This window comes from Pseudoflavonifractor sp. (assembly GCF_050943825.1).
Taxonomy (GTDB): Bacteria; Bacillota; Clostridia; order Oscillospirales; family Oscillospiraceae; genus Pseudoflavonifractor.
In genome coordinates, this window is the sequence record NZ_JBMNPX010000016.1 from 1 (window position 1) to 57,671 (window position 57,671).

Annotated in this window: 46 protein-coding genes (1 of these 46 running past the window's edge); 28 read left to right on the top strand and 18 right to left on the bottom strand. The window is 57.9% G+C overall.

Annotated elements, in window-relative coordinates; all coding sequences use genetic code 11:
- The first annotated feature begins 268 nt into the window (after window positions 1-268).
- The 22 genes from ACOX7T_RS11725 to htpG all read left to right on the top strand — a co-directional run bounded on the left by ACOX7T_RS11725 (window position 269) and on the right by htpG (window position 32,523).
- Window positions 269-2,365 (top strand): Ig-like domain-containing protein, encoded by a 2,097-nt coding sequence (locus ACOX7T_RS11725; protein WP_433442939.1) that lies wholly within the window; start codon window positions 269-271, stop codon window positions 2,363-2,365.
- A 37-nt stretch (window positions 2,366-2,402) separates the two neighbouring features.
- Window positions 2,403-2,555 (top strand): hypothetical protein, encoded by a 153-nt coding sequence (locus ACOX7T_RS11730; RefSeq protein WP_433442941.1) that lies wholly within the window; start codon window positions 2,403-2,405, stop codon window positions 2,553-2,555.
- 26 nt (window positions 2,556-2,581) lie between these two features.
- Window positions 2,582-3,433 carry a DUF6273 domain-containing protein gene (locus ACOX7T_RS11735; protein WP_433442943.1) on the top strand — a complete coding sequence of 284 codons (852 nt, stop codon included), beginning with the start codon at window positions 2,582-2,584 and terminating at the stop codon, window positions 3,431-3,433.
- Between the two features lie 206 nt (window positions 3,434-3,639).
- Complete coding sequence (locus ACOX7T_RS11740) at window positions 3,640-4,245, top strand: TetR/AcrR family transcriptional regulator (RefSeq protein WP_433442945.1); 606 nt, start codon at window positions 3,640-3,642, stop codon at window positions 4,243-4,245.
- Between the two features lie 201 nt (window positions 4,246-4,446).
- Window positions 4,447-5,262 carry an AraC family transcriptional regulator gene (locus ACOX7T_RS11745; RefSeq protein WP_433443061.1) on the top strand — a complete coding sequence of 272 codons (816 nt, stop codon included), beginning with the start codon at window positions 4,447-4,449 and terminating at the stop codon, window positions 5,260-5,262.
- 139 nt (window positions 5,263-5,401) lie between these two features.
- Window positions 5,402-13,240, top strand: a complete 7,839-nt coding sequence (locus ACOX7T_RS11750; protein WP_433442947.1) for an endo-alpha-N-acetylgalactosaminidase family protein — start codon at window positions 5,402-5,404, stop codon at window positions 13,238-13,240.
- Between the two features lie 571 nt (window positions 13,241-13,811).
- Window positions 13,812-14,693 (top strand): acetamidase/formamidase family protein, encoded by an 882-nt coding sequence (locus ACOX7T_RS11755; RefSeq protein ID WP_433442949.1) that lies wholly within the window; start codon window positions 13,812-13,814, stop codon window positions 14,691-14,693.
- A 14-nt stretch (window positions 14,694-14,707) separates the two neighbouring features.
- A complete protein-coding gene (locus ACOX7T_RS11760) occupies window positions 14,708-15,511 on the top strand; it encodes a queuosine precursor transporter (RefSeq protein WP_433442951.1) in 804 nt (267 codons plus the stop codon).
- Window positions 15,512-15,614: 103 nt separating this feature from the next.
- On the top strand, window positions 15,615-17,294 hold the full coding sequence (locus ACOX7T_RS11765) for a PucR family transcriptional regulator (RefSeq protein WP_433442953.1): 1,680 nt from the start codon (window positions 15,615-15,617) through the stop codon (window positions 17,292-17,294).
- 127 nt (window positions 17,295-17,421) lie between these two features.
- Window positions 17,422-18,303, top strand: coding sequence for a DUF2877 domain-containing protein (locus ACOX7T_RS11770; protein WP_433442955.1), 882 nt, complete (start codon window positions 17,422-17,424; stop codon window positions 18,301-18,303).
- Between the two features lie 33 nt (window positions 18,304-18,336).
- Window positions 18,337-19,884 (top strand): acyl-CoA synthetase FdrA, encoded by a 1,548-nt coding sequence (gene fdrA, locus ACOX7T_RS11775; protein WP_433442957.1) that lies wholly within the window; start codon window positions 18,337-18,339, stop codon window positions 19,882-19,884.
- Between the two features lie 25 nt (window positions 19,885-19,909).
- Entirely contained in the window at window positions 19,910-20,080 is a 171-nt protein-coding gene (locus ACOX7T_RS11780; protein WP_433442959.1) for a fdrA domain protein, read from the top strand.
- Window positions 20,081-20,087: 7 nt separating this feature from the next.
- Window positions 20,088-21,338 carry a DUF1116 domain-containing protein gene (locus ACOX7T_RS11785; RefSeq protein WP_433442960.1) on the top strand — a complete coding sequence of 417 codons (1,251 nt, stop codon included), beginning with the start codon at window positions 20,088-20,090 and terminating at the stop codon, window positions 21,336-21,338.
- 42 nt (window positions 21,339-21,380) lie between these two features.
- On the top strand, window positions 21,381-22,631 hold the full coding sequence (locus tag ACOX7T_RS11790) for a DUF1116 domain-containing protein (protein ID WP_433442962.1): 1,251 nt from the start codon (window positions 21,381-21,383) through the stop codon (window positions 22,629-22,631).
- 26 nt (window positions 22,632-22,657) lie between these two features.
- Complete coding sequence (locus tag ACOX7T_RS11795) at window positions 22,658-24,253, top strand: L-lactate permease (RefSeq protein WP_433442964.1); 1,596 nt, start codon at window positions 22,658-22,660, stop codon at window positions 24,251-24,253.
- A 63-nt stretch (window positions 24,254-24,316) separates the two neighbouring features.
- Window positions 24,317-25,252, top strand: a complete 936-nt coding sequence (gene arcC, locus ACOX7T_RS11800; RefSeq protein WP_433442967.1) for a carbamate kinase — start codon at window positions 24,317-24,319, stop codon at window positions 25,250-25,252.
- A gap of 48 nt (window positions 25,253-25,300) precedes the next feature.
- Window positions 25,301-26,398: a ring-opening amidohydrolase gene (locus ACOX7T_RS11805; protein WP_433442970.1), complete on the top strand. Its 1,098-nt coding sequence runs from the start codon at window positions 25,301-25,303 to the stop codon at window positions 26,396-26,398.
- Between the two features lie 4 nt (window positions 26,399-26,402).
- On the top strand, window positions 26,403-27,554 hold the full coding sequence (locus ACOX7T_RS11810) for an amidohydrolase family protein (protein ID WP_433442972.1): 1,152 nt from the start codon (window positions 26,403-26,405) through the stop codon (window positions 27,552-27,554).
- Window positions 27,555-27,647: 93 nt separating this feature from the next.
- Window positions 27,648-28,340 carry a YjjG family noncanonical pyrimidine nucleotidase gene (locus ACOX7T_RS11815; RefSeq protein ID WP_433442975.1) on the top strand — a complete coding sequence of 231 codons (693 nt, stop codon included), beginning with the start codon at window positions 27,648-27,650 and terminating at the stop codon, window positions 28,338-28,340.
- Window positions 28,341-28,498: 158 nt separating this feature from the next.
- Complete coding sequence (locus tag ACOX7T_RS11820) at window positions 28,499-29,698, top strand: ATP-binding protein (RefSeq protein ID WP_433442978.1); 1,200 nt, start codon at window positions 28,499-28,501, stop codon at window positions 29,696-29,698.
- Window positions 29,699-29,926: 228 nt separating this feature from the next.
- Complete coding sequence (locus tag ACOX7T_RS11825; protein WP_433442981.1) at window positions 29,927-30,442, top strand: N-acetyltransferase family protein; 516 nt, start codon at window positions 29,927-29,929, stop codon at window positions 30,440-30,442.
- 167 nt (window positions 30,443-30,609) lie between these two features.
- Complete coding sequence (gene htpG, locus ACOX7T_RS11830; RefSeq protein ID WP_433442983.1) at window positions 30,610-32,523, top strand: molecular chaperone HtpG; 1,914 nt, start codon at window positions 30,610-30,612, stop codon at window positions 32,521-32,523.
- 62 nt (window positions 32,524-32,585) lie between these two features.
- On the opposite strand, the gene ACOX7T_RS11835 is transcribed toward htpG, so the two are convergent.
- Entirely contained in the window at window positions 32,586-33,797 is a 1,212-nt protein-coding gene (locus tag ACOX7T_RS11835) for a hypothetical protein (RefSeq protein ID WP_433442986.1), read from the bottom strand.
- 240 nt (window positions 33,798-34,037) lie between these two features.
- Here ACOX7T_RS11835 and ACOX7T_RS11840 point away from each other — a divergent pair, with 240 nt between their 5' ends.
- On the top strand, window positions 34,038-35,129 hold the full coding sequence (locus tag ACOX7T_RS11840) for a glycerol dehydrogenase (RefSeq protein WP_433442989.1): 1,092 nt from the start codon (window positions 34,038-34,040) through the stop codon (window positions 35,127-35,129).
- Window positions 35,130-35,251: 122 nt separating this feature from the next.
- Here ACOX7T_RS11840 and ACOX7T_RS11845 read toward each other — a convergent pair whose 3' ends face one another.
- From ACOX7T_RS11845 to ACOX7T_RS11865, 5 genes are all read right to left on the bottom strand, one after another.
- Window positions 35,252-37,018 (bottom strand): WG repeat-containing protein, encoded by a 1,767-nt coding sequence (locus ACOX7T_RS11845; RefSeq protein ID WP_433442992.1) that lies wholly within the window; start codon window positions 37,016-37,018, stop codon window positions 35,252-35,254.
- 105 nt (window positions 37,019-37,123) lie between these two features.
- Window positions 37,124-37,366, bottom strand: a complete 243-nt coding sequence (locus ACOX7T_RS11850) for a hypothetical protein (protein ID WP_433442994.1) — start codon at window positions 37,364-37,366, stop codon at window positions 37,124-37,126.
- A 4-nt stretch (window positions 37,367-37,370) separates the two neighbouring features.
- The gene (locus ACOX7T_RS11855) at window positions 37,371-39,071 is read right to left on the bottom strand and encodes an O-antigen ligase family protein (RefSeq protein WP_433442997.1); all 1,701 of its coding nucleotides are present in this window, start codon (window positions 39,069-39,071) and stop codon (window positions 37,371-37,373) included.
- Entirely contained in the window at window positions 39,071-39,979 is a 909-nt protein-coding gene (locus ACOX7T_RS11860) for a D-alanyl-D-alanine carboxypeptidase family protein (protein ID WP_433443000.1), read from the bottom strand. The genes ACOX7T_RS11855 and ACOX7T_RS11860 overlap by 1 nt, the downstream gene beginning before the upstream one ends.
- A 208-nt stretch (window positions 39,980-40,187) precedes the next feature.
- Window positions 40,188-40,961, bottom strand: coding sequence for a tRNA lysidine(34) synthetase (locus tag ACOX7T_RS11865; RefSeq protein ID WP_433443003.1), 774 nt, complete (start codon window positions 40,959-40,961; stop codon window positions 40,188-40,190).
- Window positions 40,962-41,199: 238 nt separating this feature from the next.
- Here ACOX7T_RS11865 and rplM point away from each other — a divergent pair, with 238 nt between their 5' ends.
- Together rplM and rpsI are read left to right on the top strand one after the other, a co-directional pair.
- Window positions 41,200-41,631: a 50S ribosomal protein L13 gene (rplM, locus tag ACOX7T_RS11870; protein ID WP_433443006.1), complete on the top strand. Its 432-nt coding sequence runs from the start codon at window positions 41,200-41,202 to the stop codon at window positions 41,629-41,631.
- A gap of 16 nt (window positions 41,632-41,647) precedes the next feature.
- Window positions 41,648-42,052: a 30S ribosomal protein S9 gene (gene rpsI / locus ACOX7T_RS11875; RefSeq protein WP_006570737.1), complete on the top strand. Its 405-nt coding sequence runs from the start codon at window positions 41,648-41,650 to the stop codon at window positions 42,050-42,052.
- Window positions 42,053-42,650: 598 nt separating this feature from the next.
- On the opposite strand, the gene ACOX7T_RS11880 is transcribed toward rpsI, so the two are convergent.
- Window positions 42,651-44,300 (bottom strand): hypothetical protein, encoded by a 1,650-nt coding sequence (locus ACOX7T_RS11880; protein ID WP_433443009.1) that lies wholly within the window; start codon window positions 44,298-44,300, stop codon window positions 42,651-42,653.
- Between the two features lie 473 nt (window positions 44,301-44,773).
- On the opposite strand from ACOX7T_RS11880, the gene ACOX7T_RS11885 reads away from it, so the two are divergent.
- Window positions 44,774-46,933, top strand: a complete 2,160-nt coding sequence (locus ACOX7T_RS11885) for a hypothetical protein (RefSeq protein ID WP_433443011.1) — start codon at window positions 44,774-44,776, stop codon at window positions 46,931-46,933.
- 632 nt (window positions 46,934-47,565) lie between these two features.
- On the opposite strand, the gene ACOX7T_RS11890 is transcribed toward ACOX7T_RS11885, so the two are convergent.
- From ACOX7T_RS11890 to ACOX7T_RS11940, 11 genes are all read right to left on the bottom strand, one after another.
- Window positions 47,566-47,802 carry a hypothetical protein gene (locus ACOX7T_RS11890; protein ID WP_052082700.1) on the bottom strand — a complete coding sequence of 79 codons (237 nt, stop codon included), beginning with the start codon at window positions 47,800-47,802 and terminating at the stop codon, window positions 47,566-47,568.
- Window positions 47,783-48,388 (bottom strand): hypothetical protein, encoded by a 606-nt coding sequence (locus ACOX7T_RS11895; RefSeq protein WP_052082701.1) that lies wholly within the window; start codon window positions 48,386-48,388, stop codon window positions 47,783-47,785. The genes ACOX7T_RS11890 and ACOX7T_RS11895 overlap by 20 nt, the downstream gene beginning before the upstream one ends.
- Before the next feature lies 1 nt (window position 48,389).
- Window positions 48,390-48,542: a hypothetical protein gene (locus ACOX7T_RS11900; protein WP_433443015.1), complete on the bottom strand. Its 153-nt coding sequence runs from the start codon at window positions 48,540-48,542 to the stop codon at window positions 48,390-48,392.
- 68 nt (window positions 48,543-48,610) lie between these two features.
- Window positions 48,611-49,738, bottom strand: a complete 1,128-nt coding sequence (locus tag ACOX7T_RS11905) for a CHC2 zinc finger domain-containing protein (RefSeq protein WP_433443017.1) — start codon at window positions 49,736-49,738, stop codon at window positions 48,611-48,613.
- A gap of 31 nt (window positions 49,739-49,769) precedes the next feature.
- Window positions 49,770-50,546, bottom strand: coding sequence for a hypothetical protein (locus tag ACOX7T_RS11910; protein WP_433443019.1), 777 nt, complete (start codon window positions 50,544-50,546; stop codon window positions 49,770-49,772).
- A gap of 62 nt (window positions 50,547-50,608) precedes the next feature.
- Window positions 50,609-52,822 carry an SF1B family DNA helicase RecD2 gene (recD2, locus tag ACOX7T_RS11915; RefSeq protein ID WP_433443021.1) on the bottom strand — a complete coding sequence of 738 codons (2,214 nt, stop codon included), beginning with the start codon at window positions 52,820-52,822 and terminating at the stop codon, window positions 50,609-50,611.
- The gene (locus tag ACOX7T_RS11920; protein WP_433443024.1) at window positions 52,812-53,105 is read right to left on the bottom strand and encodes a DUF4406 domain-containing protein; all 294 of its coding nucleotides are present in this window, start codon (window positions 53,103-53,105) and stop codon (window positions 52,812-52,814) included. Before ACOX7T_RS11920 ends, recD2 begins: the two co-directional genes overlap by 11 nt.
- 128 nt (window positions 53,106-53,233) lie before the next feature.
- Complete coding sequence (locus ACOX7T_RS11925) at window positions 53,234-54,268, bottom strand: YqaJ viral recombinase family protein (protein WP_433443027.1); 1,035 nt, start codon at window positions 54,266-54,268, stop codon at window positions 53,234-53,236.
- Window positions 54,269-54,270: 2 nt separating this feature from the next.
- Window positions 54,271-54,813 (bottom strand): hypothetical protein, encoded by a 543-nt coding sequence (locus ACOX7T_RS11930; RefSeq protein ID WP_433443029.1) that lies wholly within the window; start codon window positions 54,811-54,813, stop codon window positions 54,271-54,273.
- Window positions 54,814-55,041 (bottom strand): hypothetical protein, encoded by a 228-nt coding sequence (locus ACOX7T_RS11935; protein ID WP_433443032.1) that lies wholly within the window; start codon window positions 55,039-55,041, stop codon window positions 54,814-54,816.
- Window positions 55,042-55,046: 5 nt separating this feature from the next.
- Window positions 55,047-56,204, bottom strand: coding sequence for a hypothetical protein (locus ACOX7T_RS11940; protein WP_433443035.1), 1,158 nt, complete (start codon window positions 56,202-56,204; stop codon window positions 55,047-55,049).
- 641 nt (window positions 56,205-56,845) lie between these two features.
- Between ACOX7T_RS11940 and ACOX7T_RS11945 the strand changes: the two genes are divergently transcribed.
- Both ACOX7T_RS11945 and ACOX7T_RS11950 read left to right on the top strand, forming a co-directional pair.
- A complete protein-coding gene (locus ACOX7T_RS11945; protein ID WP_433443038.1) occupies window positions 56,846-57,388 on the top strand; it encodes a hypothetical protein in 543 nt (180 codons plus the stop codon).
- A gap of 110 nt (window positions 57,389-57,498) precedes the next feature.
- On the top strand, window positions 57,499-57,671 hold the 5' portion of the coding sequence (locus ACOX7T_RS11950) for a hypothetical protein (RefSeq protein ID WP_433443041.1). The gene runs 445 nt beyond the window's last position; only the first 173 of its 618 coding nucleotides appear in the window; its start codon is at window positions 57,499-57,501; the stop codon falls past the right edge of the window.

Consider the following 57,671-nt stretch of genomic DNA (forward strand, 5'->3'; position numbering starts at 1 on the left):
CCCTCTTGGGAAGGGACTCCTCGGTCGTGGACGTGCCACCGGCACGTCCCCTCGTTCGGACTTCGGGCGTACCAATAACAGGCTTTCCGCGACAGCGGGAGGCATGTTTTTGTTTTAGAGCAAAGGGCGGGAGCGCTGTATGGGCCAGGAGAAGCGGAAGGAAAAAGGGTATGCAGCCAGTATATTGTTCTGCCCCTTTCTGCATGGTACCCTAAAGAAAACATGCCTGTTGCCGTTGTGCGGGCAAAGCAGGCAGGGAGGAAGGATTATGAAAAGGCTCAACAGGGTTCTGGCAGTGCTGCTGTGCGCTGTCATGGTAGTGGGGAGCACAGGGGTGAGCGCCTCGGCCCATTCCGGCCGCACTGACGGCAGCGGCGGCCACAGGGACAATAACAACGTCAGCGGCCTTGGCAGCTATCACTACCACTGCGGCGGCTACCCTGCCCATCTCCATGTGTCGGGCTATTGCCCTTATCTGGACAAATTCCCCACCGGCGTATCGCTGAAGGTGGAAAAGACAACCCTCTCCATGGGGGAGGAGGTGGAAATTTCCGCCGCCGTATCGCCCTCCAATGCTTGCAGCACCAGCGTGACCTGGGAGTCCAGCGACACCAGCGTGGTCACAGTGCGCAGCGGCAAAATCAAGGCGGTGGGCTTCGGTACGGCCACCATCTCGGCCTCCACCTTCAATGACAAGACAGCCACTCTCAAAATCACGGTCAAGGAGGTTGTGGCTGAAGGAGTGGAGATCACCGGCTTTGACACTCTGGAGCACACCCTGTACATCGGCGACCAGAAGACTTTGGGGGCGGTCATCACCCCGGAAAATGTGGACAACAAGGAGCTGGTCTGGAGCACCAGCGACCCGTCGGTGCTGTCCGTGGACAACGGCGCCATTGAAGCCCTCAAGCCCGGCACGGCCACAGTCACAGTGGAGACGGCAAACGGCAAGACAGCCAGCCTGGCGCTCACGGTGGAGGAAATTATAGCGGAACGGATTGAGATCCAGATGCCTGAAACCGTCACCATCGGGGATACGGCTCAGCTGAGCGTGATCTTTTATCCGGCGGACACGTCCTATCAGGACATCCAGTGGAGCAGCAGCGATGACAGCGTGGCCACTGTGGACAGTGCGGGCAATCTGACCGCTGTGGGTGTGGGCAAGGCTGCCATCACTGCGGTCCAGAAGGATGTCCAGGCTACGGTGGAGATTGAGGTTCTCCCCATCCCGGTGGAGGAGATTGCATTCACCGTGGCCGACGGGTTTGACGGGAAGATGGAGGTGGGGGAGACCACACAGATTTTGGCTGCGGTCTTGCCCGGGAATGCCACCTATCCGGAGCTCACCTGGACCAGCAGCGACCCGGCTGTTGCGGCGGTGGATGCCGACGGCATCGTCACCGCCCTGGCACCCGGACAGGTGACCATTACGGCCCAGTCCGCGGATGGCGTCTCAGCTGACATTGCGCTGGAGGTGGCAGATGACACCCTGCTGCTGGTTCTGGCGGGGGTGGGCGCCGCCCTGGTTCTGATCATTCTGATCTGCGCGGTCCTCCTGCTACGGAAGAAAAAGACTGGGGACAGCGGGACGGAAGGGGCCGGTGCAAAGAGCCGCAAAAAGTGGTTTGTCCTGCTGGGCGTTGTGGCCGCAGCTGCGGCTGTGGCAGCGGGCGTATTTGGCTATACGTCCGCGATGGACGGAAAGTACAAGGAAGCCATATTCCTGGCCCAGGGGGGCCGGGCGCTGGAGGCGGCCCGGCTTCTGGAGGAGCTGGGGGGCTACAAGGACGCGCCCGATCAGCTGGCCGCCTTAAAGGAAGCAGATGGGATCATTGCAATCCGCATGGCCAAGGCGGGGGACACCGTCACCTTCGGCAGCTACGAGCAGGACGGCGACACGTCCAACGGCAGCGAGCCCATTGAATGGATGGTACTCCGGACGGACAGCCAGGGGGTGCTTCTGCTCAGCCTGAATATTCTGGACACCCAGCCCTACCTGGAGATAGAGACGGAGGACGGCGTGCAGGACTTGGACCAGTGGATGGACACCACCTTTGCGGAGACGGCCTTTGCCGGGTGCAGTACAGAGGCCATTCAGGACGTGGGACTGCTGACGAAGGATGCGCTGGAAGAGTACAGCAGCCAGGCCAGAGAGGGAGGCTTTACAGAGTATGCCATGAGCCGGGGCTCCACCCAGAGCTACCTGGGTGAGTATATGTGGTGGCTGGAAGGCGCCTACAAGTTTAACGGCAGAATGGTGGGCTCGGTGGTGGCGGAGGGCAGCGGCTATTCCAACGGCTTTTTTGAGGCAGACAGACGGGCGGGTGTTCGCCCGACTCTGACCATTGGAGCGGCGGAGGAATAAGCCGCCGGGACGGACAAGACGGAGAGGAGGAAGAGAGATGGATACGGAGGAACTGCGTGAGAAGCTGCTGGATGAGGTATACGCCGGGGCGTTTTCCGGTCTGCCCGCCATGATACTGGACGCGGACAAGATTCAAAAGGCTGACAGCCGGGAGCTGGAGGAGATCGCGGCCCGATACGGGCTCAAATAAGGAAACAGAGAGAAGGAGAGAGCATTATGCCAGAAATCATTGCCGTAATCATCCTGATTGTCATCGGATTTTTCTGCTTTATCATCATGAAATCCGACGGCAGCGCCTCGGAAAAGGCCGCGCTGATTGCGATTGTAGCGGTGGTGGGCGTCATTGGCGGCGCCATTGTGGGCGCTTTGATCATGACCTCCCCCGTCCTGGCGCTGATTGCCATTGCGTTTGTTGTGGCGGTGGTCGCGGGGATTTTCCAGGGGCTATTTGGGGACCGCCTCAAGAACCGGAAGGATGCCAAGGCCAGCATTGAATTTTCTGAGGCCCGCGCTGACTCCGCCGGGGACCTGCTGAAGTCTCTGGCGGACGTGAAGAAGGGGGATACCCTCCGCTTCGGCCGGTACACCTGGGAGGTGCTGAGCGTGGAGAATGGCCAGGCCCTGCTCATCACCCAAAATGTAGTGATGAAAAAGGAATATCACAATGACAACCAGGCCCGGGGGGCGGAGTGGGCAAAATGCACCCTGAGGAGGTTCCTCAACAAGAACTTTCTCAGCAGCACCTTCAGCCCGGCGGAGCAGAGCCTGATTCAGGAGCACAGCCATGACAACGCCCAAATTGATTACAAGGGGCAGAAGAAGCTGCTGACGCCTACTCAGGACAGGGTGTTCATTCTGAGTGTGGGTGAAGCGAAGAAGGTCCTGACTGCAAAGAAGCGGCCGGCCGCGCTGGCCGGGCAGCCGTGCGGTTACTGGCTGCGGGATATTTACTATAACGATGCCTACCTGATGTATCCATCCTACGACGGGAAAAGCGCCGAAATTGAGAAACGTTCTTCCTGCGTGGACTACGGTGTGCGCCCCGCCATCTGGATCCGAATTGCCTGAACGAAGGCATTCAGAGGTAATGGCAGACTAGGTTTCAGATATATAGGCTTGCAGTCAGAATCCCCTGGGACCGGGCTTGCTCCGGAACCAGGGGATTTTCCATGCGCATCCGTGGTCGGCTCAGTAATTTCAATAAAGCCTGGTATTTTGTGCAGGATGGATGTATGGTATAATTTGTTCAGATGTTGAAGTGAGGGGGGACGGATATGCGGCAGAAAGAAAAGAGTGAGCTGACAAGACGGAGAATTATTTCCGCTGCCATTGAGGAATTTGGAAGCTATGATTATGGCACAGCGTCTATTAACTCCATCTGTGAACGGGGCGGGCTCTCCAAAGGGCTCGTATACCATCACTTTAAAGGCAAGGAAGAGCTGTATTTGACCTGCGTGGAGGAGATGTTCTCCAAAATTGCAGCCGTTTTGAGAAACTGTGCGGAGGAGTGCAGCGCTTCCGGAGAAGAACTGCTTTTAAGGTGCTTTGAAGCGCGGGGACGCTTTTTTGAGGAAAATCCCTATTATGGAACCCTGCTTCATCATGTCTCTGCAATGCCACCGGCATCTCTTGCCGCAGAGATTGACGTCAGACGCACCGAACTGAACCGTATTAACCTGGAACTGCTCAAGCGTGTAACCCAGAGCATGGAACTGTGGGAGGACATTTCCTTACAGGAGCTGGAAGAGGCCTATCTGGTGTATCAGGAAATGGTGAATATGAGGCTGGAGCAGCTGGTTCAAAGTCAGGATTTGGCCCAGCAGGAGGCTATGCGCCTGCGGTGGATAAGAGTATTCCTCTATGGAATTGTAAAGCGTTAAAGGCGAAAAAAGAAACACCTCACGGATGAAAGCAGAGTGCTTTGTCAGTGAGGTGTTTTTTTATCTTAAATATTGACCGAGTGGTCTGCTTTTGATATCCTTTGTACAGCGGAGCATGGCCTGTATGAAAATGTATGACAGCTGGGAGGTTGCACGCACATGGAATCCACGATTGGGAAGCTGTACCATAAAGAACAAAATATGATATATAATGCGCTGCCCCGTACATTACAGCCGGGTTATCACTTTGGGCCTCACTGCCATAAAAATGTGGAGGTCTGCATGATGACAGAGGGGGAGTGTGACATTGTAGTCAACGGGGAGACCATCACTGTACGGACAGGAGAGATGATGGTGATTTTTTCCCACATGATTCATTCCTTTCATATGCGCTCAAGGAGACCGGCACGGTTTCTTCAGATGCATTTTCAGCCGGACAGCTTTTCCTGGGTGGAAGCGGACGTGGTGCGGGAGGTAAAGTTTCTCAGCTATATTACCGATGAACACAGCGCCTATTTGCTCCTGCCGTTTTCCCAGAGGCTGCGGGAGTGCGTGGAGCGTATCTGCACGGAGATGAACAGCAAAACGGAGGAGTTCTGTGAACCTCTGGCCAAAATTTACATCTATGAGATGGTCTTTCTCCTTTCACGTGAGATCTCACAGGGATACCGGAGAATTTTTGTCATTGAAAATCCCATGGCCATCAAAGCCATTCAGTACATCAGCGACCACATGGAGGAAAAAATTACTCTTTCCGATGTGGCGAAGGCCTGCCAGGTAACGCCGCGGCACCTGTCGGGCGTATTTAAGGACATCATCAATATTACAGTAAATGACTATATTAACATCGCCAAGGTGGATAAGGCCATGCGCTGGCTGACAAGCACAGATCTGACGATGACTGAAATTGCGTCCAGACTGGGCTTCTCCAGCACCCAATATTTCTCAACCGTGTTCAAGCGCTATACCCGGGTAACGCCGGGCGAATACAAGGACATGTCGGACAAAGATATCTGAACAATAAAAAAGACAAAAGAGGAGTTCCGTTTTTCATACAAAGAGCGAATATCTGTACAGAAATTATACGACACCAGGCGCACGGCAGGTTATAATAAAAATAGACCGAGCGGTCAATAAAATGCAGGAGGGATACCATGTGAGAAAGAAGGAGTCAAAACGCCCCCTGGCGCTGCTCCTGGCTGTTGCGCTGTGTATCGGCATGCTGCCAATGCCCGCGCTGGCCGCAGAGCAGGAGATGGAGCTGACGGCACCGTCAGCTGTCTCTTCTGATGCTTCAGAAGAGACCGAGGTCACGGAGCTGCCCTATGAAGCGCAGGACGGCATCTATGACGAATGGGTACAGGATGAGAAGACGGACTTGGGCGACGGAGAAATCTGTGAGGTTGCAGATGGAAGACTGCACCTGAAGGCCAGTATCAGCAACAACAATGTAGCGGGCGATCCCCAGAAGTATCCCGCTGCCTTTGTGGACAAAACGGCCTCTTCGGCGCTGGCTGCCGCCGGGGATACGGACAAGTTTATCGAGCTGACAGTAGAGCCGGTCCTGACCAAGAGAGACACACGCTTTGGTGTGTATCTCAATTACAGCGACCCGGGAAATGCCTTTTTCCTTGGCTTTGACTCCACCGGGTGGTTCTACCAGCTGTACAAGGGTGGAGAAGGCAGCTGGGCAAAGTCCGGTGTCAGCGGACCGGATGCAGGGGAGTCCCAGACCCTCCGCATGGAATGGAACGGCACGACGCTGACAAAAGCCACGGTTGACGGCACGACGATTTTTGAGAATGTGGATTTCAGCCAGGCCGACAATACGGCGGCGGATGTGGTGGCCCTGAAGCTGGGGGCCAGCGGCATTGAGGGAGAGACCACCGAGGTCTATCTCTCCAACATCAGCTATACCGGCCAGAACGGTGAGCCGGTAACAGACGAGACGACGCCTGAGCTGGTGCGGGCAGTTGCGACCAGTTTGGACACTGTGACGCTGACCTTCAACGAGAAGCTGGACAAAGCATCTGCGGAGAATACGGGCAACTATACCTTTGACAGTGAGACTGTAACCGTGGAATCCGCCGCTCTGGCCGAGGACGGAAAGACAGTCGCGCTCACTGTGGCCGGTCTGACTGCCGGAGCCGCTGTGACGCTGACAATCAGCGGGATTGCGGACCTGGCCGGAAATGCTGTGCAGCAGCCGATTACAGAGGAGCTCCAGGCTCCGCAGGAGTCCGGTGCCGGCAGCTGGGTCATGCAGGAGCAGGCCACGAGTGAGAGCGTGGAGCTTCAGCCGGGCTGGATTACTGCCACGGAAAACGGAGTGATCATCAACCACAGCAAGATCATTGAAGACACCGGGAAGCAGGGCTGGGTTATCTTTGACAGCGCGGCGGAACAGTACAGAAACAGCGTGCTGGAGTACGATATTACATTTACCGATCCGGCGGCTGATCAGGGTGAGGGCTTTATCAACGTGGCGCCGGCCACCCGTGTCCTGGACGGCAGCAACTATGAGGGCTTTGCAATCGACACGCCCGCAGCTCTCCAGCGTACTGGCCGGAAAGACGGCGTGGAAAACTATGGCGGTGTCACGAATCTTACCGGAACGACCTTTGAATACGGTGTCAAGTACCATCTCCGGATGGTGACGGTTGAGAACAGCATCACGGTCTACATTACCGAGCCAGGTAAAGAAGAACAGAAGCTGACCACATTTGAAAGCCCCATCGGCCTGGATGCCGGCACATATGGCTTCCGCATCTGGCGGGGCGGCAAGACCATCACGGTGGAGAATATCCAGCGCAGCGAGTATATCGCGTCCTCTGCGGACAAGAGCAGCGAAAACATCACGGAAGATGACTGGGGCACGGAGAATGTGGTGATCCCGGTTACTTTCGGTACAGGCGACAGCGTTACCGCCATCACCAACGGTGATTCGCAGCTGGAGGAAGGCACGGACTACATCCTTGGCGGTGACAGCATTACACTGAAGAAAGAGTATATCCTCAAGCAGCCCGGCAGCTTTACGCTGAACATTGCGTTTGCCAAGGGAAGCACGGACACCTTCTCAGTGGTGAAGGTAAGCACCACCCAGGTGGAGTATGTCTGGACGCCGGACAAGGGCCTGGACGAGTGGACCAAGCTGTCCGGCAGCGGCACCTATGAGATGTCCGTGGGCGCCGGCGGCGATCCGGGCATGCTGCTGAAGGGGCAGAACTTCCTGATGAACGAAAATGCCCCCATGACCGCCAACGGTGAAATTGAGATCACCTGTGAGTTCATGAGCGACAAGCAGTCCTGTGTTATCGGCGGCCTGTTCCGGGTTGATCCCAATACCGGCGCATGGCAGAGCGTGGGCACCAACCGGGACTTCAACGCAACTGCCTACTGGGACTATACAAACAGCGAAGGCGCCAGCCAGCAGCTGGTGTGGGACGGTGCCCTCTGGGTGTCCCGGCTGGATGTAAAGGACAACAAGGTCAAGGTGCGCTGTGAGGGTGACTCCATGACCGTGTGGCTGGACGATCAGTTCACCCATACAGCCGGCGTGTCCCAGGCGAAGGAAGTGCTGGGCGGCATGGGTATCCAGACCGCAGCTACCGGCGATGTGCTGATCAAGAAGGTTGTCTTCCGCACTGTGGTGCCCTTTGTGGAGGCTGAGGAGACCGAGCCCCTGTCCATCAGCAGCGACGGCCTTACCGTGCGCCTGGCCGGTGACTTCCCCCGGGTTCTGGACTACAGCCTGAACGGCAAGACACTCAACGGCGCAGAGCTGCGCTATAACTATGTGACCATCAATACGGTGGACTACCCGGCCACCGCCGTGGCGGAGCCTGCCGAAGATGGAAAGAGCGTCACATATCATGTGACGCCGGAGGGCAGCGGCGTCACCTTTGATGTGGTGTTCACGGTTCTGGACGATCAGATTCTGGAGATGCGCATCAATAACATTGTGGAGCCTGAGGGCGAACAGGTCAATTCCATCACCCTGCCCCGGCAGCCTCTGATCTCTGCCAACAGCGGGCAGGAGGGCGCCAAATTTGACGCGGCATGGATGGACAAGAACGACTGGGCCTTCCGGGACATTCACGAGACCATCGCGGACCGGAATGTCTCCACCACTGCGGATCGCACTGTGATTATCCCCATCATCAGTGCAAACGGCCTCTCCGCGGCCATGACCAACAACATCTACATCGACGGCGATGAGTTCCGCTACCGCGCCTTTGAGCTGCCTGACGGAGAGGTGAGTGTGGGCGTCTGGAACACGGATTTCATGTACCGCGGCCTGGACGATGAGAAAATTCTCCCCTTTGCCTCTGAGCCTGACGAGGCGGATCTCTATTGCCGGGTGGTCATCACCGAGGACAATAACGGCGACGGCGTAACCGACTGGCAGGACGGCGGCAATGCCCTGCGGAACAAGCTGGTGGGCGACCAGATCCCCGGCGGCGACGAGGCGGCCCGGACCTTCTTCCATGTGGGCTACAACTTCGCCAGCGGTGCCCAGCAGCCCTTCCTGAAGGTCGCTGACAACATGAAGCGCCTGAGCAACTATATGGACGGCTTTGGCCAGACGCTGATCTTCAAGGGCTATGCCAACGAGGGCCACGACTCCGGTCACGCCGACTACAATGACATCAATCACCGTGCCGGCGGCGCGGAGGATATGAATGTGGCCATTGCGGAGGCGGACAAGATCAACTCCAACTTCGGCATTCATATCAACGCCCATGAGGCCTACCCCGAGGCCAAAATGTTCAACGACCATGTGATCTCCCAGCGCAACGCATGGGCCTGGATGGATCAGTCCCGGAATATCCGCCGTGACATTGACATGCTGGAGGGCAGCTTTGACTGGCGGCTGGATCAGCTCTTTGACCAGACACCCGACCTGGACTTTGTCTATGTGGACTGCTGGGAGGGCGACCGCTGGGATGAGCTGAAGCTCATCGGAAACATGATGGGCAACGGCGCCGAGATGTTCGGCACTGAGAATGCCACCGACCTGAACCGGTTCGGCGTATGGGTCCACAGCACCGGCGGCACCAGCGCCAACAGCGTCCACCACTTTGTCTACGGCAGCCAGCGCGATGTCTACGGCAGCAGCCCCATCTACTGGGGCGGCTATAACCGCGCCGCGTCCATGATGTCCTGGCAGCACAACAACAATATCAACACCCTGGTGGAGCAGTTCTACACCAATCAGCTGCCTGAAAAGTACCTCATGTGCCACACCCTGAAAAAGGACGACGGCACCACCGCCTGGTTTGAGGACGGTGTCACCTCCTCCAACTGGGTCATTACCAAGGACGGCAACAAGCTGACCGACGGCCAGGGCAAGATCTTCATCCCCTGGTATGCCGAGGACAGCGAAACCAGAAATCCTGACGAAGCCGCCAAGATCTACCACTGGAACGCCGATGGCGGCGAGACCACCTGGACTCTGCCTGCCTCCTGGTCCGGGCTGAAGAACGTATATCTCTATGAGACTACCCAGACCGGCAAAAAGCTGGTGGACACCATTGAGGTCAAGAACGGACAGATTATCATCGAAGCCGAGCCCAAGACCCCCTATGTGGTGTATCCCGGCGAGGCCGAGGCCGACGTGACCGAGTGGAGCGTGGGCAGCCCCATCAAGGATACCGGCTTCAACAGCCGCGACTTCTCCATCTGGCAGAAGGACGGCGAGGCGGACATCCAGTTCAACGACGATGGCAATGGCGTGTCCATCCTGACCATGACCGGCGCGGAGGCAGGTCAGGTCAGCCAGACCATGACTGGCCTGGTGCCCGGGCAGAAATACCGGGTACTGATCTACGCTGGCGCGGAGAACGGCAAGACTGCCCGCCTCACGGTAGAGACGCCTGACGGCAAGAAGTATGAGAACTACCTGGAGCAGGTAGTGATGGCCAACCAGTACTTCGACAACTATGCGCTGGGCAAGATGGTCCAGCTCATGTGGGTGGACTTTGTCCAGCCCGAGGGTGAGACCACCGCCAAGCTGACGCTCTCCGCCGACGCCTGTGAAAGCGGCAGCGGTAAGGCTACTTTTATGGAGAGCCGCATTGTTAAGACTGCGGAGCCCGACCTGGCCGAGGGATATGTAGCCAACGAGACCTTTGAGTATGTGGAGCAGGGCGCCTATGGTATCTTCAGCCCCGAGGGCGCTTCCGACGGTGTGCCCCATCTCTCCGAGACCCATGAGGGTTATACCAGCGATACCATCAACGGCAACTGGTCTCTGAAGCTGTACGGCCACCAGGGCCAGGGCAGACATCCCATCCGCACCAGCCCGGCCACCATGCGCCTGATGCCCAACTGCGACTATACCATGGAGTTTGAGACCATCGGTAGCGGCAAGGTCTACGTGGTTTCGGAGTCCGACAGCGCGGACAAGGTGCTGGAGGAGGCCTTCAGTGACGGCCACAATACCTTCCAGTTCACCACCGGCGCCAAAAACGACTATATCGTGCGCATTGAGGGCGGCGACGTCCTGGATGACTTCAAGGTATACTATAAGCCCGATCCCACCCCGCCCACGGTACCTGGAAATCTCACCGCCCAGGCGGTTGAGAACAGCAACGGGGTGAAACTGACCTGGGAGGCCGCCACAGATGACGATGGCCGGGTCAGCAGCTACCGCATCTACCGTGACGGAGCCCTTCTGGCCGTCGTATCCAGCGATGTGACAACCTATACCGATATGGCCACACAGGATGAGACCGAGTACACCTATCAGGTCTCCGCAGTCAACGGCGGGGCCACCGAGGGAGAAAAGTCCGCTGAGGCCAAGGTGACAACCGGAATCCTTCCTCCGGCGGCCATTGAGCTGGAGCTGGATGGCAGCGATACGGCAGTTGTTACCTTCAACAAGCAGATGGAACGGGAGAGCGCGGAAAATCCGGCCAACTACCGTGTTACCGGCGCGGATGTGACGGTGATTTCGGCCAGCCTGAACCAGAACGGGAAGAGCGTCACCCTTACCCTCAGCGGGCTCTCTGCACTGGACATGGCCCAGCTGACGGTGGAAAACGTGAAGGACCTCTCCGGGAAAAATACGGTCTCGGGCAGCGATACCTTTATCCTGTCCCTCCTCTACCACTACTATAAGTTGGATGAGGAGGCCGGCCAGGCAGCTGCGGATGAGGCCGGTCATGCGTCGGGAACCAAGACCGGCGGTGTGACCTCTGTGGACGGCAAGGACGGCAAGGCGGCCGGCTTTGGGGGCAGCGACTACATTGAGGTAGACAGTGACGCCCTCTATCAGCAGGATACCTTTACCGTGTCCGCCTGGATCAACTGGGACGGCTCGTCCGGCGTCAACGCGATTGTGGGCAACGATATCTCCGGCGATGCCGGCAGCCGCGGCATTATCTTCTATGTAGGCAGCGACGGTGAGCTGCGCTGCAATTCCAATGTGGCCGGCATGGGCGGCAGCGAAAAGGTGACTGCCAACGAGTGGCACCATGTGGCATTTGTGAAGCAGACGGGCAGCGCCCAGCTCTATCTGGACGGCAAGCAGATTGGAAATGAAGCCCTCCAGTATGGTGTGGAGACCCGTGTGGGCTTCCGCATCGGCGGCAGCCACAAGGGCGGCGGCGGACTCTCCTATCCCTTCCACGGCGCTATCGACGAAGTGCGCATCTTCACCACGTCTCTGACGGAGGCTGAGGTGGGAATTCTGGCAGGCCTGACGCCGGAACCCACACCGGAAGCGGAGTTTGACGCGGCCACTATGCAGCTGAGCAATGTGGACAATGGAATGGTCTACTCTCTTGACGGGGGAAAGACCTGGCTTGGAATTGAAGGAGAGAGCGTGGACCTGAGCGGCGCCGCTGTTACCGCGGCCAACGGCATTCAGGTTAAGCGCCTGGGCAGCGGTGAGGACACGATCGACTCTGAGATCCAGAAGATTGTCCTGACCCAGGCGGAGCAGCCCAGCGGCGTCACCGGCAGAGATGAGACGGAAGCAAGAAACGACGGTGCGCTGGTGGGAACCACCGCAGATATGGAATACCGTCTCAGCCAGAGTGGCACGTGGCAGGTGTGCGGTGCGGAGACCACGGCTGTGGATCCCGGCACATATGAGGTGCGTACTGCAGGCAGAGGCACCATGCTGGCCAGCGAAAGCGTTATTGTTGTTGTAAATGCCTATAAGGATGCCATTCCGCCCGCAGTAAACAGCTATATCATCAAGGCCACGGCAGGCGAGGGCGGCAGCATCAGCCCCACCGGATCCATTGTGGTGCAGCGCGGACAGAACAAGACCTTTACCATCACGGCAAATGAGGGCTATGTCATCGCCGACGTGCTGGTGGACGGCGAATCTGTGGGTGCAGTCTCCGCATATACCTTTGAGAATGTCCGCGGAAAGCACACCATTGAGGCCGTATTCAAAACCTCTGAGGGCGGCGGCACCGGCACCGGCTTTACCGATGTGCCCGCTGATACCTGGTACAGCGAGGCCGTGGAGTACGTGACGGAGAAGGGCCTCATGAACGGCACCGGCGAGGGTACCTTCAATCCTCTGATGAACCTGAGCCGCAGCATGATGGCACAGATTTTCTACAACATGGAGCAGCGTCCGGCGCTCAGCGGCAGCAATCCCTTTACCGATGTTGCTGAAGGCCAGTGGTATACCGACGCAGTCATCTGGGCGGCGGAGCAGGAGATTGTCAATGGCTACGGCGGAGCATTCCAGCCTGACGGTGACATCACCCGTGAGCAGCTGGCGGCGATGCTGTACCGGTATGCAGCCTACAAGCAGCTGGACGTGACAGCCTCCGACGATGCGCTGAATGCCTTTGCTGACGGCGGCACGGTCTCTGACTGGGCTGCGGATGCCATGGCCTGGGCCGTGGAGGAGGGAATCCTGACCGGCAAGAACGGCGGGCTGCTGGACCCCCAGGGCAATGCCACCCGTGCTGAGGTAGCTGTCATTCTGATGCGGTTTACCCAGAGCGGGGAGCAGCAGGCCGACTGACAAAGCAGAAAGGAAACGTATCATATGGCTGCCGCCTGAAATCGTGTGGAAGGCGGGAGCACTCAGCCCAAAAGCGACAGATGAAGGTGGGAGCGGCGCAGCGCAGGCTGTGCCGCTCCCGCTTTTTACTGCCTGAATATGAAAACTATGATTTCACTGAAAAAGCGCTCTGTACAGGATGGATTTCCTGTGCAAAGCGCTTTTTTGTGCTGTTTAGTTGTGGAGCGGAGAGTGCCAGGAGACCCTTAACAAAATATTAGAATATATTCACAAAAAACTCCTCATTTGGCGTTGACTAATATGTCGAAAATAATATAAACAGGAAACGCGTCGAAAATTACAGAAGGACAGGACATGTCAATGTACTGTGGCATAAAGTGCACGGGGGTTTTAGAAGGTAAAAGCCAAAATAGACAGATATGGACGAAAGGTGTGGTAATAAATTGTGCAGCCTGCCCATCGCTGCCGACGGGAAATTGGGCTGTGATACGAGGAGCAAAAAAGCCCGGACCAGTATAATGAACTCAACAAGAAGAGGTGCTGACAACAAAAAAGAGAGAGGAGTGTGCAGATGAAATTACTGACAACAGCCAGCGTCATCCACGTTATGGACGAGGAAAACATTCCGGCCATCACCATTGTTGCGGGAGAGACGCTCCAGGTGGAGACCGCAAAGCCTGGTATTCCGGATGAGGTTTTTACCAAAGACTACTCTGTGGAACCTCACCCGAAACGGATTTTGACCATCACAGGCCCCATCTATGTGGAGGGCTGTGAGCCGGGCGACCTGCTGAAGGTTGAAATCCTGGACATCCAGCTGGATACCCGCGGCAAGATGTGGATGGGACAGTGGATGGGAATCCTGAAGGATGAGGTGGACCACTGCTGCAAACGGGATGTGCTGGTGGAAAATGGCGTGGTGCACTTCAGCGAGACCACCCAATTCCCCATTCAGCCCATGATTGGAACCCTGGGTGTGGTACCTGCCGGTACACCCGTGGATTGCCTCACACCGGGAAGGCACGGCGGAAACATGGATGCCCGGGAGATTGCCATCGGCAGCACGGTCTATCTTCCGGTCCAGGTGAAGGGCGGCCTGCTGGCCGTGGGCGACGTCCACGCGGCGATGGGAATGGGCGAGGTGTTCGGCACCGGCATTGAGATCGGAAGCACCGTCACCATGCGCATTGACGTTGTGAAGGGACAGTCCCTGCCGTGGCCGCTAGTGGAGCGGGAGAATAGCTACGACTTCCTGATCTCCGGCCCTGACCTGGATGAGAACTGCAGAGAGGCAGTGCGCACCACAATCGCATTTTTGATGCAGCGCAACGGCATCTCCTTTGACGAGGCGTATGCGCTGGCGGGACAGACCTGCGACCTGAAGATTGCGCAGGTTGTGAACCCGGAACGGACGGTAGCCATGGAAATTCCCAAGAGTATTTTGAAGAGCTGAGGAGGATATTAAAAATGGAGTTAGGCTTTATTACCGGCCCCTGGTCTGGCATCCCCAATCTGCTGATTACCATTATCCTGGGTCTCGTTGTTATCATCGCCGGCGCAATTCTGTCCGACAGAATGGGCAAGCGCTACGCGCCGTTCATTATGGTGGGCCTGATGGCGGGCCTGCAGATCATGGTGTCCTTCACCTCGGTCAGAAACTGCGGCCTGTATGTGGGCGGTAAGTCCTTCCTGATTATTGCCGGTTCTCTGATGTACCCCATCCTGGCCTGCGGCGAGGACTACATCAACGAGTTCTACGGCCGGGAGATCGCCAAGGCCTCTGTCACCTGCCAGTTCATCGTCCGTACGCTGACCACCATCTACCTTGTGTGGCTCGTTTTCCTCCCCGCGCCCACCGGTGGTGAGGCAAACTACATCAACTTCAAGGAGCTGATGATGGTGGTGCCCCGGGTGACCGTGGCCAGCATCGTCGCCACCTACATCGGCGGCCTGCTCAATGTGCATATCTTCGCAAAGATCAAGAAGAATACCGGCAGCGGCAAGCTGTGGCTGCGTACCTTTGTCTCCACCTTTGTTGGCCTTGTGGCAAATGCCATCCTGTTCACCCTGCTGGCCTTCGCGGGCACCAAGAGCGTGGAGCAGATGAGCCAGATGGTGCTCATCTCCGTGATTGTGCGCCTGGCGGCCGGTGTGCTGGAGCTTATCTTCCTCTACTTCATGACCTTCCTGCGAGAGAAAGGATTTATCCTCAGAGACAATACCCCCATCTCTGTGGGTCCCACTCCGGGAAAGCAGGAGATGAGCGCCTGATAAAAACACAACCGATATTCGAGAGGCTCGTGGTCTCCGCCGCTTTGAACAGGGCGGGGAGACTGCGGGCTTCCCGCTGTTTCAAAAACAGAGGAGTGCCTGTATGAAAGAATTTTCCGTATCGCAACTGGTGGGACTGGACAATCAGCTGGGGCTGAAGCTGATTGCCGGGGCGCAGAATGCGGGCAATCTAATCACCGGGGTCAACATCATGGACAACCCGGATACCTTCGACTGGCTGACAGCCGGAGAGTTTGTACTGACAACAGGGTATCTCTTTCAGAATGACGTGGGGATGCAGTGTCAGATTATCCGGGAGCTGGCGGAAATCAACTGCGCCGGGATCGGCATCAAGGTGAAGCGCTACCTGGAACAGGTGCCCGAATGTATGCTTCAGGAGGCCAACCGGGTGGGGCTGCCGGTGGTGGAGATTCCATTCCAGAACACCCTCTCCCATGTGCTCAACGTGATCAACAGGGAGATTGGGGAGCAGGACAACCTGATATTCAAAAAGTATGTCCACATCCACAACACCATCACCCAGTGTACCCTCCAGGGGGGCAGCCTGCGCCAGCTGACCCAGCTCTCCAGCAGCCTGATCGGCAATCCGCTGCTGGTGGTGGATGAAAAATGGCACCTGATGGCCTGGTGGGAGCGGGAGGACAACCCCAAGCCCATGGACAGCTTTGTCCGGCTCCAGAAGGGGGAGATCCCCTTTTCTCAGGAATTCATTGAGACCATTCCCGAGAACATGGAGCAGTACACCCACATTATAAAGCGCACCTATCCCCGAAGCAGCATTGTCTGCCGTGTCATGCCCGTCACAGCCAATGATATTCTCTATGGCTTTATTATCGTGTGGGAAACGGTCAGAAAAATGACGTCCCTGGACTATATGGCCCTGGAGATGGCGGCTACCTCCGTGGCGCTGGAGCAGCTGAAGGAGAAGCAGATCCAGGAGATCAAGCACAGCCTGCGGCAGGACTTCTTTGACGACCTGCTGGAGGGAAAGATTGAGTCGGTCAGCGCGGTGAAGAGCCTGGCGGAGATCCACTATATGGATGCGGCCAAGACCTATATCTGCATGGTGGTAAAGCTGAACGTGGAGAGCTCTGAGAGCGGGGCCGTACAGGCCATGCGGGAGCTGCTTCAGATAAAAAAGAGCGCCATGGCCCTGATTGAGACGGCGGCGCACCGCCAGAACCGCAGCATTGTGGCCATCCAGCGGGGCAATCTGATCATCGCATTTCTCCTGGCGGAAAAGGAGGAGAGCGAGCAGATAAGCGAGGACACCCGGGCCCTGCTGGAGAGCCTGTATAGCCAGCTGGAGGAGCGCTATCCCAGCGTGGAGATCGGAGTGGGAAATCCCTGTCCGGATTTCCTCAACATGCGCAAGAGCTATCTCAATGCCCTGGAGGCCATGGAGCTCTCGGAGAAGATGGGCGGACAGACAAAGCTGACCTTCTACGCGGACATGATTGTCTACCACCTCCTGGGCCTGGTGCAGCCCCGGGAGCAGCTGGAGGAGTTCTTCAATCATGTGCTGGGCAGGCTGCAGAAGTACGACCAAGAGAACAAGGCCGACCTGATGAGCACATTGGAGGAGTACTTCCTCAACGGCGGGAACATCACCCTGGCGGCCCAAAAGAAGTACCTCCACCGTAATACCTTCATGTACCGCATCGAGAAGATCAAGGACATTCTGAAGGTGGATTTCAAGCACCCAGAGTCAGTGCTGGAGCTGCAGATCGCGCTGAAGATAAGAAAAATCCTGGATCAGTAGTCAGGGCGGAATTCCGGCCGAATTGGGCGCGGTGCACAAAGCGTGGGCGGCGGAATCAGGCGCTGTTACAGTGACGGAAAAAGTACAGCTTTTTATAATAACAGTAGAAATCAAGAGGATATTTGGTATGAATTTTTCAGTAAAAGTTGTCCTGTATCCCCAGACCGCCGCGGACTGCCTGAAGGGGTCATTTTTGGTAACTGTGCACTCGGTCTACCACCACACCGTCAACCTCAGGGCGGGGGAGCGGCTGCTGGCAATCCAGCCCCGCTCCGCAGCCCCCACCCCCTTCGGCATCACCACGTCGCTGAGCGGGGAGGAATTTGAGTGCCTGACCCTGCGGCAGGGAGAGCGAGGCCTCTGGAGCGGCGGGGAGCTGCAGCTGGGCTGCCTGCGGCTTGATTTGAAGACAGGCGAGCTGTGGCAGCCCAGGATAACCCCCGTCCCTGAGGAGCTCTGGCGCCCCCGTTTTCTGAGCGGACTGGAGCAGACCATTGCCCGGGGCAGAGAAAAGAGCGCCCTGGCCCGGAGCCTGGAGCCGGACAGGGGGGAGGCGGAGACGCCTCTGGGCCAGCTGTACCACCGGTACATCTCCCAGGCAGGCGCGCTGGCCGGACAGGGAGCCTTTTCCAGCGCGGCCCGGCAGTACTGCATGCTCATAGGGCTGGGAGACGGCCTCACCCCGGCGGGTGACGACTTCCTGGTGGGGCTGCTGGCGGCGCTGCGGGGACTGGAACAGGAGGAGCAGACGGGGCGGTTCCGCACCGCGCTGGAGGAAGAGGTGGAGGCCCAGCTGGCCAAGACCAACGACATCAGCGCGGAGTTTTTGAGATACGCGTGCAGGGGTGCCTTCAGCCGTCCGCTCTGCCAGCTCTTTTCTCCGGCGGAACCGGAGGCGGCGCTGGACTGGCTTGCCGGGATAGGACACTCCTCAGGGATTGACACGCTGACCGGCGTACGGGAGGGGCTTGCCCTGCACCGGAGCCTCACAGCGGCAAAGACAGTATAGGAAACCCAAGAAAACAAACGGGAGGACGGAGATATGGTTTCATACAGCGAGGTAAGACAGAATACATATTTCGACTCGGTCACACTGATGCTCTTCTCCAGCAAGCTGTCCGGAGTGGCGGGCGTGCACGAGGCGGCGGTCATGATGGGCACGGACCACAACAAGTCCCTGATGCGGGGTTCCGGCCTGCTGACAGAGGAGGCCGCCAAGGAGATCACCCCCAATGACCTGGTGATCGGCATCGCCGCGGACACCCAGGAGGCGGTGGAAGAGGCCAAGGCCCTTCTGGCCGAGCAGTTTGAGAACAAGAAGAAGCCCGCCGGAGGCGGGGACGGCCATCTGCGGGCCAAGACCATCGAGTCTGCGCTGGACAAGCTGCCCGACGCCAACTTTGCCGTGGTTTCCCTGCCCGGCCGGTATGCCAAGTCCCAGACCATGAAGCTGATGCGCCAGGGACTCCATGTGCTGCTGTTCAGCGACAACGTGACCATTGAAGAGGAGAACCAGCTGAAGGACTACGCCCTGGAGCACGGGCTGCTGATGATGGGCCCGGACTGCGGCACCGCCATTATCAACGGCGTCTCCCTGGGCTTTGCCAACGTGCTGCGGCGGGGCGACATTGGCCTGGTGGCGGCTGCCGGCACCGGCCTTCAGGAGGTGACCTGCGTCATCGACGCTCTGGGCGGAGGCATCTCTCAGGCCCTGGGCACCGGCGGCCGTGACGTGAAGGAAGCGGTGGGCGGAAAGATGATGCTCTCCTGCATTGACGCACTGGACCAGGACCCCGGCACCAAGGTCATCGGTATCATCTCCAAGCCCCCTGCCAGAGCGGTCATGGAGAAGATTCTGGAGCGGCTGGAAAAGGTGGAGAAGCCTGTGGTGGCCTGCTTCCTGGGCGCGGAGGAGCTGCCGGACATCCCCGGTGTTTCCGCCGCCGCCACCCTGGAGGACGCCGGCCGTATGCTGGTGGCCCTCTCCCAGGGGAAGGAGCTGGCTGCGGGCGGCGCGCTGACCGAGGACCAGGCACGGCAGCTGGACGAGGCCGTGAAGGGTCTGGCGCCTGAGCAGAAGTATGTGCGCGGACTCTATTCCGGCGGCACTCTGTGCTACGAGGGCCAGCTGCTTCTGCAGAAGAGCGGCTTTGAGATTTACAGCAACATCGCCACCCAGGAGGCCTTTGCGCTGAAGGATGTGGAGAAGAGCTTCCAGAACACCCTGCTGGACATGGGCGATGACTACTTTACCGATGGCATTCCCCATCCCATGATTGACTTCCGCCTGCGCAGCGAGCGTCTGCGGGCAGAGGCCAGGGACCCTGAGACGGCCGTGATTCTGCTGGACTGCGTCCTGGGCTACGGCAGCAATGAGGACCCCGCCGGAGCGCTGGCTGAGGCGGTTGCCCAGAGCCGCAAAGAGAACGAGGGACGCCAGGTGGTGTTTATCGCCTCGGTCTGCGGCACGCCGGCGGATCCCCAGAACCGGGTGGAGCAGGAGAAGAAGCTGCGTGAGGCGGGCATCCTGGTGCTGCCCACCAACGCCCAGGCAGTGCGGGCGGCCGCGGCTGTGCTGAAAAACCGATAAGGACAACAGAAGGAGGACAACTGCAATGGCTGTAAAGGACCTGTTTTCCGCCCAGCTCAATGTAGTCAATCTGGGCCTGGAGCGTTTTTATGAGGCGGTGCTGGATCAGAACCAGCCCGCCTGCCACGTGGACTGGACGCCCCCCGCGGGCGGCGATCTGCGCCTCATTGAAATTCTGGAAAAGCTGAATGGGTGATTAAGAGATGAACAGAATTGACCAGGCAAACGCCGAGGCGCTGGCCCGTATGAACCGGGCGGAGCCGGTACTGGTGGATATAAAATATGCCGGTGAGGTGGCGCCCGAGCTGGATGAGCGCACCATCGGCCACGCGGGTCCCCCCATCCGGTGGGAGGACATGTGCGGCCCCATGAAGGGAGCCGTCATGGGCGCGGCGGTCTATGAGGGCATGGCCCAGACGCTGGAAGAAGCGGCGGAAAAGGTGCAGACAGGCGCCATCCGCCTGGTGTCCAACCACAGCCTGGGCTGTGTGGGCCCCATGACCGGCATGATCACCCGCTCCATGCCTCTCTGGGAGGTAAAGAACGAGACCTTTGGCAACTATGCGTACAGCACCTTCAACGAGGGCCTTGGAAAGGTCATGCGTTTCGGCGCCAACGGCCCCGAGGTGCTGGAGCGGCTGAAGTGGATGGAGACCGTGCTGGCGCCCCACCTGAAGAAGGCGATTGCCCACGCCGGCCCCATCCCCCTGAAGGTAATCATGGCAAAGGCGCTGGCCATGGGCGACGAGATGCACCAGCGGAACATCGCTGCCTCCGCCCTCATCGCCCAGGAGCTGATTCCCCCTCTGGTCCATGTCACCGAGGACCGGGCGGCGCTGGAGCGCATGACGACGTTTATGATTGGCAACGTGCAGTTCTTCCTGAACCTGGCCATGGCTGCGGCAAAGGCCACCATGGACCCGGTAAAAAACATCCCCCACTGCAGCGTGGTCACCGCCATGAGCCGGAACGGCACCAATTTCGGTATCAAGATCAGCGCCCTGGGGGACGAGTGGTTCGAGGCCCCCGTGCTGATGCCCAAGGGACTCTATTTCCCCGGGTACAGCGAGAAGGACGCCAACCCCGACATGGGCGACAGCGCCATCATGGAGACGCTGGGTGTGGGCGGCTTCTCCATGGCCGCAGCGCCTGCGGTCATCCGGTTTGTGGGCGCCGCCTCCGCCGGGGAGGCCCTGGAGTACTCCAGGGAGATGCAGGAGATTACAGTCGGCACCAGTGAGAGCTATGTGATTCCCATTATGGACTTCGTGGGCACCGCTTCCGGCATTGACATCCGGAAGGTGGTGGAGACGGGGATTCTGCCCGTCATCAACACCGGCATGGCCCATAAGGAACCCGGCGTGGGCCAGGTGGGCGCGGGCATTGTCAAGGCGCCCATGGACTGCTTCATCAAGGCGCTGTATGCCTTTGCCCATGCCGAAGGGGTTGACTGAGCCCCACAGGGAGTCCGGCCAAAAAGCAGATGGAGGTTATCGATGAAAGAACTTGTAGCTGCGGCCAATGAAAAAGCGGTCGGAAAGCTGAAGGGCGCGCAGCCCTTCTGGGTGGACGTGGTGCCGGCGCGGGAGGCCCTCGGCCTGGATAAGAAGACCATTCTTCACGCCGGTCCCCCCATCCAGTGGCAGGATATGTGCGGCCCCATGCGGGGCGCGGTGCTGGGCGCGCTGAAATATGAGGGCCTGGCGGAGACCGACCAAGAGGCTGAGGCCCTGGCCGCCTCGGGCGAGATCACCTTTGAGCCCTGCCACCACCACCAGTCGGTGGGCCCCATGACGGGTATTATCTCCAGCTCCATGCCCCTGCTGAAGGTGGAAAACCGGGAGAACGGAAACTGTGCCTACTCCTCCATCAACGAGGGCGCGGGAGACGTGATCCGGTTCGGCGCCTACGGAGAGCGGACGGTACAGCGGCTGAAGTGGATGGAGACCGTGCTGGCCCCCGCCCTGAAGGCCACCGTGCTGCACATGGGCGGCGTGAACCTGAAGAACATCATCGCCCAGGCCCTCAACATGGGCGACGAGCTGCACATGCGCAACAACGCGGCCACCGATGTATTTGTCAAGACCATTCTGGCGGCGCTGACTGAGGCGGCGCCCGAAAAGGACCGGCTGCCCGAGATTTGCCGGTTCCTCACCACCAATAACGACCAGTTCTTCCTCAACTTCGCCATGGCGGCCTGCAAGGCCGCGGCGGACGCGGCCCACGGCATTCCCTATTCCACCATGGTGACCGCAATCGCCCGCAACGGCGTCAATATCGGCGTGCGCATCAGCGGCCTTGGGGACACCTGGTTCACCGCCCCGGCGGCCCGGGTGGACGGCCTGTACTTCGCGGGCTTCAGCGAGAAGGACGCCAACCCCGACATCGGCGACAGCGCCATTATGGAGACCGGAGGCGTGGGCGGCTGCGCCATTGCCGCTGCGCCCGCCATTGTCCGTCTGCTGGGGACGGGCTCCTACCAGGATGCAATCCAGCAGACCATGGACATGTACGAGATTACCCTGTCCGAGAGCGAGCAGTATGCCATCCCCAACCTGGACTTCCGTGGCAGCCCCATCGGAATTGACATGGCCCGGGTGGTGGAGACCGGCATTACGCCCATCATCAACACGGCCATTGCCAGCCGGGAGCCCGGCGTGGGCATGGTGGGTGCGGGCATTGCCAAGGCGCCCATGCAGCTGTTTACCCAGGCACTGCTTGCCTACGGAGAGAAATACGGCCTGTAACAGGCTGAGAAAAAAGGAGCGTTGAAATGCCGGTAACAGGGGGACTCTGGATTGCGGCGGTGCTGCCCATGGCGGTGCTGCTGGTGCTGATGGCGGTGTGCCGCTGGGGTGCCATAAAGGCCGCGCCGCTGGGCATGGCCCTGGCTGCGGTCATGGGCGCTGTGGTGTTCCGGGCGGACGGACAGCTGCTGCTGCTGGAGGGCGCCAAGGGTGTCTGGAGCGCCCTGTCGGTTCTGGCGGTTATTTTCCCCGCCATTCTGCTCTATGAGATATCCAGCAGCGCGGGAGTGTTCCGGGCATTTCAGATTGGAATGAAAAAGCTCATTCCCAACGAGCTGCTCCAGATTCTGATGATGGCCTGGGTGTTTCCCAGCTTCCTGCAGGGGATCTCAGGCTTCGGCGTGCCGGTGGCGGTGGGTGTCCCGCTCCTGATGGGAATCGGTGTGACGCCCCTCTGGGCGGTGATTCTCCCGCCCATCGGCCACTCCTGGGGAAATACATACGGGACGCTGGCCATCGCCTGGGAGGCGCTGGTCTCCTCCACGGATTTGACGGCAGATCCGGCGCTGTACGTGTGGACCGCCGTCTGGGCCACGGGATTCATCTGGCTGTGGAATCTGGCCTGCGGCTTTCTCATCTGCTTCTTTTACGGCGGACGGCGGGCCCTGAAAAAGGGCTGGCCTGCCGTACTCCTCATCTCCGCTCTTCAGGGCGGCGGGCAGATGCTGGTGGCCCAGCTGAATGCCTCCCTGGCCTGCTTCCTGCCCTGCTGCTTCGCGCTGGCAGCGGCGCTGCTCCTGGGCAGGACCAAGCGCTACCGCACACCGTGGAGCGTTCCGGACAGCAAAATTATGCGCCGGAAGGAGCCGGAGGCGGGGGAGGAGGCGGTCATGTCACTCCATCAGGCCTTTTTCCCCTACTATGTCATGACCGTCATTGCGCTCTGCGTCCTGCTGATTCCGCCCCTCAAGAGCTTCCTGTCCCAGTGGCAGATTTCCTTCTCCTTCCCGGAGACGGTGACCGGATACGGCTATGTGAACGCGGCAGTGGCGGCCTATTCCCCCATCACGCCGCTGACCCACGCGGGGCTGTTCCTGCTGATTGCCGCCGCCGCCGGCTTTGTCTACTACCGGCGGAAGGGATTTTTGAAGCGGGCGCGGCTGGGAATATGGCGGCGCACCTGGAGAAAGGCAGTGCCCTCCGGCGCGGCGATTACCTGCTTTATCGTCCTGTCCCGGCTGATGAGCGGTACCGGACAGACCGACGTGCTGGCAAAGGGCATCGCCGGAGTGCTGGGCGGGACCTATGTGCTGCTGGTACCCATGGTGGGCATGCTGGGCTCCTTTATTACCAGCAGCAATATGTCCTCCAATGTGCTCTTTGCCAGCTTCCAGATGACCACGGCGGCGCTGCTGGGCGTCAGCCAGGCCGCCTTCCTGGGTGCCCAGACGGCGGGCGGCGCCATCGGGAGCATTCTCTGCCCCGGAAATATTGTCCTGGGAACCACCACGGCGGGGGTCCTGGGGCAGGAGGGGCTTGTACTGCGGAAGCTGCTTCCCATTGCGGTTGCGGCGGCTGCGGTGCTGGGCGTGCTGCTTTGCATCGCGCTGTACATCCTCTGACCGCGCCGGAAAGGACGGGCGGTCTTACCAATACCCCAATCTACCTGATAAGGAGGAAGCCAGGTGCCTGAAAAGAGAAAGACAGTGGTGGTAGCCCTGGGCGGCAACGCCATCACCCAGACCGGACAGCGTGGAACCACCGAGGAACAGCTGGCCAATATCAGCAACTGCTGCGATTTTATCGCCGATCTGGCGGCGTGCGGATATGGCGTGGTGCTGACCCACGGAAATGGTCCCCAGGTTGGAAACCTGCTGATTCAGAATGAGTGCGGCCGGGCCAAGGTGCCGGAGAACCCCATGGATGTGTGCGTGGCCCAGACCCAGGGAAGCCTGGGCTACCTCATCGCCCAGACCCTTCAGAACCGCATCCGTGCCCGGGGCATGGACCGGGAGGTGGCGGCGATTATGACCCAGGTGGTGGTGGATCCGGAGGACCCTGCCTTCCGCAGCCCGTCCAAGCCGGTGGGTCCCTTCTTCACGGAGGAGGAGGCCAGGACCCAGGGCCACCCCATGGTGGAGGACAGCGGGCGGGGCTACCGCAGAGTGGTCCCCTCTCCCCGGCCCAAGGCACTGGCCGAGCGGGATGTGCTCAAGCTGCTGGTTGACGCGGGCGTGATTGTCATCGCCGTGGGCGGCGGCGGCATTCCGGTCACCGAGCAGCAGGGCGGCCTGCATGGCGCGGAGGCCGTGGTGGACAAGGACTTCGCCTCCGCCCTGGTGGCAAAGGAGATTGGGGCCGACAGCCTGATGCTGCTCACCGGGGTCCCCAAGGTGGCCATCCACTTCGGCACCCCGCTTCAGCAGGAGCTGGATCGGATGACCGTGGCCCAGGCGCAGCAGTATATGGCGGAGGGCCAGTTCCCCGCCGGCAGCATGGGGCCCAAGATTCAGGCCGCCATGGACTTTGTCAGCGGCGGAGGAGGAGAGGCCATCGTGACCTCCCTGGAGCTGGCCTGCGCGGCAATGGAAGGCAAAACAGGCACCAGAATTGTGGCCTGACAGGTAACGAAAGAGAAAAAACGAAACAATTTCAGGAGGTAATGAACTATGATGGATGTTGGAGTGTATCGTCTTCCCATGGCGGGCCCCGATGACGTTTCCGAGCTGGCAAAGCTGATTGACAACGGCACCATTCGCGCCGAGGAGGTGTGCGCCATCATCGCCCAGACCGAGGGTGACGGCTACGCCCGTGGCTATGCGGCCATGAACTTCGAGCTCATGCTGAGCGAGCGGCTGGGCATGAGCCGGGAGGAGGTCTCCGCCCGGATTCCCATGCTGATGATCGGCCTGACCGGCGGTCTGATGAGCCCCCACTACACGGTCTTTACCCGCCGGGAGGTGGATGCCAAGCCCACCGGTGAGAAGCGCCTGGCCCTGGGAATCAAGATCACCCGCGTGCTCAAGCCCGAGGAGTACGGCACCGCCGTCCAGGCCCGCCTGGTGGCCGAGGCTGTCCGGGAGGCCATGAAGGAGGCCGGCATCGAGCGGGTGGAGGACGTGTGCTGTGTTGAGGTAAAGTGCCCCAACCTGACCGCCGCCCGGCTGGAGGATGCCCGCAGCCGCGGAAAGAAGTGCTGCAGAACCAACTTCGCCGAGGCGGGCAGCAAGTCCAAGGGCGCCTCCGCTCTGGGCGTGGCCCTGGGCCTGGGCGAGGTGCAGGACGCCGACGTGACCGACGAGGCCGTCTGCAGCAACTGGGCGCTCTATTCCAACGTGGCCTCCACCTCCGCGGGCAACGAGCAGGTGGCCTGCAAGGTCATCGTCATGGGCAACTCCGTCAACTCGGTGAGCAAGTTCAAGATCGGCAACGGCGTGATGCAGGATACCCTGGATATTGAGGGTGCCCGTGAGGCCTTCCGCAAGGCCGGTCTCCGCTGTGAGCACGACCTGCCCGAGGAGGAGCGTCAGCGCATTGCCACCATGTTCATCAACGCCGGCGCGGACGCCATGGGCTCCATCCGCGGCCGCCGCACCACCATGAAGAGCGACTACCTGGTCGGCTATCAGGGTATCTTCGCCAAGGCGGTGATCAACGCCATTGTGGGCTCCCTGGTGGGCGACACCATGATTCTGGCCTCCGCCGGCTATGAGCACCAGGGCCCGCTGGGCGCCAACCTTGTGGCCTGCATCGCCAGAGCGGAGTGAGACTATGGAGCACCTGATCAAAAACGCGCTGGTGGACGGCCAGCTGCAGGACATCCTGGTGCGGGACGGCGTGATTGAGCACGTGGGCAAGGTTGACCGGGACGGCGACTTTGACGCGGAAGGGAACGTGACCGTGCCCGGCCTGGTGGACTGCCACCTGCATCTGGACAAGTGCCTGCTCAATGAGATGGCCCCCTACGCCGACGTTACGGGACCTGAGAAGGGCGCCATGACCAGGGAGCTGAAGGCCAACTTTACCGTGCCTGACATTACCGCCCGGGCGGAGCGGATGCTGCGCCGGGCGCTGAACGCGGGCGCGGTGGCCGTGCGTACCAATGTGGACGTGGACGGCATTGTGGGCCTGAAGGGCATGGAAGCCCTGCTGGCCCTGCGGGAGAAGTACCGCGGAACGCTGGACGTTCAGGTTACCGCCTTTGCCCAGGAGGGCATCTTTGCCGACGGAAAGACCCATGAACTCCTGCGTGAGGCGGTGGACATGGGGGCCGACCTGGTGGGCGGCCACACCATCGCCGCCGGAGAGGGCACCCGGGCCATCGACTTTGTCCTGGAGCTGGCCGCTGAGAAGGGCCTGGAGGCGGAGTTCCATCTGGATGAGTCGGGCAACCGGAAGGACTATCTGCTCCCCTACCTGACCGACCGGATGAAGGAGATGGGCATGCAGGGCAGAGTCAACGGCATCCACATGTGCACGCTGGCGGCCCTGAATGAGGAGGAGCTGGAGGACGCACTGGACCGTATGGTTCAGGTGGATCTGAAGGCCACCATTGCCCCCACCGCCATCTCCACCCGGGCGCTGGCGCCGGTGAAGCGGCTGCTCCATGCGGGCCTTCTGGTGGGCATCGGCTCGGACAATATCCGGGACTTCTTCAACCCCCTGGGCAGCGGAGACGTGAAGCAGGCGGCGTTGCTGCTGACCTATGTCCAGCGGTTCTTCACCGCGGAGCAGGTGGAAGCGGTGTTCGGCATGATCACCGGCAAGGGCGCCCAGCTGCTGGGCCTGAAGCAGTACGGCATCCGTCCCGGGTATCCCGCAAACCTCACCGTCCTGGAGGGTAAAAACAGCTATGAGGTGCTGGCGGCAGGCGCCAGACTCCGCTGGCTGATGAGAAGCGGGCAGCTCATTGCCGTGCAGTGAGGAAATGAATATGTGATGCGGTACAGCGGCGTGATTGAAAAATCGCCCTCTGTATCGTATCATGTAGAGGACAATAAAAAAGGAGGCTGTACCATGAAGAAGTATCAGGTGCTGCTGTTCGACCTGGATGATACGCTGCTGGACTTTCAGAAAAACGAGTATGAGGCGCTGGGCGCGCTGTTTCAGCGGCTGAATCACCCCCTGACAGATGAGATCCGCAGGCTCTACCACGGCATCAACCAGGACATGTGGAGGGCCTACGAGCGGGGAGAGCTGGAGCGTGAGGTACTTCTCAACACCAGGTTTGCCAGACTGTTTGAGGCCCTGGGTGAGCAGGTGGACGGCCCCATGGCCGAGGGTATCTACCGGGAAGAGCTGGGAAAGGGCGCGTTTCTCATCGACGGCGCCCTGGAGGTGTGCACAGCCCTCAGCCGCCGCTATCCCATCTGCATTGCCACCAACGGCGTGGGGCGGACCCAGCGGCAGCGCCTGACCGACTCGGGGCTGGCGCCGCTGGTGTCCCAGGTGTTTGTGTCGGAGGAGATCGGCTGCGCCAAGCCGGGCGAGCCCTTCTTCCGCTATGTGTTTGACCATCTGGAGGGGATTTCCCCCAAGAACATGCTGCTGGTGGGCGATTCCCTCAGCTCGGACATCCGGGGTGGAATCAACAGCGGCATGGACACCTGCTGGTACAACCCCAAGGGCGGGGAAAGCGGAGAGACAGCGCCCACCTATGAGATTTCCAACCTGAGAGAGCTGCTGCCCATGCTGCTGGAAGAGGCGTAACAGACCGGCAGGGCGTCAGAGCCGTGACAGACAGAGAGCGCCGCAGGCATTCAGGCCTGCGGCGCTCTTTTCATCTGCCCGCCGGGAGGGACAACCCATTGACAACCGGTGCCGCCGCGCATAAAATGGAAAAAACACACATCCGGGAGGGACCAGATATGACATTGGAAGCGCTGCGGTACGCCCTGCTGGGGGTGTCCGCCTATTGGAATATTATGGACGAGCCTCTGATGAAGGAGGTGTCCGCTCTGCTGGACGCGGTCAGCGGCGGCCGGGGCGGCGAGGCCCTGGAGCGGTATGCCGCCGTGTTCTACCGCCTGCGCCGGGAAGGGTACGGGACCCTGGGGGACTGGCTCCACGACAAGCTCCGCTATGAGGACGGGCCCTATCCCCGCCTGGTGGAGCGGGGCGGGGAGGACCGGGAGCTGACCGGCGCCGCCGAGCGGGACGTGGAGGTGCTCTGCCAGCTCTCCGGCCTGAGCGGCGGGCTGATTCTCAGCCGGATTGGCGCCCTGCTGCCTCCGGAGGCGGCCACAGTCCCCGCCAGGCTGCCCCGCTGGAGCGGTGGCGTGCCCTTTGATTTTGCCTCCCTGACCGAATTCTACCGCCGCAGCGGCGCGGGACTTTTTGCCCGCAACCGGGCCTTCCTGTGGGAGGACGGGGCCCTGCGTCCGGTGGCCGACCCGGACTGCACCGGCGGCGACGAGCTCATCGGCTATGAGAGGCAGCGGGAGCGGGTCATTGCCAACACCCGGGCCATGATGGAGGGCAATCTGGTCAACAACGTGCTGCTCTACGGCGACCCGGGCACCGGCAAGTCGGTGACGGTCAAATCCCTGCTCACGGTGCCCGGCTTTGAAGACCTGCGGCTCATTGAGGTGCGGAAGGAGGAGCTGGGAGAGCTCCACGACCTGATTCCCTCCCTGGCCGGGCGGCGGCACAAGTTCATCCTCTTCATCGATGACCTGGCCTTTGACCAGGACGACAAGACCTATTCCGTCCTCAAGACCATCCTGGAGGGCGGCCTGGAGCGCCGCCCCGCCAACGTGGCGGTGTATGCCACCTCCAACCGCCGCCACCTGGTGCGGCAGACCTTCTCCGACCGGGTGGGGGACGAGGTGGACCGTACCGAGACCATCGCGGAAAAGACCTCCCTGTCCGAGCGGTTCGGCCTGCGCATCCCCTATCTGGCGGTGGGCAAGCCGGAGTTCCTGGACATGGTGGAGCGGATGGCCGACCTGTACGGCGTCACCATGGACCGTGATACCCTCCGGGCCGAGGCGGTGAAGTTCGAAATGCACCATCCGGGCCGGACGCCCCGGACCGCCCGGCAGTTTATCGCCAGCCTGAGCATGTGACCGCCCCCAGCATTTCGAACTTCCCGCGCCCTTTGGCGCGTCCAAGCGTTTTGGGCTGTGCCCAAAACCTTGACGGCGGGGCAATTCACTTGTCCCGCCGGATTCAAATCTCTTGGGGGCCCCATGCCGGATGTATCCGGCATGGGAGATGCACCATCCCGGCCGGACGCCCCGGACTGCCCGGCAGTTCATTGCCAGCCTGAGCATGTAAGGAGAGGTGAACACAACGTGATTACCGTCCGGCAGGCGCAGATGGAGGATGCCACCGGTATTGCCATTGTCAACGCCTATACATGGAAAACCACCTATACCGGCTTGGTGCCCGACGACGTGCTGGACGGGAGAATTGACGCCGTCCGCTCCAGAGCAGAGCAATACCGGCAGGAAATCAGCCGGGGCGACAAAATCTTGGTGGCGGTGGAGGAGCATACCGTGGTGGGCTTCTGCACATATGGCCCCAGCCGGGATGTAGATTATCCCCGAGCCGGGGAGATTTACGCCCTGTATGTCCTGCAGGGCTTCCAGGGCATGGGGCTGGGACGACAGCTCTTCCGTTCCGCCGGTAAGATCCTGTTGGCCGAAGGATGGCGGAGCATGGTTATCAACTGCCTGTCTGGGAACCCATCCCTTGGCTTTTATCTGCGCATGGGTGGACAGCGCGTCAAATGTCAGCAGGCTTTGATTGGCGGAACTCAGATTGAGGAGACCATGCTTTTTTACGCTGACCTGTCCCGGTGCCTTTGAGATAGTGAACAGCATTTTTCGCGTCTCCAATGGGCAATTTGTAAATTTTCTTTGAACCCCCTTGAAAATTACCACACGAAGGACTATCATAGCGTTAGCACTCGGGAGCGTTGAGTGCTAACGCTATGTTGTTAATCATAATCTTTTCATATACGGAGGCAGTTACCATGGAAAAGAAGCAGTTTCAGGCGGAATCCAAGCGCCTGCTGGACCTGATGATCAACTCGATCTACACCCACAAGGAGATTTTCCTCCGTGAGATCATCTCCAACGCCAGCGATGCCATCGACAAGCTGGCCTACAAGGCCCTCACCGACGACCAGGTGGGCCTGAACCGGTCCGACTTCAAGATCGTCCTCACCCCCGACCAGATTGCCCGCACCCTGACCATCAGCGACAACGGCATCGGCATGACCAAGGAGGAGCTGGAGGAGAACCTGGGCACCATCGCCCGCAGCGGCTCCCTCCAGTTCAAGAAGGAGATGGACCAGGACAAGAAGGCCGACGTGGACATCATCGGCCAGTTCGGCGTGGGCTTCTACTCCGCCTTCATGGTGGCAGACAAGGTCACCGTCACCAGCAAGGCCTACGGCTCTGACCAGGCCTGGCGCTGGGAGAGCGAGGGCGCGGAGGGGTACACCATTGAGCCCGCGGAGAAGACTGGCGCGGGCACTGACATTGTGCTCCACATCAAGGCGGACACTGAGGACGAGAAGTACGGAGAGTACCTGGAGCAGTACCGCCTGGACGACCTGGTGAAGAAGTACTCCGACTATATCCACTACCCCATCCAGATGCTCATGCACAAGTCCCGCCAGAAGCCCCGTCCCGCCGACGCCGGCGAGGACTACAAGCCCGAGTGGGAGGACTATGACCAGTGGGAGACCCTCAACTCCATGGTGCCCCTGTGGCAGCGGCCCAAGAGCGAGGTGACCGCTGAGGAGTACAACGCCTTTTATAAGGAGCACTACGGCGACTGGGAGGATCCCCTGGCCGTGGTCCACGTCCACGGCGAGGGCCAGGTGGAGTACAAGGCTATGCTCTACATCCCCGGCCACGCCCCCTATGACTTCTACACCCGCGAGTACGAGAAGGGCCTTCAGCTCTACTCCTCCGGCGTGCTCATCATGGACAAGTGCGCCGATCTGCTGCCCGACCACTTCCGCTTTGTCCGGGGCGTGGTGGATTCCGCCGACTTCTCCCTCAACATCTCCCGCGAGGTGCTCCAGCACACCCGGGTGCTGAAGATCATCGCCACAAACCTGGAGAAGAAGATCAAGGCCGAACTGCTCAGGCTCCAGAAGGACGACCGGGCCAAATATGAGACCTTCTGGTCTGCCTTTGGCCGCCAGATCAAGTACGGCGTACTGGAGGACTACGGCGTCCACAAGGACATGCTCAAGGACCTGCTTCTGTTCCACTCCTCCAGGGACGGCAAACTGACCACTCTGGCCGAGTACCGCCAGCGGATGGCCGAGGACCAGCAGTATGTCTACTACGCCTGCGGCGAGAGCGTGGACCAGATCGCCCGCCTGCCCCAGACCGAGCGGATTCTGGACAAGGGCTATGAGATCCTCTACCTGACCGAGGAGCCCGATGAATTCATCATGAACGCCCTGGGCGCCTGGGATGAGAAGTCCTTCAAGCCGGTGACTGACGAGGACGCCCTGCCTCAGACCGACGAGGAGAAGGCCGCTGCCGAGAAGAAGGCGGAGGAGAGCAAGGACGTGCTCACCTTCGTGAAGGAGACCCTGGGCGACAAGATCAAGGAGGCCCGGGTATCCAAGATTCTGAAGTCGGGCGCGGTGTGCCTCACCGCTGACGGCCCGGTGACCATTGAGATGGAGAAGTACTTCTCCCGCATGGACCCGGAGCGGGCCCAGGGCATGAAGGCCCAGCGGGTGCTGGAGCTCAACCCGGATTCCGGCGCCTTCGCCGCCCTGCGGGAGGCGGTGGACACCGACCCGGAGAAGGCCAGGAAGTACGCCGAGCTGCTCTACGACCAGGCACTGCTCATCGCCGGCCTGCCCCTGGAGGATCCGGCCGCCTACACCGAGCTGGTGTGCAGCCTGATGAAGTAAAACGAAAAACAGAACGCCGCCCCGGCGCCATATGGCGCCGGGGCGGCGTTCTTTCTGTGTAATTAACCCTCGTAGGGCTTATCCGTCTCGATATAGACGCCCAGCTCCGCGCTCCAGCTCACATTAAAGCCCAGAGCCTGGCCCAGATCCCGCAGCTTGTAGTAGGTGTACCCGCCGCCGGCATCGTCGGTGAGCAGGATGGCATCCAGCGCGGCGGCAGAGCCGTTTACATTGGTGGCGGCAGTGGAGTCCTGATAGCTCCGGTTGCCGCTGAAGGGGGTGGACATCTCAGAGCCGTTGGCAGTGTAGGCCTGGCCGGTGACCAGATTCACCGCGCCGTCCCAGCCCACGTTGAACTGAGCGGCGGTGCCGTTGAGGGCATATGCCACGTCGCGCACCTTCACATAGTTGGTGTCGTTGCCCTTCTCGTCCTTGAGGGCGTACATCTGGAACTCCACGGCCACGCCGTCCACCTTCACCGACTGGGTGGAGGCATAGGCAGTCTTGGCGGGGGTAGGGGGCGTGACGCCGCCGCCGGTCCAGACGGCATAGGTTACGTATTCGCCGGCGCTGTCATAAATGCTGGTCAGGGTGCCCCAGTCAAAGGTCTCCTGCTTGAGCTGAAGAGGCTTGCCGTACTGGTCCTTGAACTGGGAGACAAGGGAGCTGGCCGCGGCCGTATCGTCCATATACACCCGGAAGCCCTCAAAGGCGGGCTCATCCCGCTCCACCAGGATGCTGCCGCTGTTCAGGGTATAGCTGTCGTTTACAGTCAGGCCGGTGGTGGTGATGGAGCCGCCGGAGAGGGTCAGCTTGAAGCAGGAGAAATAGGTGGCGGTGATAGCGGCGTCAGTCAGCGTCAGGTCGCCCAGCGTGAGCTGGTGGCAGGAGAGACTGCCCCCGCCCTGGATGGTCACCATGGGCTGGTCCTCCAGGGTCTTGCCCATCTTATAGATGGAATCCATGGTATTGACGCTGTTGCTCGTGCCGCTGGTCAGCACAAAGGTAAAGGGCTTGTCCAGATTACACAGCTGGAAATAGCCGCTGTCGCCATAGGGATTGTCGGGGGTTGCGATATTAAGCCCGTTAAAGGTCATGGTGTAGTCGCCGTCATAGCTCCAGCCGGCGCCGCTGGCAGGGGCATCATAAGAGTAAAAGGTCTCGCCGAAGCGGAAGCCCACCCGGGTCTCGCCCATGGCGTCAGCCAGAGCAGGGGCGGCCAGGCCCAGGGCCAGAGCCATGGCCAGAAACAGGGACAGAAATTTTTTCTTCATAAAAGTACCTCCCATTCCCATATCCTGCAGAGTGTGAGCCATCTCACAGGATATAATTTCTTATATTTTATATTTTTTCCAAATTCGAATCAATAACATAAGTTAACAGAAGGGCTGCATACGGAACAGGAGAGAAAAAGAAGCAAAGAGATTGACAAATAATTATCAAAGGAATATACTGCTTTTGGCTCCGCACTGCGGGAAAGCGGGGCGTAATATGAAATACGGGAGAGCTGACATATGGCCAACATCATCATTGCGCCGGGAAAGTACATTCAGGGTCAGGGCGAGCTGAGCAATATCGGCACCTACACCCGTCCTCTGGGCGAACATGCCTTCGTGCTCATCAGCAAGTCCGGCTACCAGCGTGTGGGCGGACAGGTGGAGGAGAGCTTCAGGACCGCGGGCTGCACCGTCCACTTTGAGTATTTTAACGGCGAGTGCTCCAAGAACGAGATCAACCGCCTGAAGAGCCAGCTGGATGAGCTGGGCGCCACCGTGGTGGTGGGCATCGGCGGCGGCAAGATCCACGACACCTCCAAGGCCGTGGCCCACTACGCCGGCAAGCCTGTGGTCATCGTGCCCACCATCGCGGGCACCGACGCCCCCTGCTCCGCCCTGTCCGTGATTTACAGCGACGAGGGTGTCTTTGAGGAGTACCTGTGGCTGCCCGCCAACCCCAACGTGGTGCTGGTGGACACCGACGTGGTGAGCAAGGCCCCCGCCCGTCTGCTGGTGTCCGGCATGGGCGACGCCCTGGCCACCTACTTCGAGGCCCAGGCCACCGCGGACTCCAACGCCTCCACCTGCGCCGGCGGCAAGATCACCAACGCCGCCCTGGTGCTGGCCCGCGCCTGCTACGAGACCCTGCTGTCCGACGGCCTGAAGGCCAAGCTGGCCGTGGAGAACCACGTGTGCACCAAGGCCGTGGAGAACATCATCGAGGCCAACACCTACCTCTCCGGCATCGGCTTTGAGTCCGGCGGCCTGGCCGGCGCCCACGCCATCCACAACGGCTTCACCGTGGCCCCCGAGACCCACAGCCTCTATCACGGCGAGAAGGTGGCCTTCGGCACCCTGGTGCAGCTGGTGCTCCAGAACGCCGATATGGAGCAGATCGAAGAGGTACTGGACTTCTGCATGAGCGTGGGTCTGCCCACCACCCTGGCCGATCTGGGCCTGGCCGACGCCGACCCCAAGGTGATCCGCGCCGTGGCCGAGGCCGCCTCCGTGCCCGGCGAGACCATCCACAACATGCCCATGGAGGTCACCGCCGACAAGGTGTACGCCGCTATCCTCACCGCCGACGCCCTGGGCCGTCAGTACAAGTAAAAAACAGAAAAGCAATAGTACAGCAGGCCTGGATTCCCATATGGGAATCCAGGCCTGCTGTTTTGAAAACAGAGCGGCCCAGCCGGAATATCCGGCAGGGCCGCAGAGAAGAATCGGGCAGATTAGGTGCCGCTGTAAGGCTTGGTGGTGTCGATCACAATGGCGCCCTTGGCGCTGTCCCAGGTGACCTCAAAGCCCAGATACTTGCCCAGATCGCGGACCTTGAAGTAGGTGTGACCGCTGTTGGAGGAGTCGGTGAGGGTGATGGCGTCAAAGCTGGTCTTCTCACCGTCCACCAGCACAGTGGCGGGATTGGACTGATAGGGCTGGTTGCCGGAGAAGGTGGCGGCCATCTCGGAGCCGTTGGCGGTGGTGTAGGGGGTCTTGGTCTGGAGGACGATGCTGCCGGCAGCGCCGTCCCAATCCACATTGAACTGGGCCTGGCTGCCGTTGAGGATGTAGGCCACGTCGCGGACCTTCAGATAGTTGGTGTCGTTGCCCTTCTCATCCTTCAGGGCGTAGGCCTTGAACTCCACAGGCTTGCCGTCCACCAGGATGGAGTAGGTGGTGGCATAGGCCACCTTGGGCGCGTTGGTGCTGGAGGGGGCGTCGGGGTTGGCGAAGCTGCCCTGATCCAGCCGGCCGAAGCCATACAGGCCGGTGGCGTTGTCGCGGTAGACAAAGCGGCCGTCAGAGGTAATGTTGGAGGCCAGAACAGGCAGGCTGCCCAGAGACTCGCCGGTGGTGTAGTCCACGTAGTAGGTGGAGTAGCCGCTGGCAGTCTTGACGCGGAAGGGCAGGACATAGCCCTCATAGCCGTCGTAGGAGGACATCAGAGCGTTATACCAGCCGGAATTATAGTCAAAATCGTTGTAGTCGTTGTAGACGTACAGCTCTTCCAGGGACTGGGGGATAATCTCCTCGTTCTTCACGTTGATGACCTTGGAGCCGCCGTTGTCATCCACGGCCTCGATGAAGTCGCGGCAGTAGACGCGCAGCTGGCTGTAGGACAGGGGGACCACAAACTTGCCGGAGCCGTCAGCAATGCCGTAGTGGGTGCCGTCACAGGCACGGAAGTAACCGTCGCCCAGAATCTTCAGCTCGGTGTACTTGGCGTCCAGAATCTTCTGGCCGTCGGCGGTGTACATGCCCCAGATATAGGACCACTCGTCCTCGGTGCTCTGGTTGCCCACGATTACCTTGGTAAGATCGTTGGCGCTGGTCAGGGTATCGAACTGGTTGGGGATCACGACCTTGCCGGTCTCGTCCATGGTGCCGTACTTCTCGCCGTCCAGAGTGAAGGCCAGGTCGCGGAAGTAGGTCTCGGTGGTGACCTCACGGTCATTCCAGGTCTTGATCTCCTTGCCGGTCAGGTCGTAGAGCTTGGAGACGCAGCTGGTGGGGTTGCCGTTGCTGTCCATGGTCCAGGTGCTCACAGCAATTTTGCCGTTGGGGCTGACGCCGCCGATGTAGGAATAGCTGCCCATGGGGATGATGACCTTGCCGGTGCCGTCGATGACGCAGGACTGGTTGGAGTCATACTTCTCGCCGGCGATATAGGGCATACCGTTGGAGACACCCAGAAGGCGCAGGTAGTCGTACTGCCCGGCGGGCACCACAACCTTAAAGCTGCTGTCCAGCAGGGCGGAACCATTCTCCCAGCTGTAACCCTCGTAATAGCCGGGGGCCAGCTCGGTCACCCAGTCATAGCCTGCGACCTGGATGCCGCTGTCGGTGCTCTCACCGTAATAGGCGCTCTCGGTGGAGGGCTTCATATCGGCGGTGTAATAGACGGCGTCGCCGCTGCTGGGGTAGATGCAGATGGTCTTGTTCTGCATGGAGATGTAGTTCTTGCCCATGGGATAGACCATCTTACCGGTGCTGTCCATAATGCCCTGCTCCTCCTCGGTGTAGGAGAAGCCCCACTGGTCGGTCGCCTCATGGCTCTTGGTGGCGATGAAGTAGCCGCCGCCGGTGGCATCCAGCCGGCTGTACTAGAAATCCACCTTCACGTTGCCGGCTGCGTCGATGAGGCCGTACTGGTTCTGAGCATTGGCAGCGGCGGTCACGCCGTTCTGGAACATGAGCATGCGGGAGTAAGCGGTGGTGGCGATGTCATAGAAGCTGGCCTTCTCATAAGTAGCGGAGAGTTCAGCGGCAGCTGCGCCGGGGAGCAGGGTGGTGAAGAGCATGACCACCAGCAAAAGAGCGGAGAGCAGTTTTTTGTTCCAACGCATTTCTTCAATACCTCTCTTCTATGTCTTGCAGTTTTATAAGAAGCGCGGGACGGAAAGAAAAATCGGGCCGGTCCACAATCTTATGGGCCAGAGGGCTCGTTCGCTGATACACCTCCTCCAAAAGCTGTTGTGTCTGTTCCGCCAGCGTCTTATACAAAGCGATTTCCTCCGGCGCCTCCTGACAGGCGTTCTCCAGAAGGGTAGCCATTTCTTCATATACCTCAGGGCGGTAGGGATTGAGGCGCAGATACTGATATCGGTACTCTGCCATGGCCGGATAGTCGGCCTGGGCAGCGGCCTGGGCGAATTTGCAGTCCCAGGCCAGCATGGAGGTATCGGTCCCAGCCAGGATGCGGTCGGCAACAGCACCTGCCTCATCCAGATTTTCACAGTGCTGAAGACGGTTTTCCGCCAGCGAGAGATCAAACGGCCAGAGGGCATAGGCCGTGCCGCTGCTGCCGAAGAAGGAGAAGCCATAGGGCAGAGTAAAAAAGGCGAACACTGCAGCCAGCACACTGCCGGCAGCCCATACCGCGCCCTTTCCGGGCCGGAGGGCCCGGCTCTCTGTGCCCAGACCGCACAGGAGAAGCAGACAGAGTACGGCAAAAAACTGAAAATCGAAATCAATGAATGCGTGGAGTCCCAGCAGAGCGGCAGTCAGACGCTCACGCAGGGGGGCGCCCCGGCGGAATACAACGGCGCACACCAGGGCTGCCATCAGCACACCGGACAGAACTCCGCCGTCCAGCGCGGCTTGAAGATATTCGTTGTGGATGGATTTGAGAATGTAGGGGCCGGTCTGAACCAGCGGCTGGAGGTAAAGATATCCGCCCCGGCCGATACCCAGAGGATGTGCCGACAGTATGCGCAGTCCGTCCAGATAATAGAGCAGGCGGCCGTTGAGACTGGAGGAATCCAGTGTAATGGCTGCCAGACGCCGCAGCACCAGTCCGCCGCTGAACACAACGGCCAGCACACCCAGCACCGCCAGCGCCCCCACGCCCAGCAGGACGGGGCGTATCTGCCGCTTTACTACCAGAGCACGGATGGCCAGAAAAAGACCGGCCGCCAGCAGCAGCAAAAAGACGCCACGGGAGCCGGTGAGAAAAATGCACAGCAGCAGAGCCGCCATAGCTGGCCAATCCATAGGGCGCCGCGACTTCAGGAGAAGGAGCACCAGACAGGCCAGAAGGAATAAGGCGTAGGTATTGGCATACTGGAAGAAGCCGTCAATCCGGCCGTTGGCGTCCGTTCCGCCGGTGAACCGGGTGGCCGCGAAGAGGAAGACCGACACTGCAGCCATAACCGCGCCCAGCATAGCGGTGCTGTCCAGAATCAGCGCCCGCTCCTCTTGGGTATAGGTGGCGGCATACAGGTAAAAGAGCAGGGCTGCCAGCCAGCGCAGCGCGCCTGTCAGCGCCATGCCCGGACTGATGGCCGCAGGCAGGGTGACCAGCGAACACAGAAACAACCCGGCCAGAAGCCAGGGAATGGGACCCCTGGGCAGGGTCAGCGCGCCTGCCCGGTGAATGGAGAAGGCCAGAAGCACCGCCAGAAGCGCGGCGGCTGCAAAGACCATGGCGTCGTAGTATCCGCCAAAAAGCAGCAGCAGCGCTGCGAGCAGGAAAAAGAGAGGCGTATTGGTTCGGGGGCCGGGAGCCCGGCAGGTCCGTGCGGCTTTTTTGCCGTTATGTCCTCCCGCCATCAGTGCTCGCCTCCAAATACCAGATCCAGCAGGTCCTGCGTCTCGGCAAAGCGCCGGGTCTCGCTTACACTGTCCAGCAGGACAATGTAGCAGGCCTCCTCGCCCTCACGGGCGTAGGTGACCAGATTGTTTCCGCCGATGCGGGTGGTGCCTGTCTTGAGGCCCAGCACCCGGGGATCAGAGCCTACCAGCCGGTTTAGGTTCTGAAATGCCAGTCCGTCAATCTCCATCTCAGCCTGGGCGGAGTAGTCCAGATACTCCGGATGGTCCTCCACAAGACGCCGGGCCAGACGCCCCAGATCCCGGGCAGTCATATAGTGGTCAGCAGCGTCCAGACCGGTAGCATTCACAAAATGGGAGCCCTTCATGCCCAGCGTTCCGGCAGCCTCATTCATCCTTGCCACGAAGTCCGCCTCGGTGCCTGCGGATAAGGTAACCAGGGCCTGGATGCAGTCACAGCCGCTGTTGAGAATGGCGCCTGCCAGAAGCTGTTCTACTGTCGCGACCTGTCCCGGGCGCAGGCCGTACTTGGAGCCGGGAGTGTTGGCCATATCGGGGGTTATGGCTATGGTGTCGTCCAGGTGCAAAGTCCCGGACTCCAGATCATCAAAAATTAAATAGAGAGTGAGCATTTTGGTCAGGCTGGAGGGAGAGCGGGGGACGTCTGCATCCAGCTCGGCCATGGTGCCGCCATGTTCGTCCAGAACCAGAACGCTGGTGGCAGTCAGCGTTTCAGGCAGCTGAATATGTCTCTGCCATGGCCTGACCGCAGCCAGTACTGCTGCAGCCGCACACAGGCAGACCAGAAGCGCGGCTACGCCCCATTTCCATGCGGCAGCCGGGTGGGAATGTCTGCCTTTCCGGCTGGGAGTGCACATATTCTTCTTTCCGGATTTGGAGGCGCCCATGGAAATGCTCCCTTTCATATCATACAGAATCAGCTCTGTCTGTCTGAGAAAATGGAGACAACAGATATATTTCAGAGAAATATTTCGTGTCGAGGAATATAATAGCAGACATTTCCCGGGAAGGCAATAAAATGTAACAAAAATTTTTGAGAAAATAAGCGAGAACAGGAAAATCAAACCATAGCATGAGGATAAAAAACGCGGGTGCTCAGACCACGGCGTCATCGGTGTCGGGCAGGGGGCGGCGGCGGGGATTCACCGGGCCCCACTCGGGGAGGGGGAGCCGCTGCATGGCCCCCAGTACCCGCTGCTTCAGGCCGGGGTACTGCTTGTCCAGGCTGCGGACCAGTTCCTTAATCTCCTGCCGCTTGGTGAAGCCGTCGGCGGGGCAGGGATTGTGGACCACCGGATACCCCTCTTTGGCGGCGATGGTGCGGATGCTGGCCTCGCTTAAATAGAGGAGGGGGCGGATCTGCACAATGTCGGTCCGGTCCAGATAGGTCACCGGCTGGAAGCAGGAGATGCGGCCCTCGTAGAAGAGGGAGAGGAAGAAGGTCTCCACCGCGTCATCAAAGTGGTGGCCCAGGGCGATCTTGTGGATGCCGTGGTCCATGAGGGCGTTGTGGAGGGCGCCCCGGCGCATCTTGGCGCACATGGAGCAGGGGTTCTTCTCCTTCCGCAGGTCAAAGATGATGTGGTGAATCTCGGAGGGGAGGATGGTGTAGGGGACGTCCAGCTCTTTGCAGAACTCTGCCACCGGCGTAAAGTCCATGCCTTCGCCGCCGTCCACGTGGCCCATGTCCAGGGTGAAGGCCTCCACAGTGAAGGGCACGGGGTAGAAGGTACGCAGACCGGCCAGGCCGGCCAGAAGGGTAATGGAGTCCTTTCCGCCGGACACGCCCACGGCGATCCGGTCGCCGGGCTTGATCATGTCGTAGTCCTCCACACAGCGGCGGACATAGCTCAGGAGCTTGGTGTTCATAGGGAAACCTCACTTTTTCGCAAAAATAAATTGAAAAATGAAAATTAGAACGAGAGAGTATAAGAGAGAAAACAAGAGAAAAACGGAGATTTCATATTTGTAAATTAAAAACATGAAAAAAGCCGTTGACAGTTTGAAACGAGTGCATTATAATACAAAACGCTCCACTTGTACAGGTGGAGCTTTGATTCTGTTAAATCCAGATTTGGAAGATATAAAAGCAATGGAGGTTTCACCTATGTCCACTTTTATGGCCAACAAGGGAAACATCGTCCGCAAGTGGTACATCCTCGATGCGGCCGGTAAGCCCCTGGGCAAGACCGCTGCCACCGCCGCCACCCTGCTGCGCGGCAAGCACAAGCCCGAGTACACTCCCCACGCTGACTGCGGCGACTTCGTGGTCATCGTCAACGCCGAGAAGGCTGTCCTGACCGGCAAGAAGGGCGAGCAGAAGTACTACCGCACTCACTCCGGTTATCCCGGCGGCCTCAAGGAGACCAAGTATCGCATCCTGATGCAGGAGAAGCCCGAGCTGGCCATGAAGGTGGCCATCCGCGGCATGATGCCCCGCAACATCGTCACCAAGGACTCTCTGACCCGGCTTCACATCTATCGCGGCGCTGAGCACAACCAGGCCGCTCAGAAGCCCGAGGCCTGGACCGCGGAATAAGGAGGAAAACTGAACTATGTATAAGAGCAAGAAGCCTTATCTCTACGGCACCGGCCGCCGGAAGTCCTCCGTGGCCCGTGTGCACCTGTTCCCCAACGGCACCGGCGCCATCACCATCAACGGCCGTGACATCGACGATTACTTCGGCCTGGACACCCTGAAGATGGTGGTCCGTCAGCCCCTGAACACCACCGGCACCGTCGGCAAGGTGGACATCGTTGCCACCGTCGTGGGCGGCGGCGTGACCGGCCAGGCCGGCGCCATCCGTCACGGCATTGCCCGCGCCCTCCTGAACGTGGACCCCGAGTTCCGTCCCGCTCTGAAGGCCGCCGGCTTCCTGACCCGCGATCCTCGTATGAAGGAGCGTAAGAAGTACGGCCTGAAAGCCGCGCGGCGTGCTCCTCAGTTCTCCAAGCGCTAAAATGTTTCAAATTATCCCGGAAAACCTCGGTTTTCCGGGATTTTTCTATCTAATTGTTCTAAACTTGTTTTTTGCCATTCGCATTCCGTCGTTGCAACGTGGTACTATATATAGTTCATTAGACTAATTTTGGACACAATATATAGGGTTATTTAGAGGTTACAAAACTTAATTTTCACGTTTGAGGTTACAAAAGAGGTTACGAGCGCCCTCCCAAAATGGTGGTAAGCAGGCGGAGTTTCTTGGATAAGGATACAGTATTTTCGAATGTAATAGAACAGCACGCGTGGCAAGACTTCTGCCGCGCGTGCTGTCTTCTGATATGATGGCTATTGGCGCTGCCGCTCACGGGCCACAGGCTCCAGCTGTCATCTACTCCAATGTCATGCTTGGGATAGGTCATTGTGTCATTGACATAGAGGCTATACACGCCCAAAAACGCAGTATCCGGCACAAGCTACGTCTTGCTGCGGTTCGTACCGTTCAAGGTAACATCCGGGCCGCCAGTCACCACACCGATGGCGGATTCCGTTTCCCGGGCTGCGCCAGGGTCGTTGGCCTGGTTGGGGTCGTTTGTGCTGGTAAATTTGCTTACCAGTTACTCCAGGCGATTACTCCAGATGTCCTCATTCAAGAGGATGACTGTGCCGGACTCGTCCCCCAGCACCTCCATAGCGGCCTGGGGATCGTAGTAGTCCATGTCCAGATTCTCACTGTCGCTGTGGATCAGGGGAATATCGGCGTACTGCACATAGGTGTTGCCCTCAAAGTCAGGAAAGTACTCCTCCACATATTCCTGAATATAGACGATGGCGGAACGGGCCACGAAGAACACATTGTTCCGGATGGCACATCCCTCCTGGAGATTGGGACCGCCCTCATGGGAGAAGGCTGGGGAATAGCTCTGATCCATCCAGTCCTCCAGGCCGGTAAAGAGCACCCAGTTGTCCTCATAGATGCAGTCCACAAACTTGCGCTCCGGGTTCGGCTCCTCATCCCAGTTGAAAAAGGTCAGACCGGAAGAACATTGATAAAAGAGATTCCCTACAAATTGTACTCCATAGACGCTGCCGGATTCAAAACCCTGTTCCTCAAACGTTTCAATACCGCCGCCGGCGTGATACATATGGTGGACATAGTTGTTCTGAAACCGTGTACCGTGATTTCCTCCGCCCATGCCACCCGCCAGACGCTGGATCCCGGCTCCATAGCCGGTTGACGCATTTCCAGTGTTGTAAATTCCGACGATGCCGCCTACCCAGCCGACCTCACAGTTTTGGATCGTCACACCATCTCCTTCTCCCACGGTCACCACCCCGTCTCCGGCAAAACCGATAAACAAGTTGTCCAGCACGCAGTCGTCGGCAACGTAGTCAAAGAGGGGACACTGGGTCTGGAACTCAATATTTCCATAGAGTTCCCCGGGATTTCCTTCGTCACAGCGGAAGTACAGCTCCCCCACGGGGGTGAGTCCATCCCACTCCCAGCCGGTGAGAAAGACCGGCAGGGTATCTGGCAGGGTGCTGTCCGCTTTGGAGAAGAAGGTCAGGTTTTCCGTCAGCTCCGTCGTCACATCGAAGGGGGCCTGGGAGAGCTGTTCCTCCAGGTCAAATTCGTCCGGCGTCCAGTTGGCGGGGCCGATGTAGTGGAGAAACTCCTTCCCGCTCCAGTAGCCCAGCACCTTCTGGGCGACGATTTCCTCGTTCAGCACGATGGCGCCGCAGTCGGGCATATCCCGATGGTAAAGCCAGATATTCTCCCCGTTTTCTCCCTCCCACCAGAGCGACCAGAGAGTCGAATCTCCTCCGTTCTCCGGAGAGGCACAGATCCGGGGCTTTGCCCCCTCCCCGTAGGCGGAGTAGGTGACCCCTTCCTTCGTCTCCACGGTGGTGTTCCGCCAGACGCCGCCCCGCTCAAAGAACACCGCGTCGCCGTACGCCAGCGAAGCCTGGTTGACCCGGGCCAGGGTCGCCCAGGCGGTCTCGGGGCTGAGGCCGTCGTTTCCGTCGTCGCCCTGGTTGGACACGTAGTAGGCTGTACCGGTGTAGGTCTCGCCGGGGGTGAAGGTCTCACTCCATACAATCTCCGTGGATGTGTTGACAATGGCCTCCCGCCGTGCCACTGCCTCCTCCAGCAGGGCCGTGGCAGCAGCGGCGTTATCCCCACTCTCGTCCCGGAGCCCCACCCCCGGATCTGCGGCACACCCGGACAGTAACAATATAACGGCCAGCACCAATAAAACTGGCATCCCATGTGGTTTTCTCAACACACAGCACCTCCTGTTCCAAATATTGTGTGAAGTCAGTGGGAAACGGCAGGAACTCTGCTATCCCACGCGCAGTCGTTGTGTTCATTATAACTGCCATCGTCCGAAAGCGAAAGGATATTTTACCAAAACAGGCTGTCCCTTGCGGAAATCCCAGATGCTCTATCGATCGTATGTATTCCCGTTTTTGTGTTGCAGGGTCTTTTCTGGCACGATTTTGTACGGAACCACCGTGACAACCGCTACGGCTTTGCAAGCTTTCCCGGAAGATTCCTGACAGAACCGCTTGCAAAGCCCCGACCATGCAAGTAATATATAATGAATAGAGAGATAGGATTTTTGTAAGGAGTCTTTTATATATGAAACATTTGGTGGCTCTTTTTCTGGCGTGTGCCATGCTGTTGTTTCTTCCCGCTTGTGGGGGAGAGCAGAATTCCCAGCAGTCAACATCCGAGATGGTGACGTCTGAGGGTTCTGACGAAGTAAGCCGCGCCATTTCTTATGGTCTGGTACCGGAGGAGATCCAGGAGGACTACGATGCCGGCATTACCTTCCGGCAGTATAGCCAGATGCTGACCAACCTGATTAGCATTTGGGATAAAAGCCGCCTGGGTGAGTGGGAGAAAACTATTGCCCTTGCCGCTGAATCCGATGAGGAAATGCAGCGGGAGGACGGCATCCTGGCCACGGCCTATGCTATGGTACTCATGGAGCAGAATGCGCCCGAGAACTTCTTCCATCTGGACATCGAACCTGTCATGGAGCAGCTGGACAGCAACAGTGACACGCCCACCTGGGACTATCCGCTGTTTCCCGGCTGGGAAGAGACTGGATTTGCATGGTGCGATGGCAACTACATGTGGGGCGGTCTCACCACCTGCGCTGTAATGATTTCCCAGGTCAGCGGTCAGGCCATCTATCCCTATGACTTTGAAGGGAAGTCCGCCCATCTCCAGGACCCGCTGACCCGGGAAGAGGCCATCTGCGCCGTCCTGCGGCTGGGAGAGCTGAGTCCGGCCACGCTGGAGCCGGAGGGCGTGTATATGCAGCTCTCGGACGTGGGTACCTATGACAAAGGCATCATTACCGACGACCTGCTGAACGCCGAATCCGATCTGCCGGAAGTGACCCAGGCCCAGCTGCCTGCCGAGTGGAAGGGCGCCGGTCTTGGCAGCAGCAAGAATGACGGCGGCAGCAATTTCTGCACCGACTTCCGAGAGACAGATATCCAGTTTCTGGCTGACAATGGCTTCAACTTTGCCCGGATCTTTTTCAGCTTCTCCACCCTCCGGTTCCCGGACTACCCGGAGGACGGCCGTCTGGTCAACGAAAACGAGCTGCGGGATCTGGATCAGCTCATCGCCTGGGGCATGGAATACGGCGTCCACATTCAGATTGCCATGAGTTTTTATCTGGATGAAGGCGGCAATGACAAAACGGACGACTCCATTGCGTCCAATGACGCCCAGTGGGCCATGGTACAAGACTACTGGACCATGCTGGCACGACGCTATGCGGGGATCCCCAGCCGGTATCTCACATTCGATCTCAGCAATGAGATCCAGCCTGGGGAGGAGGACAATCTCGCCTATGCAGAAAGCAAGCTGAGTGAGCTGGTGTCCGCTGTCAGGATGGCGGATGCCCAGCGGGTGCTGCTCCACGCATTCCCGGCGAACCCTAACCCAGACTGGGTACAGGCGGTGGCTTCCATAGGCGTCGGCATCGGCTGTCACCCCTATTATCCCCAGTACATTGCCACCACCGGCTATGAATACGCCGAACAGAATCCCTACGCTGTCCCCTCCTGGCCCCAGCCCTGGTTCCCCATGGGCATGGTGCAGGACGGGGCCGTACCGTTGGTGATTCAGGGCGATCTTTCCGGCGCAGCGCTGTCGCTCCATGTCTGGGACGGCATGGAGGGTACGGAAATCTCCGTCCGCGCCGATGGGGCGCCGGTGGAAACGGTGGTGCTCTCCGGCGGAGTTCCGACGGAAGACGGCAATTTCCAGTATTTTGAGCAGCTTTATACGATGACCCTGCCCCAGGGAACCGCCGAGGTGGAGATTCAAATTTCCGAGGGCGGCTACGCCAAAATCGACACCATTATCATCAGCGGCGCCATGGGCGACGTGGTCATGGTGCCCCATGACATTGGCGATTACCCCGATCGTAGCGAGCCCCTGCCCCTCATCGTCCGGGAGGATGGCACCTACACCAACAGCGAGGACCGGATGATTGACGGCGCCGAACTCTACCGTGTGGACGTCCAGCCCTACCAGGACATCGCCGCCCAATACGGCGTAGGCTTCATGGTCAGTGAGTTCGGTATCTTCGGTGCCAATGTGAACTGGGACAATGATGTGGTGGTTGCCTACCACGACACAGTTCTGCAAATGCTCACGGAACAGAATATCGGCTGGTGCTACTGCGAGTTGTATAATGCGGTTCCCAATCACCTGACACTAATGCCGGTGGTGGGAGGAACGGAGTTCCAGTGGAGCAATGCTGCTGTAGAATCTGTGACGGTGACCTGCGAAAGCGGTGAAACGTGTGAATATCTCACCAACGCAGAACTGATGGATGTGTTCAAACAATACACGCTGCAGGACAGCTGAGCCGTTCATTTTTTGCTGAACCATCTTAAATCCGATCGATCACTTTACAGGCCTCCTGGTAATTAGGGGTGACAGCACCTCTAATTACCAGGAGGCCTTTTTGCATCTGCTTTTCAAGTGCTTTTTATTATTTGTTGTAAAAACCGGACCGCACCGTTCGCGCTGTTTTGTTCTGTTTTTCGATTTTCCAGTTCCATGCATGGTAGTGACTACCTATCTGGACTTGGTAATTGCCCTGGGCGGCTTTTCAATCCGCTGGAGATACTTCTCAATATGAGCCTGCGAAAACTGTACCTTCCCTCCAGGGTATGGCTGGTAATAGCCAATCAGTCTATTGGCGCGGAGCATATCCAGTTTCCGTACTGTGATTCCCAACATGGCAGCGGCCTGACTGCGCGAGTAGAGTTCCAAGAGAAACACCTCCTGACTGAGCATAAAATATCCCTTTATATAAATGGAGAAAAAGTGAACTGAACCTTGCCCCTTTCTTCGGCCTTTTCATTGTAATTCTGGTGCTTCCCTATGCTTTGGCCCAAAATGAAAGACGCCTATGCTCAGCACAGGCGTCTTTGTCTTTTACAATAATGCTTGGGCAATTGGTCAGATTATTGGAATTGCCTCTGTACAATTTTCTATTGCTCGGGTGTATTGGCATCCACTGAAAGAGTAAAGCTCTTCTTTCCGGCAAAGCGTTCACGCAGCAACGCAACCTGCCGTTCCAGCTCCTCCACAATACGCGTAACCTCTTCTTCAGTATAGTCATACGACACCTTGGAAGCGCAGTTTCCCAACTTCTCAAAATCGTTGATCAGGACATCCATACGCCGCTCAACAATGCGGATAAAACGTTCATGTTTTTTCTCGTTCATCATCGTTTCCTCCGTCTTTTTCCTGCTTGCCATCAGGCTGCTCAGCCGCTGGAACTGCAAAACCTTTTGATGTAAGGAATTCTCTGCACATAGCCTCAGCTGCCTGGATCAAATCTTCATTCCATGGAAAGTCCTTTTCGTCTTTTGCTAAGAGTATTCGGAGGCTATGATAAATTGCTGCCCTTGTCACTTTCAGATGCTCAAGCCTGACACAACCGGCATAGTCCAAAGCGTCCTCGTCCGAGTGATCCTCGCGCAGTTCGCTTGGGATAAATGGCCAGAACAGCCACAGAGCATCGTTTACCTGATACTTACCATCGGAAAAATAGGCTCTCCAGTCATCGTTGTGATTTTCACCTTCGACAGACAGTTCAAAAAAAGTGTCAGGGAAGTCTTTGGAGAGCTGAATCATATCACTCTGGCAGCTATACCATGTATCGTCCTCATTCAGCCAAACCCCAGCCCCGTCTTCCATGCACTCACACATGATGTACGGAACATACTGTTTCAGTTCATCGCTGATTCTCTGATAGAGATCTTCCGTCATCGGTTTTGCCGTCAGCAAGAAGTTGCTTCTGTATCCCATATCACATTCCCTCCTCAGGGCATTCCAGGATAAACAGCGGGACAATATCCGAATCGAAATTCCCTTGTTTGGGATCAGCAATGCCGTAGAATTTCAAGACACGCTGCTGTGTCTCCTCATTCAAATCAGAAAAAAAGATTTTCAACTCTTCCATGGTTAAATTCCTCCACTCATACGGTAAGAAAGGAGGCTGCGTACGTCTCCATACACAGTCCCCTTTGCTTATAACCTTCCAAAAATCGAATCCGTGATCCGCCGGCGCTCAATAAAGGAGAGCAGCAGATCATCAATGCCCTTATAGTTCGAGCTCCAGCGTTTTGGGATAACCTCGAATCCATTTTCGCATCCGACCTGGATCACTCGATCACGAGCTTTGCGAACATTTTCATTCACATGGAGATCCATATCGAAGGCAACTTTGATGGTATTGATCCCAAATCGCTTCAGTTCCTCAAGCATTCGCACATACTGATTGATATTTGAGACACCGGTTAACCCAACGAATGCACAGGGATGGCCCAGAACTGTGGAAAAGTATCGAGCAATGTCGGCCTTCATCACGCCCTCCGTCAGATAGACGGCATCTTCCTCACCGGTTACACCAGCAAAATGTGGACAACACGAAGCCGTTGCCCCATAATACTTGTCCACACTGGTCAGTGTGTTGAACTTGGAATGATTATCCTTGTCCAACCTGATTTGGATAGCCTCAATCTGCCCTTCGCAGTTCCTGTCCGGAACCATGATACCGGTGGCTCGAATATCCAGTTTCCACTGTCCGGTCTCTTCATCCACATAGAAACCAGGCACACCTTTCAAGTCACAGCCACGCTCCAGCAACTCCGTCACGATTTTAGCGGATCTGACAGCCGGCGTAGTTTTATAACCAAGCCGTATGATTTCGCTGCCAGAGAGTCCTCGGCCCAAAAGGGATTCCCGGTGAGCGGTGCCCAGGGAAAGCATGGAGAGCAAGTTGCTGTAGGTATTGTCCCGGGCCTCAACGGAGGCCAGTTCAAGGGCCGGCTTACTCTGCTTTACCTTCGTCTGAGCCTTGCGGACTGGATGCTCCGGTGCCTTTTCTCCCGACTGGAAAATCCGGCACAGTTCCTCATACGCTGTGTTTATTGAGATGTTATTCACTTCAGCGTAGAGGTGCAGTACACCGCCGCCCGTTCCACAGCGATTGCAGCGAAACACATTTTTGCTCAGATTGATATTGAGGTGCGCCTTTCGGTCATCACAGAACGGACATCTGCAATGCAGTTGTGTCCCGGAACTGCGAACAACGGGAATGCTGAGCAAGTCTACCACATCTTCAATATTGCATGGCAGATGATTGGAAACACCCATATAGCATCACCTCTTCTCACGGGCTGCATCCTTAGCTGGCTCTCTGAGCTGCCGCATTGACCAGAAGGATCGCAGCGGCCTTCAGCGCCAGATTTCGCCCATTGTACTTCTGAACATACCAATCCAGATCACTTGGTTTCCGCATCGCCACCTCGCCCAGCGTCTTTCCGGCATTATAGCCACAATCCACTTTCACTGCCTTGGCATCCTCCAGCGTCATGGTGTTCAGATAGTCATCCAAAGACATGGGTGTAGTCTGCTGGGGCGGCTGTGTAGTGGGAATCGGCTTAGGACTCGGGGTTACCGAAGCGGGCGCCGGCTGGGGCATTGTACTGCTGCTGATCTGAGACGCCGGCACATCCTCTTCCGCATCCATCATTTCAATGGGTGCATCTGCGATAATGCCGGACAGCATATCCGTATTGCCGCAGAATTGCGTGCCATAACCGGCAGCAGCCAGCACGCGTCCAATTGCCGCCGTTTCTGCGATCTCCAGATAGCGGTCGCCGTACTTCTCTTCAGAGCAGAATCTCTGAGCTGAGGCCTGCGCCAGGAATTGGTCGGCGGCGTCCGCTTTATCCTCGTACAGCTTGCAGCTCACAACAGCCGACTTCTCGTCAACATGGACGATGTCCGGCACAATCTTGCCCTGGGGCCGGTGTAGCCGGAACCACAGAAGTCTGTATTTCACATCCAGATAAAGGCTTGTGCTACCATCTTCGTTGGGCAGTTTCCGGGTAAATTCCGCTGGGTCAAATCCTTCAACCGCATTGATCGTAGGGATTTTCTTTGTCACAGTTTCCGTCATGATAAAATAACCTCCATTCTGATGGAGGAACAGGGGCATCGATACCACCTGTTCCTCCGGACTTAACCAACCAAATTCTGTTTCTCGCGGGCATAGTAGGCCACAATCCGATCGGACAGGATGGTATTACGCTTGTCCACATCACTCTTGTGAATGGCCATAAAGACCGCTTGTTTCTGACCAATCAGGATCACTTTTACCTTGGCTCGGGAAATCGCGGTATACAGCAGATTTCGGCGCAGCATGATGTAGTGCTCCTTCAGTATCGGGATGATGACTACCGGGAATTCAGCGCCCTGGCTTTTATGGATGCTGATACAATATGAGAGATCCACTTTTTCCAGCATGTCCGCAGAATACTCGAACTCTCGACCGTCCAGCAGCCGGATGTGGATTGTGGGTTCCCCCTCGCCATCCTCACGAATGGCAGTGATTACCCCGACATCTCCGTTGGAGACATCACCCTCACTTTTCGTTTGGATAATGCGATCTCCTTCCCGAAACAGCCTTCCTCCGCATTTGATTTCCCGGACTCCGATACGAGGCGGATTCGCTATCTCGCGGATCTGCTCATTCAGGCGATTGGAACAGACGACCCCCTTCCTACGCTGAGGAGATAGGATCTGCACATTTTCTACTCCGTGTTTTGAGACTTCTTCAAAATAGCATTTTAGAATCAGCTGATTTGCCGCTTCACTGTCTGCCACATCATAAAACGCAAAATCCGGCCCATACTGCAGCCGGGTATCGTTATGGTTGACCGCCTGCGCATTCAGCGCAATTCGGCTATTGGATGCCTGGCGGAACACGATGTCCAACACGGCTGTCGGAATCATCTGGCTGCGGATCATCTCACGCAGCACATTCCCCGGGCCGACGGAAGGCAGCTGATCGGGATCTCCCACCAGCACCAGCTGCGCCCCTGGCTTTAAGCGCTCAAATAGCGCGTAGGCCAAGCGCATATCCACCATGGAGCTTTCGTCCACCACAACAAAATCCGCAGACAGCAGATCAAAGTCCGTTGATTCCAGATCATCGTCATACTTGATTCCCATGGCGGCGTGGAGCGTATAGGCTGGAAATCCAGTCTGCTCACTCATGCGTCTGCTGGCTTTGCCGGTAGGCGCCACCAACAGGATCTCATTGTCCGGCTGCGTGCGGTGGTAGATATCCAGAATCACCCGTAGGGTCGTAGTCTTGCCCACGCCAGGTCCGCCCGTTATGATGGACACCGGCTGCGTCAGACATAGTTCCACGGCTCTGCGCTGAGAATCGGCGAGCTGTTGATGCAGAGCGCGTTCACTCGCTTCAATTTCGCTGCGCAGGCCATGAATTGGGGGCGCTTCACCGTATAGCAGCATAGACACCAGACGCTTTGCTGTTTGAACCTCGCAGTGCCGTTCAAAGTACGGATAGACACGTCCGTTCTCATTGTAAATCCGCTTTTCCTGGTGGGCTGTCTGCAGCGCCGCAGCGACATCATTGAGAGAAACGACCTCCTGCTCACAGTCGCGGTTGAGCAGGTCATAGCATCGCTCTGAGAGGCTCTCAAGCGGAAGGAACAGGTGTCCGGATCCCTTTGCTTCATCCAGCAGGAATTCAATGGCGCCCGCAAAGCGCAGCGGATTCTTGAGGCTGACTTTGGTCTTGCGCGCGATTTCATCGACGGTCAGGAATCCAAAACCACGGATTCTACACAGCTGGAATGGATCACGCCGAACAATGGCCAGGCTGTCATCGCCAAACACCTCTTGTATCTTGGCGATCTTCTTGACTGACACGCCGAATGGAGCAAGATACTCCGTCAGATCGCGGAGTTTTCTGGTCGCCCGGTAAGATACCAGGATCTTTTCCAGCTTGGCCTTGGCGATGCCCTTGACCTCAAGCAGTTTCTCCGGCTCACTGTCCAGCACTGCAATGGCATTCGTACCGAAACGGGCTACGATTGCCTTTGCCGTTTCAGGGCCAATGCCTTTGATCAGTCCTGAACTCAAATAGGCGATGGCTCCGGCCGCCGTGTTGGGCAGCACTTCCCGGCATGAAGTAACATTAAGCTGCATGCCGTATTTTGAGTTCTGCCATGTGCCTTCCAATTCCACGTCCACACTGCTGGTATCCGTCAGTCCATATCCCACAGCAGTGATCAGCGCCCAGTCCGTTCCGTATCTGCTGTGTCTCCTCGCCTCGACAGGCACCTGCAGGTCCTGGGTGTGATACAGGAACACACAGAATCCATCTGGCCCCTTGTACCTTGCATGGCTGAATTTACATCGCATCCCGCACCCCTCCGGTTTCCGTCCGGTAGTAGATTGGAATTCCGAGTTGCTCAGCCATAGCAATTTCTCCCTGCATACCCGCCGACACTCTGGATCCATAGACCACAAGCCGCGTACACAGCGTCAGAAGTTTCTTGCCAAACGCAACTGCCAGAGCTCGTTCCTCCGGAACACCATCATCCAGTAGGTACGGCAGGAAGGCGTGGGGAGCAACAGCGCGATCCCCAAACTCCTGTTCTGCCAGTCCCATATAGTTCTTTGCCTTGGCCGCATTGGAGAGCATTGCCGCTCTTGTGGCCGCCGACAGTGGAGAGCATACATATGTCATAGAAATTCAGTCACCTCCAAATCTTCATTGATTCCAACTTCTTGATCCGTGTTGTTATGCATACCGGTCGCACTGCAGCCCCTTTACAGGCTGCTCTTTTTCACATCGAATGTGCGGTATTCGGTCACATCCGCAAAATCGCGGTAGATCTCCGGATACTGCGCACGCAGCTGGGACAGTTGGGTCTTGGAAATGCCTTCCCGATACCCAGGGACATAGGAAACGGCATAGATTCCGTCATTGCCCTGACAGGAGGCCTTGCATGCGGTACCCATCAGCTCTACGATCGGGGCATACGCACTCTTGATTTTGCTGCCCAACTGCCGCGATTGCCGATCCAGTTCGATCTTCTCCTCTTTCCATGCGATGATCTGCTCCAGTTGGCTGGCAAAATGCTCTTCCAACTGGATGCAGGGAGCATTCTTATCTGCCAGACCCGAAAAACTGCGGATGGTCTCAAGCACCAAATCGGGCTTTTCCGTCAGCGGAGGCTCTTTACGCAGGCAGACATAATTTTTCCAGAAGTCCTCCAGAAAGTAGATCGTGTTTTCCTCGTCATCAAGGTCCCGATCAATTCTCTGCCACACGAAATCATCTTCATGGTTGGAAAAGAGGCATGCAATGTATGCGACATCGATGTTCATAACGCTCATGTAGTGGCGCACCTGGAGCTCGTAATGGCGCGGCACACTTCCGTTGGCCCAGAGATACTGCATGTTGTAGTGGGCCGTCTTACACTCCAAAATGGCTTTCCTGCCATCCGGGAGGATAAGAAATCTGTCCACATCAGCCAGCAGGAACGGGAAAAGCGGATGCTGATACATCGTCTGATCCCGGTATACGGTGAACCCGGTCTTCTTGGAAAAGATCTGAGCAACCACATCCTCCAGCAGGTGGCCAATGGCAAATGTGATGGACTTGTCCGGCTGCTCGACAGTTGGTTCAACCCCAGTCTTGTCGAAGTACAGATCTCGTGCCGTTTTGTATGGAGAAAGATGAAGGGCGGCAGCGACATCGCTACCGCCAATCCCCTTCTTCCGCCAGGCAAGCCACTCTTCCTCCGTTAAGGTGGAGGTATCCACAAGAGCAATCGGCTTATAATTCAAATCCAGCGCCATAGTTACATCTCCTCGCTCATTTCAAATTCGGTGCCACCGCATTCAGAACACTCCAAATCGTCCAGGGTCTCAAAATCTGCCATGGACTCGATCTGGCCGCAGTTCTTGCAGCGAGCATCGTGTAGTGAATCTGCCTGGCATATGAGGACACCGATCCGGTTGCATTGGATCAGCTCCTGAAACCCTCCTGATGCAGCTTTTGTGCGGATTATGACATCAACCTGGTCTTCCACACAGGCATCTGCCAACCCGGCACACCGTCCGGGATACTTCATGGAATAGAGCCCCGCAAGGCAATAAGCCGCAGACCACGCAAACTCCGGATAGACTCGATACTCCCGCTCTTCGCCTTCCGGCACATCCAAAAAGACACTATCAAGCTCTTCCTGGATCTTATCGCGGCTCTCATAGAGCACGCTCCGAGCAAAGTACCTTACGCCCGGCACTGTCGGTGGTTCAGCATCATAGAGGAACCGGTTCAGAAATGCCTCAATGGAGGCTTTTGTCCCGGTCACATCTACGATTCCACTTGCCCAATCAGACATTTATTCACCCCCGTTCTTCTTCAAATACGCTTGAAATTCTTTGCTGTGGGCTTCATCGTGGCACTCCATTGCAATGAGATCCACCATGATGGAATCATCCACATAGCTGCCTTCAGGCAACGGGCATTCCGGGCCAAGCGCATACTCGATTGCCTCGTGCAATGACTTGGCTTCCACATCCATATGCCCGTACATCTGCCAAACCAAAGGGACACGATAGATTCCCATGGCGCTCACCACTTGAAGTCACCGGGCCGATCGTACTCATGCCAGTTGATGCGCAGAGCACGCGCGATGTTTTCTTCCAGCTGTGCAATGCGGTAGGCGCTGGCGCCTTCGCACTGCGCAAGGAAAATCACATCCGACATGGCCAGATAGAGCTGATAGGCATTACATCCAGAACTTACACCAGACTGGCCGGCGAAAAGATCTGCCACCTCATAGCTCATTTTCTTGGTGATACCGATACGTTTGAGAACCCCGAGCATTGTGGTATAGGGATAGCGGATCTCCACATTCAGCAGCTGTTGCTGCCGTTCGATCGACTCCTTGAAACAGGCATAGAGCTGATCCATGCTGGACGCGAAGGCATCCAGGTCTGCACCGTTCTTATGGTCCAGTTTCAAAGGGTCCCCCAGCGGAATGATTCGATTGCTGCCGCCCAGAAGCAGGATGGGATACAGGTTGGCCGCACTCACGCCGACATCCGACGTAGTGAAGCGCAGCCCTGGCCGGGCAGACATCGCCTCGGTCACACCCTTTTCCGCAACGGCCTGCCGGTAGGTCTCCATCAGCTCATTGGCCTGACCATCCAAACTCCAGATGGCTGTTACGATGGAATGGTCGAAATTGGCTGTCAGGAAGTGATTTCCCGCAAAGTCTCGATCCAGAATAGACCGGACACACTGGACCAGCGGAAGAATCTCCAGAATGGCGTAATCCTTCGGATCCCCGCCGTGTACTGCAGAAACCTTGTCATCCGCCACCTTGATGAGACTGTCCCCGGAGGTCACATCCATGCAGTAGTTCAGGATCTGTGTGAAGATCGACTTGGATACCTTGTTCAGGGCGTGCCCGGAAATGCGGGCCCGTTCCAAAATCGACTTGATCGCACAGGATCGCACAGGGTAAGTCTCGCCGTTGACCTTGAGTAGCAAGCTGGTGTTCTCCATCGTGTCGGCAATGATCTCCGCGCGGCCGTCATGGTCGTAGAGCTTCAGGTACAGTTCGCCCATCTGCGTGTTCTTCTCCAGGGACTCGAACACGAGGTTCCGGGACGGTGCCGTCATCCAGCGGCTGTTCTCTTTTCGTTCCTTCAGGAATTGAATGAAATCACCTGGGTCATCAAATGTGCATCGGAAGTTGTCTGCGTAAATTTTCTGGTCTGTCATTGGTCAATACCGCCTTTCAAATTATTCTCAAACCCGCTGTTCAAACGGAATTTGGGCAAAAAAATAGCACTTCAATTTGCGTCATCACAAACCAAAGCGCACTTTTGCGGCCCCCTACCTGTCCGGTTGGAGTGCCTTTCCATTTTTGCAAGCCATACATGACTCGCTGATCACTGCTTAATCAGATTCCCGTGGGAAAAGAGTTTCTAATAAGTATAAAAGAATCTTACCACGCGGTGAAGGTTTCAACAATCATACCAATTATTACTTCCCTCCAATCCCCCAATATACAAATTTTCTTCTATGCTGGAGCAACTTCGACAAATTCCGAGTTACTTTTGACAAAGAATTATGATAAAGTGACTCTATATTTGTCAGATTTGCCCACCAACGGTTCCGGATGATTTGCCGCAATTTTCGCTGACTGATCCCCACGGTTAGAGCAGCTGGCAAGTGAACAGGCACCGTTATGCTTGATGATGTCAGTGGGAGCCTCTGACAAAGCGCGAGGAAATCAGGTGCCAATTTACGCAATATCTATCAATTCCGCCTTCCTTGTGACTACATTGGAAATGCCGTCTCAGTGGAAGGTTGAATATAAAATCTACCTGCCATGTATCTTTGAAAAGGAGGGCTTCATAGTGGACAAGTTCGCACAGTTTCTTCAAAATTTAGACATTCTACAGATTGTCACCGAGGAGGAGGTCAAGAGAACCGAAACATTGCTGCGGGTGTACGGCCCAATGCTGCGGTCCGCATCGCAAAGTTTGGTTGAGTTGAATGAGTTCTGTTACGAAGGGCGTCGGCAATCCATCTCTGATTTCATCAATCTGTCCATCGACTATGATCACGATACTGCTCGGCAGCGCATCGCTGAACGGCTGAACGGTATGGGACACGCTATGCAGCTGCTCTCAATTCTGGAATCTGCACTTCTCTTGGTTAAAGAGGACCATCGCCATGGGGAACTCTATTATAAAATTCTCTCCGTTCGGTATTTCAACACGTGTTTTAGATCAAATGAAGATGCCTTTCTCGCCCTTGGTATGGCCTCATCTACATACTACCGTCACTCCAAAAAGGCTGTGCGGATGTATGCCGCTTATCTGTGGTGCATCATCATTCCAGACCTGATTCTGAAGCAGATGCAGAATCAAAGCACATCTCCACTCGCCGAGTCATAAAGCAGCAGACAAAGTGGGAATCGAATGGGAGAATAAAGGGCAGTAAAATGGAGGTGAAATTGGCAGCTGCATGGCATTGATTGCAATATTTTAGCCAGATATAATTGACTATGCTGGAGAGCATTCGGGTTCTTGAAATCATTCAAGAGCCCATTTTTTCTGCCCTCACCAGCCAATACGGGAGCATGAGCCGAGTCGCTGCACAAAGCAGCAACTCGGCTTTTTTGCTGCCCAAATTGGGGAGCATGGCCAATGCGTACGACCTGTTGGGCCCGAGGGCCTC

Bases quoted from the DNA above. Each gene is read 5' to 3' on its own strand.
- ACOX7T_RS11725 (WP_433442939.1), top strand. From the start codon at position 269: ATGAAAAGGCTCAACAGGGTTCTGGCAGTGCTGCTGTGCGCTGTCATG.
- ACOX7T_RS11730 (WP_433442941.1), top strand. From the start codon at position 2,403: ATGGATACGGAGGAACTGCGTGAGAAGCTGCTGGATGAGGTATACGCC.
- ACOX7T_RS11735 (WP_433442943.1), top strand. From the start codon at position 2,582: ATGCCAGAAATCATTGCCGTAATCATCCTGATTGTCATCGGATTTTTC.
- ACOX7T_RS11740 (WP_433442945.1), top strand. From the start codon at position 3,640: ATGCGGCAGAAAGAAAAGAGTGAGCTGACAAGACGGAGAATTATTTCC.
- ACOX7T_RS11745 (WP_433443061.1), top strand. From the start codon at position 4,447: ATGATATATAATGCGCTGCCCCGTACATTACAGCCGGGTTATCACTTT.
- ACOX7T_RS11755 (WP_433442949.1), top strand. From the start codon at position 13,812: ATGAAATTACTGACAACAGCCAGCGTCATCCACGTTATGGACGAGGAA.
- ACOX7T_RS11760 (WP_433442951.1), top strand. From the start codon at position 14,708: ATGGAGTTAGGCTTTATTACCGGCCCCTGGTCTGGCATCCCCAATCTG.
- ACOX7T_RS11765 (WP_433442953.1), top strand. From the start codon at position 15,615: ATGAAAGAATTTTCCGTATCGCAACTGGTGGGACTGGACAATCAGCTG.
- ACOX7T_RS11770 (WP_433442955.1), top strand. From the start codon at position 17,422: ATGAATTTTTCAGTAAAAGTTGTCCTGTATCCCCAGACCGCCGCGGAC.
- fdrA (WP_433442957.1), top strand. From the start codon at position 18,337: ATGGTTTCATACAGCGAGGTAAGACAGAATACATATTTCGACTCGGTC.
- ACOX7T_RS11780 (WP_433442959.1), top strand. From the start codon at position 19,910: ATGGCTGTAAAGGACCTGTTTTCCGCCCAGCTCAATGTAGTCAATCTG.
- ACOX7T_RS11785 (WP_433442960.1), top strand. From the start codon at position 20,088: ATGAACAGAATTGACCAGGCAAACGCCGAGGCGCTGGCCCGTATGAAC.
- ACOX7T_RS11790 (WP_433442962.1), top strand. From the start codon at position 21,381: ATGAAAGAACTTGTAGCTGCGGCCAATGAAAAAGCGGTCGGAAAGCTG.
- ACOX7T_RS11795 (WP_433442964.1), top strand. From the start codon at position 22,658: ATGCCGGTAACAGGGGGACTCTGGATTGCGGCGGTGCTGCCCATGGCG.
- ACOX7T_RS11805 (WP_433442970.1), top strand. From the start codon at position 25,301: ATGATGGATGTTGGAGTGTATCGTCTTCCCATGGCGGGCCCCGATGAC.
- ACOX7T_RS11810 (WP_433442972.1), top strand. From the start codon at position 26,403: ATGGAGCACCTGATCAAAAACGCGCTGGTGGACGGCCAGCTGCAGGAC.
- ACOX7T_RS11815 (WP_433442975.1), top strand. From the start codon at position 27,648: ATGAAGAAGTATCAGGTGCTGCTGTTCGACCTGGATGATACGCTGCTG.
- ACOX7T_RS11820 (WP_433442978.1), top strand. From the start codon at position 28,499: ATGACATTGGAAGCGCTGCGGTACGCCCTGCTGGGGGTGTCCGCCTAT.
- htpG (WP_433442983.1), top strand. From the start codon at position 30,610: ATGGAAAAGAAGCAGTTTCAGGCGGAATCCAAGCGCCTGCTGGACCTG.
- ACOX7T_RS11835 (WP_433442986.1), bottom strand. From the start codon at position 33,797: ATGAAGAAAAAATTTCTGTCCCTGTTTCTGGCCATGGCTCTGGCCCTG.
- ACOX7T_RS11840 (WP_433442989.1), top strand. From the start codon at position 34,038: ATGGCCAACATCATCATTGCGCCGGGAAAGTACATTCAGGGTCAGGGC.
- ACOX7T_RS11845 (WP_433442992.1), bottom strand. From the start codon at position 37,018: ATGGACAGCACCGGTAAGATGGTCTATCCCATGGGCAAGAACTACATC.
- ACOX7T_RS11850 (WP_433442994.1), bottom strand. From the start codon at position 37,366: ATGCGTTGGAACAAAAAACTGCTCTCCGCTCTTTTGCTGGTGGTCATG.
- ACOX7T_RS11855 (WP_433442997.1), bottom strand. From the start codon at position 39,071: ATGGCGGGAGGACATAACGGCAAAAAAGCCGCACGGACCTGCCGGGCT.
- ACOX7T_RS11860 (WP_433443000.1), bottom strand. From the start codon at position 39,979: ATGGGCGCCTCCAAATCCGGAAAGAAGAATATGTGCACTCCCAGCCGG.
- ACOX7T_RS11865 (WP_433443003.1), bottom strand. From the start codon at position 40,961: ATGAACACCAAGCTCCTGAGCTATGTCCGCCGCTGTGTGGAGGACTAC.
- rplM (WP_433443006.1), top strand. From the start codon at position 41,200: ATGTCCACTTTTATGGCCAACAAGGGAAACATCGTCCGCAAGTGGTAC.
- rpsI (WP_006570737.1), top strand. From the start codon at position 41,648: ATGTATAAGAGCAAGAAGCCTTATCTCTACGGCACCGGCCGCCGGAAG.
- ACOX7T_RS11880 (WP_433443009.1), bottom strand. From the start codon at position 44,300: ATGCCAGTTTTATTGGTGCTGGCCGTTATATTGTTACTGTCCGGGTGT.
- ACOX7T_RS11885 (WP_433443011.1), top strand. From the start codon at position 44,774: ATGGTGACGTCTGAGGGTTCTGACGAAGTAAGCCGCGCCATTTCTTAT.
- ACOX7T_RS11890 (WP_052082700.1), bottom strand. From the start codon at position 47,802: ATGAACGAGAAAAAACATGAACGTTTTATCCGCATTGTTGAGCGGCGT.
- ACOX7T_RS11895 (WP_052082701.1), bottom strand. From the start codon at position 48,388: ATGGGATACAGAAGCAACTTCTTGCTGACGGCAAAACCGATGACGGAA.
- ACOX7T_RS11900 (WP_433443015.1), bottom strand. From the start codon at position 48,542: ATGGAAGAGTTGAAAATCTTTTTTTCTGATTTGAATGAGGAGACACAG.
- ACOX7T_RS11905 (WP_433443017.1), bottom strand. From the start codon at position 49,738: ATGGGTGTTTCCAATCATCTGCCATGCAATATTGAAGATGTGGTAGAC.
- ACOX7T_RS11910 (WP_433443019.1), bottom strand. From the start codon at position 50,546: ATGACGGAAACTGTGACAAAGAAAATCCCTACGATCAATGCGGTTGAA.
- recD2 (WP_433443021.1), bottom strand. From the start codon at position 52,822: ATGCGATGTAAATTCAGCCATGCAAGGTACAAGGGGCCAGATGGATTC.
- ACOX7T_RS11920 (WP_433443024.1), bottom strand. From the start codon at position 53,105: ATGCTCTCCAATGCGGCCAAGGCAAAGAACTATATGGGACTGGCAGAA.
- ACOX7T_RS11925 (WP_433443027.1), bottom strand. From the start codon at position 54,268: ATGGCGCTGGATTTGAATTATAAGCCGATTGCTCTTGTGGATACCTCC.
- ACOX7T_RS11930 (WP_433443029.1), bottom strand. From the start codon at position 54,813: ATGTCTGATTGGGCAAGTGGAATCGTAGATGTGACCGGGACAAAAGCC.
- ACOX7T_RS11935 (WP_433443032.1), bottom strand. From the start codon at position 55,041: ATGGGAATCTATCGTGTCCCTTTGGTTTGGCAGATGTACGGGCATATG.
- ACOX7T_RS11940 (WP_433443035.1), bottom strand. From the start codon at position 56,204: ATGACAGACCAGAAAATTTACGCAGACAACTTCCGATGCACATTTGAT.